This window comes from Microbacterium yannicii PS01, assembly GCF_000304335.1.
GTDB lineage: Bacteria > Actinomycetota > Actinomycetes > Actinomycetales > Microbacteriaceae > Microbacterium > Microbacterium yannicii_A.
Window position 1 is genome coordinate 1 of record NZ_CAJF01000025.1, and the last position, 57,671, is coordinate 57,671.

45 protein-coding genes and 1 pseudogene are annotated in these 57,671 nt (G+C 70.4%); 28 read left to right on the forward strand and 18 right to left on the reverse strand.

All coding sequences use genetic code 11. The annotated features are described in order from the left end of the window. Positions 1-294: 294 nt before the first annotated feature. Positions 295-906 (reverse strand): hypothetical protein, encoded by a 612-nt coding sequence (locus WYM_RS13770; protein WP_026059819.1) that lies wholly within the window; start codon positions 904-906, stop codon positions 295-297. Between the two features lie 227 nt (positions 907-1,133). Between WYM_RS13770 and WYM_RS21985 the strand changes: the two genes are divergently transcribed. Genes WYM_RS21985 through WYM_RS13785 form a run of 3 tightly spaced genes read left to right on the forward strand, consistent with a single transcriptional unit; the run spans position 1,134 to position 3,048 of the window. After that, the gene (locus WYM_RS21985; RefSeq protein ID WP_019181431.1) at positions 1,134-1,970 is read left to right on the forward strand and encodes a hypothetical protein; all 837 of its coding nucleotides are present in this window, start codon (positions 1,134-1,136) and stop codon (positions 1,968-1,970) included. Beyond that, positions 1,967-2,386 carry a phage holin family protein gene (locus WYM_RS13780; RefSeq protein ID WP_019181432.1) on the forward strand — a complete coding sequence of 140 codons (420 nt, stop codon included), beginning with the start codon at positions 1,967-1,969 and terminating at the stop codon, positions 2,384-2,386. Before WYM_RS21985 ends, WYM_RS13780 begins: the two co-directional genes overlap by 4 nt. Continuing rightward, on the forward strand, positions 2,383-3,048 hold the full coding sequence (locus tag WYM_RS13785; RefSeq protein WP_019181433.1) for a DUF3618 domain-containing protein: 666 nt from the start codon (positions 2,383-2,385) through the stop codon (positions 3,046-3,048). Before WYM_RS13780 ends, WYM_RS13785 begins: the two co-directional genes overlap by 4 nt. 61 nt (positions 3,049-3,109) lie before the next feature. On the opposite strand, the gene WYM_RS13790 is transcribed toward WYM_RS13785, so the two are convergent. Further along, positions 3,110-6,982, reverse strand: coding sequence for a DNA-directed RNA polymerase subunit beta' (locus WYM_RS13790; protein WP_019181434.1), 3,873 nt, complete (start codon positions 6,980-6,982; stop codon positions 3,110-3,112). 41 nt (positions 6,983-7,023) lie between these two features. Further along, a complete protein-coding gene (gene rpoB, locus WYM_RS13795; RefSeq protein ID WP_019181435.1) occupies positions 7,024-10,524 on the reverse strand; it encodes a DNA-directed RNA polymerase subunit beta in 3,501 nt (1,166 codons plus the stop codon). Positions 10,525-10,848: 324 nt separating this feature from the next. Between rpoB and WYM_RS21175 the strand changes: the two genes are divergently transcribed. The 4 genes and pseudogenes from WYM_RS21175 (at position 10,849) to WYM_RS21190 (ending at position 18,743) form a co-directional block, all read left to right on the forward strand. After that, on the forward strand, positions 10,849-13,479 hold the full coding sequence (locus tag WYM_RS21175) for an ATP-binding protein (protein ID WP_083866241.1): 2,631 nt from the start codon (positions 10,849-10,851) through the stop codon (positions 13,477-13,479). Then, positions 13,476-13,709: pseudogene (locus WYM_RS22540) on the forward strand (DUF4062 domain-containing protein); the annotation flags it as partial. The gene WYM_RS21175 and the pseudogene WYM_RS22540, both read left to right, overlap by 4 nt. Positions 13,710-14,214: 505 nt before the next feature. Beyond that, the gene (locus tag WYM_RS21185; protein WP_019181438.1) at positions 14,215-16,110 is read left to right on the forward strand and encodes an ATP-binding protein; all 1,896 of its coding nucleotides are present in this window, start codon (positions 14,215-14,217) and stop codon (positions 16,108-16,110) included. Further along, the gene (locus tag WYM_RS21190) at positions 16,104-18,743 is read left to right on the forward strand and encodes a DUF4062 domain-containing protein (RefSeq protein WP_051008135.1); all 2,640 of its coding nucleotides are present in this window, start codon (positions 16,104-16,106) and stop codon (positions 18,741-18,743) included. Before WYM_RS21185 ends, WYM_RS21190 begins: the two co-directional genes overlap by 7 nt. 35 nt (positions 18,744-18,778) lie before the next feature. Here WYM_RS21190 and WYM_RS13820 read toward each other — a convergent pair whose 3' ends face one another. Together WYM_RS13820 and WYM_RS13825 are read right to left on the reverse strand one after the other, a co-directional pair. Continuing rightward, positions 18,779-20,593: an urea amidolyase family protein gene (locus WYM_RS13820; RefSeq protein ID WP_019181439.1), complete on the reverse strand. Its 1,815-nt coding sequence runs from the start codon at positions 20,591-20,593 to the stop codon at positions 18,779-18,781. Next, positions 20,587-21,402 (reverse strand): 5-oxoprolinase subunit PxpA, encoded by an 816-nt coding sequence (locus tag WYM_RS13825; RefSeq protein ID WP_019181440.1) that lies wholly within the window; start codon positions 21,400-21,402, stop codon positions 20,587-20,589. Before WYM_RS13825 ends, WYM_RS13820 begins: the two co-directional genes overlap by 7 nt. A 175-nt stretch (positions 21,403-21,577) precedes the next feature. Between WYM_RS13825 and WYM_RS13830 the strand changes: the two genes are divergently transcribed. Next, positions 21,578-23,377, forward strand: coding sequence for an ABC transporter ATP-binding protein (locus WYM_RS13830; protein ID WP_019181441.1), 1,800 nt, complete (start codon positions 21,578-21,580; stop codon positions 23,375-23,377). Between the two features lie 273 nt (positions 23,378-23,650). Here the strand turns inward: WYM_RS13830 and WYM_RS13835 are convergent, their stop codons facing one another. The 3 genes from WYM_RS13835 to WYM_RS13845 form a co-directional block, all read right to left on the reverse strand. Next, a complete protein-coding gene (locus WYM_RS13835) occupies positions 23,651-24,613 on the reverse strand; it encodes an ABC transporter permease (protein ID WP_019181442.1) in 963 nt (320 codons plus the stop codon). 34 nt (positions 24,614-24,647) lie between these two features. Further along, positions 24,648-25,652: an ABC transporter permease gene (locus WYM_RS13840; protein ID WP_019181443.1), complete on the reverse strand. Its 1,005-nt coding sequence runs from the start codon at positions 25,650-25,652 to the stop codon at positions 24,648-24,650. 97 nt (positions 25,653-25,749) lie between these two features. Then, entirely contained in the window at positions 25,750-27,420 is a 1,671-nt protein-coding gene (locus tag WYM_RS13845) for an ABC transporter substrate-binding protein (RefSeq protein WP_019181444.1), read from the reverse strand. Between the two features lie 256 nt (positions 27,421-27,676). On the opposite strand from WYM_RS13845, the gene WYM_RS13850 reads away from it, so the two are divergent. The 3 genes from WYM_RS13850 (at position 27,677) to WYM_RS13860 (ending at position 29,689) form a co-directional block, all read left to right on the forward strand. Next, positions 27,677-28,540, forward strand: a complete 864-nt coding sequence (locus WYM_RS13850) for a spermidine synthase (protein ID WP_026059820.1) — start codon at positions 27,677-27,679, stop codon at positions 28,538-28,540. 86 nt (positions 28,541-28,626) lie between these two features. After that, positions 28,627-29,154, forward strand: coding sequence for a hypothetical protein (locus WYM_RS13855; RefSeq protein WP_026059821.1), 528 nt, complete (start codon positions 28,627-28,629; stop codon positions 29,152-29,154). 46 nt (positions 29,155-29,200) lie between these two features. Continuing rightward, on the forward strand, positions 29,201-29,689 hold the full coding sequence (locus tag WYM_RS13860; RefSeq protein ID WP_019181447.1) for a SprT-like domain-containing protein: 489 nt from the start codon (positions 29,201-29,203) through the stop codon (positions 29,687-29,689). A gap of 13 nt (positions 29,690-29,702) precedes the next feature. Here the strand turns inward: WYM_RS13860 and WYM_RS13865 are convergent, their stop codons facing one another. After that, positions 29,703-30,401: a 2-phosphosulfolactate phosphatase gene (locus tag WYM_RS13865; protein WP_019181448.1), complete on the reverse strand. Its 699-nt coding sequence runs from the start codon at positions 30,399-30,401 to the stop codon at positions 29,703-29,705. Positions 30,402-30,522: 121 nt separating this feature from the next. Here WYM_RS13865 and WYM_RS13870 point away from each other — a divergent pair, with 121 nt between their 5' ends. After that, a complete protein-coding gene (locus tag WYM_RS13870) occupies positions 30,523-31,113 on the forward strand; it encodes a hypothetical protein (protein WP_019181449.1) in 591 nt (196 codons plus the stop codon). Beyond that, the gene (locus WYM_RS13875) at positions 31,106-31,612 is read left to right on the forward strand and encodes a GNAT family N-acetyltransferase (RefSeq protein ID WP_019181450.1); all 507 of its coding nucleotides are present in this window, start codon (positions 31,106-31,108) and stop codon (positions 31,610-31,612) included. Before WYM_RS13870 ends, WYM_RS13875 begins: the two co-directional genes overlap by 8 nt. A 192-nt stretch (positions 31,613-31,804) precedes the next feature. Here WYM_RS13875 and WYM_RS13880 read toward each other — a convergent pair whose 3' ends face one another. From WYM_RS13880 to WYM_RS13890, 3 genes are all read right to left on the reverse strand, one after another. Continuing rightward, complete coding sequence (locus WYM_RS13880) at positions 31,805-32,398, reverse strand: NADPH-dependent FMN reductase (RefSeq protein WP_019181451.1); 594 nt, start codon at positions 32,396-32,398, stop codon at positions 31,805-31,807. A gap of 207 nt (positions 32,399-32,605) precedes the next feature. Further along, positions 32,606-33,988 (reverse strand): ABC transporter permease, encoded by a 1,383-nt coding sequence (locus tag WYM_RS13885; protein ID WP_019181452.1) that lies wholly within the window; start codon positions 33,986-33,988, stop codon positions 32,606-32,608. A 110-nt stretch (positions 33,989-34,098) separates the two neighbouring features. Next, complete coding sequence (locus tag WYM_RS13890) at positions 34,099-34,956, reverse strand: ABC transporter ATP-binding protein (RefSeq protein ID WP_019181453.1); 858 nt, start codon at positions 34,954-34,956, stop codon at positions 34,099-34,101. Positions 34,957-35,093: 137 nt separating this feature from the next. Here WYM_RS13890 and WYM_RS13895 point away from each other — a divergent pair, with 137 nt between their 5' ends. Beyond that, positions 35,094-35,777, forward strand: coding sequence for a hemerythrin domain-containing protein (locus WYM_RS13895; protein WP_019181454.1), 684 nt, complete (start codon positions 35,094-35,096; stop codon positions 35,775-35,777). 29 nt (positions 35,778-35,806) lie between these two features. Here the strand turns inward: WYM_RS13895 and WYM_RS13900 are convergent, their stop codons facing one another. Both WYM_RS13900 and WYM_RS13905 read right to left on the reverse strand, forming a co-directional pair. Then, the gene (locus WYM_RS13900; protein WP_019181455.1) at positions 35,807-36,466 is read right to left on the reverse strand and encodes a response regulator; all 660 of its coding nucleotides are present in this window, start codon (positions 36,464-36,466) and stop codon (positions 35,807-35,809) included. A 184-nt stretch (positions 36,467-36,650) separates the two neighbouring features. Next, positions 36,651-37,958: a sensor histidine kinase gene (locus tag WYM_RS13905; protein ID WP_019181456.1), complete on the reverse strand. Its 1,308-nt coding sequence runs from the start codon at positions 37,956-37,958 to the stop codon at positions 36,651-36,653. A 271-nt stretch (positions 37,959-38,229) separates the two neighbouring features. Between WYM_RS13905 and WYM_RS13910 the strand changes: the two genes are divergently transcribed. From WYM_RS13910 to WYM_RS20315, 9 genes are all read left to right on the forward strand, one after another. Further along, positions 38,230-39,078, forward strand: coding sequence for a nitrilase-related carbon-nitrogen hydrolase (locus WYM_RS13910; RefSeq protein ID WP_019181457.1), 849 nt, complete (start codon positions 38,230-38,232; stop codon positions 39,076-39,078). Between the two features lie 9 nt (positions 39,079-39,087). Next, positions 39,088-40,521 (forward strand): dihydropyrimidinase, encoded by a 1,434-nt coding sequence (gene hydA / locus WYM_RS13915; protein ID WP_019181458.1) that lies wholly within the window; start codon positions 39,088-39,090, stop codon positions 40,519-40,521. A 64-nt stretch (positions 40,522-40,585) separates the two neighbouring features. Beyond that, positions 40,586-41,620: a TIGR03842 family LLM class F420-dependent oxidoreductase gene (locus WYM_RS13920; protein ID WP_019181459.1), complete on the forward strand. Its 1,035-nt coding sequence runs from the start codon at positions 40,586-40,588 to the stop codon at positions 41,618-41,620. Beyond that, complete coding sequence (locus WYM_RS13925) at positions 41,617-42,597, forward strand: ABC transporter permease (protein WP_083866242.1); 981 nt, start codon at positions 41,617-41,619, stop codon at positions 42,595-42,597. The genes WYM_RS13920 and WYM_RS13925 overlap by 4 nt, the downstream gene beginning before the upstream one ends. After that, complete coding sequence (locus WYM_RS13930; protein ID WP_019181461.1) at positions 42,597-43,445, forward strand: ABC transporter ATP-binding protein; 849 nt, start codon at positions 42,597-42,599, stop codon at positions 43,443-43,445. Before WYM_RS13925 ends, WYM_RS13930 begins: the two co-directional genes overlap by 1 nt. Continuing rightward, entirely contained in the window at positions 43,442-44,323 is an 882-nt protein-coding gene (locus WYM_RS13935) for an ABC transporter permease (protein ID WP_019181462.1), read from the forward strand. The genes WYM_RS13930 and WYM_RS13935 overlap by 4 nt, the downstream gene beginning before the upstream one ends. Before the next feature lie 87 nt (positions 44,324-44,410). Next, a complete protein-coding gene (locus WYM_RS13940; RefSeq protein WP_019181463.1) occupies positions 44,411-45,565 on the forward strand; it encodes an ABC transporter substrate-binding protein in 1,155 nt (384 codons plus the stop codon). 117 nt (positions 45,566-45,682) lie between these two features. Further along, a complete protein-coding gene (locus tag WYM_RS13945) occupies positions 45,683-47,014 on the forward strand; it encodes an aspartate aminotransferase family protein (protein ID WP_019181464.1) in 1,332 nt (443 codons plus the stop codon). A gap of 58 nt (positions 47,015-47,072) precedes the next feature. After that, positions 47,073-48,740, forward strand: coding sequence for a CoA-acylating methylmalonate-semialdehyde dehydrogenase (locus WYM_RS20315; RefSeq protein WP_019181465.1), 1,668 nt, complete (start codon positions 47,073-47,075; stop codon positions 48,738-48,740). Here the strand turns inward: WYM_RS20315 and WYM_RS13955 are convergent. Both WYM_RS13955 and WYM_RS13960 read right to left on the reverse strand, forming a co-directional pair. Then, complete coding sequence (locus WYM_RS13955; RefSeq protein ID WP_051008137.1) at positions 48,709-49,680, reverse strand: diacylglycerol/lipid kinase family protein; 972 nt, start codon at positions 49,678-49,680, stop codon at positions 48,709-48,711. The genes WYM_RS20315 and WYM_RS13955 overlap by 32 nt on opposite strands. 148 nt (positions 49,681-49,828) lie before the next feature. Continuing rightward, positions 49,829-50,275 (reverse strand): Lrp/AsnC family transcriptional regulator, encoded by a 447-nt coding sequence (locus tag WYM_RS13960; protein WP_019181467.1) that lies wholly within the window; start codon positions 50,273-50,275, stop codon positions 49,829-49,831. An 82-nt stretch (positions 50,276-50,357) separates the two neighbouring features. On the opposite strand from WYM_RS13960, the gene WYM_RS13965 reads away from it, so the two are divergent. The 3 genes from WYM_RS13965 to WYM_RS13975 all read left to right on the forward strand — a co-directional run bounded on the left by WYM_RS13965 (position 50,358) and on the right by WYM_RS13975 (position 53,763). Then, complete coding sequence (locus WYM_RS13965; RefSeq protein ID WP_019181468.1) at positions 50,358-51,854, forward strand: DUF6421 family protein; 1,497 nt, start codon at positions 50,358-50,360, stop codon at positions 51,852-51,854. Continuing rightward, positions 51,847-52,533 carry an SDR family NAD(P)-dependent oxidoreductase gene (locus tag WYM_RS13970; protein WP_026059825.1) on the forward strand — a complete coding sequence of 229 codons (687 nt, stop codon included), beginning with the start codon at positions 51,847-51,849 and terminating at the stop codon, positions 52,531-52,533. The genes WYM_RS13965 and WYM_RS13970 overlap by 8 nt, the downstream gene beginning before the upstream one ends. Positions 52,534-52,689: 156 nt before the next feature. Beyond that, a complete protein-coding gene (locus tag WYM_RS13975; RefSeq protein WP_019181470.1) occupies positions 52,690-53,763 on the forward strand; it encodes a threonine aldolase family protein in 1,074 nt (357 codons plus the stop codon). Positions 53,764-53,913: 150 nt separating this feature from the next. On the opposite strand, the gene WYM_RS20320 is transcribed toward WYM_RS13975, so the two are convergent. Both WYM_RS20320 and WYM_RS13985 read right to left on the reverse strand, forming a co-directional pair. Next, entirely contained in the window at positions 53,914-55,530 is a 1,617-nt protein-coding gene (locus tag WYM_RS20320) for a hypothetical protein (protein ID WP_019181471.1), read from the reverse strand. 122 nt (positions 55,531-55,652) lie between these two features. After that, the gene (locus tag WYM_RS13985; RefSeq protein ID WP_019181472.1) at positions 55,653-56,240 is read right to left on the reverse strand and encodes an NUDIX hydrolase family protein; all 588 of its coding nucleotides are present in this window, start codon (positions 56,238-56,240) and stop codon (positions 55,653-55,655) included. 95 nt (positions 56,241-56,335) lie between these two features. Here WYM_RS13985 and WYM_RS13990 point away from each other — a divergent pair, with 95 nt between their 5' ends. Continuing rightward, a complete protein-coding gene (locus WYM_RS13990; RefSeq protein WP_019181473.1) occupies positions 56,336-56,959 on the forward strand; it encodes a hypothetical protein in 624 nt (207 codons plus the stop codon). Between the two features lie 31 nt (positions 56,960-56,990). Then, the gene (locus tag WYM_RS13995) at positions 56,991-57,659 is read left to right on the forward strand and encodes an alpha/beta hydrolase (protein ID WP_019181474.1); all 669 of its coding nucleotides are present in this window, start codon (positions 56,991-56,993) and stop codon (positions 57,657-57,659) included. The last annotated feature ends 12 nt before the right edge of the window (positions 57,660-57,671 follow it).

A 57,671-nucleotide genomic window follows, 5' to 3' on the forward strand; every position in this document is an offset into this window, starting at 1 on the left:
ACGCTCAGCGCGGTCCGCTTCGGCGGAGGAGGCGTCGGCGACGGCATCGCGGCGGGCGGCCTCGGCCTCGGCAAGTCCCTCGTTGGCACGGCCGACCACGTCATCGACGTCGCGGGGCTCGTCGACCGGCTCGCCGTAGGACGACTTGGGGTCACTCATCGCAGGCACTCCTCACGCGGGGGCAGGTTCCCGCAGTGCGAGAGTAGTGCCCGCTCGGGCAGGCGCGACGGAGGCGTGCCGTGACAATGGCGGCTGCGTGTCACGACGGCTCCCGACGCGCACGTGCACGCAGTCTCACCAGACGTTGTCGTCGAGGCGGCTGCCGTAGTCCTCGGGGTGCCAGCTGTTCTCGGCGCTGGCGAGCCACAGGCCGTCGCGGAGCGTGTGCTCCTCGCGCACGCCTCCCTGAGTGCGGGTGCACGCCAGCGCGTCGTCGTCGGTCGCGCACGAGAAGCCCTGGCCTGCGAACGCGGCCTCCGCGATCGCCGCCGCATCCTCGCCCACGCGCGAGAGCGTCGTCGAGATCGAGCCCGATGCGAATCGCCAGTGGCACGAGACCAGCACCTCGGGCGACACGGCGTCGGCGAACGACGCCGCCTGCGTGGCCGGGGGGTCCGCCGCCTGATTCAGCAGCGAGCCGGCGCGCCACGTCAGCTCGTTCCAGAGGTCGTCCGGGTACAGCGTCCGGCAGTCGACCGCATCGCCCTCGATGGCCTGCTGCGCCGGGGTCTGCTGCGGAGCCGCCGACGGCTGCGGCGTCGTGGCCCGGCGCAGGGTGTCACCCATCCACGCGACGGTGACCGGCAGCATCGGGATCGACAGCCACACCAGTCCGCCGACGATCGCGGCGCAGATCAGTCCGACGGGCACGGCGAACCACGAGTTGCGACCCCCCACTCGTGCCATGGCCCCCGACCTCCCCTTCCACGGTACGGCGGGGAGGGCCGGATGCCCCGGCACGGCGCGCAGTCGCGGGCCGGGCGGCCGGGCGCCGCACAGGATACTCCCTCGCATCCGCGGAAATCGACCCCCTCCTTGGTGCGGCCGATCTGACGGACGGTAGACGCCCACGGCGGAACGTCCGAGCGGCCGAGACCCGGTGCCACGTCCGACCGTGAGAGTGGAGGAGCAGCATGTCTACATACGAGGATGCCTCGCGCAGCGGTACCCCCACCGGCAGCGAAGGCGTGAAGGAACGCGCCGTCGAGGGCGTCGCCGAGGCCGAGGCCGGCGCGAAGCATGTCGCCGGCGTCGCCGGGGATGAAGCCGGCCACGTGGCGCAGGAGGCCAAGGACGCCGCACGCGGGTTCTTCGCCGAGACCCGCACCCAGCTCAGCGACCAGGCCTCGTCGCAGCAGCGCCGAGCGGCGGGCGCACTGCGGTCGGCCGGTGACGAGCTGACCGAGATGGCGCAGGGATCGCAGAGCGGCGGCGCCGCGGCTGGACTGGTGCGCGGCCTCGGCCAGCAGACGCAGAACGTGGCGTCCTGGCTCGATCAGCGCGAGCCGGCCGACCTGGTGCAGGAGGTTCGCGGTTTCGCTCGCCGCCACACCGGTGCGTTCGTCGTCGCCGCCATCGGCATCGGGCTCGTCGCCGGACGGCTGACACGAGCACTCATGGCGGACTCCAACGGCGGCGGGTCGGGCGGCACGAGCCGCGGCGCAGGAGGGCGGACTCCGGCATCCCTCTCCAATCCCCGCGGTCAGGGTGCGACGTACCCCACCGACGTGACCGGTGCGACCACGGGCGGCCTCGCCGGAGGAGCGGCCGGTGGGATGGCCGGCGGCGGCGTCGCAGGCGGCGGCGTGGCCGGCGGAGCTGCCGGAGTCGGCACGCCGATCGGGGACTCCCTGGGCGGCACGACCGGCTACGGCACGGGCGCGACGGACGCGGACCTGTCGTCGGCAGGCTCGTCCCTGAGCGACCCGGGAACCGACGAGTGGTCGGCGACCGGTGAGGAGCGACCATGACCGACATGCCCACGCCGTCGCAGGACAAGGCGGCGGCGACGTCGCTCGGCGAACTGGTCGGCGAGGTCTCGCGCGATCTGTCCGTCCTGATGCGGAAGGAGCTGGAGCTGGCCAAGGCCGAGCTCACCGACTCCGCGAAGAAGGCGGGCGTCGGCGCAGGCCTCATGGGCGGCGCTGCCTACGCCGGGATGATGGCGATCCTGTTCCTGTCGATCGCGCTCTGGTGGGCCCTGGGCCTGCTGGTCGGGGGCGGCTGGTCCGGCGTCATCGTGGCCGTCCTCTGGGCGATCATCGCCGGCATCCTGTTCGCCGTCGGCCGCTCGCGGATGCGCGAGGTGCAGGGCGCGCCCAAGACGGTCGAAACCGTGAAAGAGATTCCCGAAGCGCTCAAGAGGAACGAGGAGAACCGATCATGAGCAACCCCGACCAGATTCGTGCCGACATCGAGATGACCCGCGATGAGCTCGGCAGAGACGTCGACGCGCTCGCCGACAAGGTGACGCCCGGCAAGATCGTGGAGCGTCAGAAGACCCGCCTGCGGCAGCGCTTCGACGGCGTCAAGGAGCGCGTCATGGGCAGCGCCGACCACCTCGGGAGCGCAACGTCGAACGCGGGGCACTCGGCCGCGGACGTCATGTCGTCCGCGGGTGACGCGGTGAAGGAGCTGCCGCACCGGGCGAAGGAGACGACGCAGGGTGCGCCCCTCGCCGTCGGGCTCGTCGCGGCTGGGCTCGGCTTCCTCGTCGCCAGCCTCATCCCCCCGACGGATGCCGAGCGGCGACTCGCCTCGTCGGTGCGGGAGCAGGCGCAGCCGATCGTCGACAAGGCCACCGAAGCCGTCAAGGATGTGGCGGGCAACCTCAAGGAGCCCGCGCAGGATGCGGTGAACCAGGTGAAGGATGCCGCCACCGAATCCGCACAGACGGTCAAGGACGAGGCCCGGCACACCGCCGAGCGCGTGAAGGACAACGTCGGCGGCGGCTCGTCGGGCTCGACCGGCGGATCCGGATCGACGGGCACGTCCGGGTCGACGGGCACCTCCGGCTCGTACGGCGGCGGGATCGACGACCGGCCCTGACGATCGACCCCAGGAACGACGAACGGCCCCGGCATGATGCCGGGGCCGTTCGTTCACCGCCTTAGTTGTAGTCGGTGGTGAAGCCGTCCGTGGAGAAGCTGTCGAAGTCGACGTAGCTCAGGTCGGCGTCGCTGTAGGCGCCGTCCGAGGCGAAGATGCGGTTGGGGTACCGCTCGCTCTTGGCCTCTTCCGTCGCCTCGACCGCGACGTTGCGATACTTCGCAAGTCCGGTTCCGGCGGGGATGAGCTTTCCGATGATGACGTTCTCCTTGAGGCCGACGAGCGGATCGCTCTTGCCCTCCATCGCCGCCTGGGTGAGGACGCGCGTCGTCTCCTGGAACGACGCGGCCGACAGCCACGACTCCGTCGCGAGCGACGCCTTAGTGATACCCATCAGCTCCGGACGACCCGACGCAGGGCGCTTGCCCCCGGCGACGGCCTCGCGGTTCATGTTCTGGTAGCGCTTGAAGTCCACCAGCTCACCCGGCAGCAGCGTGGTCTCGCCGTGGTCGACCACGGTGACCTTGCGCAGCATCTGACGGACGATGACCTCGATGTGCTTGTCGTGGATCGGCACACCCTGCGAGCGGTACACGCCCTGGACGCCGTTCACGAGGTACTTCTGCACCTCGCGGGCACCCTGCACGCGCATGACCTCCTTGGGGTCGAGCGTTCCGACCTGCAGCGGCTGGCCGACCGTGACGTGCTGGCCGTCCTCGACCAGCAGCGTCGCGCGCTTGAGCACCGGGTACACGTGGGGCTCGTCGCCGCTGTCGGGCGTGAGGATGACCTTCTTGGCCTTGTCGGTCTCGTCGATCGTGATGCGGCCATCGGCCTCGGCGATCGGCGACGCGCCCTTGGGGGTGCGGGCCTCGAACAGCTCCTGCACGCGGGGCAGACCCTGCGTGATGTCATCCGCCGACGCCGAACCACCGGTGTGGAAGGTGCGCATCGTCAGCTGCGTGCCGGGCTCACCGATCGACTGCGCCGCGATGATGCCGACGGCCTCGCCGATGTCGACGATCTTGCCGGTCGCCAGCGAACGGCCGTAGCACTTCGCGCAGACGCCGACCGCCGAGTCGCACGTGAGCACCGAGCGGACCTTGATCGACTCGACACCCGCCTCGACCAGCTTGTCGATGAGCACGTCGCCCACGTCGTCGCCGGCTGCGGCGAGCACGTCGCCGGCTGCACCGGTGACGTCGGCCGCGAGCGTGCGGGCGAACACGGAGTTCTCGACGTTCGCGTCGCGGACCAGCTCGCCGTCCGAACCCGGAGCGGCGATGGTGAACTCGAGACCCTTGGTCGTCCCGCAGTCCTCCTCGCGGATGATGACATCCTGCGAGACGTCCACGAGTCGACGCGTGAGGTAGCCCGAGTCGGCCGTACGGAGAGCCGTGTCGGCGAGACCCTTACGGGCACCGTGCGTCGCGATGAAGTACTCCGCCACCGACAGACCCTCGCGGTACGAGGAGATGATCGGACGCGGGATGATCTCACCCTTGGGGTTGTTCACCAGGCCGCGCATACCCGCGATGTTGCGGATCTGCAGCCAGTTACCACGAGCACCCGACGACACCATGCGGTTGATGGTGTTGTCCTCGGGGAAGTTGTCGCGCATGGCCTTCTGGACCTCGTCGGTCGCCTCGGTCCAGATCTTGATGAGCTCCTGACGACGCTCCGCGTCGGTGGTGAGGCCCTTCTCGAACTGGTCCTGCGCCTTGGCCGCCCGCTTCTCGTAGCCCGCGACGATCTCGCCCTTGTTGGGGGGCGTGAGGATGTCGCTGAGCGCCACCGTGACACCCGAACGGGTGGCCCAGTAGAAGCCGGCGTCCTTGATGCGGTCGAGGGATGCTGCGACCTCCACCTTCGGGTACTCCTCGGCCAGCTTGTTCACGATCTGCGACAGCTTGCCCTTGTCTGCCTGCTCGCGCACGAACGGGTAGCCCTTGGGGAGCGTGTCGTTGAAGATCGCCTGACCGAGCGACGCGTCCACGAGACCGTGGCGGTCGTAGCCCTCGGGCGCTTCGCCCTCGAGGAACGTCAGGCCGGGGACGCGGATGCGGACCTTGGCCTGCAGGTCGAGGGTGCCCTCGTCCTTCGCGAGGATCGCCTCGCTGACCGAGCCGAACACACGACCCTCACCGGCTGCGCCGTCCTTGACCGTGGTCAGGTGGTGCAGGCCGATGATCATGTCCTGCGAGGGCAGCGTCACCGGGCGGCCGTCCGACGGCTTCAGGATGTTGTTCGAGGCGAGCATCAGGATGCGGGCCTCGGCCTGGGCCTCGACCGACAGCGGCAGGTGCACGGCCATCTGGTCACCGTCGAAGTCCGCGTTGAAGGCGGCGCAGACGAGCGGGTGGAGCTGGATGGCCTTGCCCTCGACGAGCTGCGGCTCGAACGCCTGGATGCCCAGGCGGTGGAGCGTGGGCGCGCGGTTGAGCAGCACGGGGCGCTCGCGGATGATCTCCTCGAGCACGTCCCACACCTCGGGACGCGTGCGCTCGACGGCGCGCTTGGCGGCCTTGATGTTCTGCGAGTGACCGAGGTCGATCAGGCGCTTGATCACGAACGGCTTGAACAGCTCGAGGGCCATCTGCTTGGGCAGACCGCACTGGTGGAGCTTGAGCTGCGGGCCGACGATGATGACCGAACGGCCCGAGTAGTCCACGCGCTTGCCGAGCAGGTTCTGACGGAACCGGCCCTGCTTGCCCTTGAGCATGTCGCTCAGCGACTTCAGCGCGCGGTTGCCGGTGCCCGTGACGGGACGGCCGCGGCGACCGTTGTCGAACAGCGCGTCGACGGCCTCCTGCAGCATCCGCTTCTCGTTGTTCACGATGATCTCGGGAGCGCCGAGGTCGATGAGGCGACGGAGACGGTTGTTGCGGTTGATCACGCGACGGTACAGGTCGTTGAGGTCGGAGGTCGCGAAGCGGCCACCGTCCAGCTGCACCATCGGACGCAGCTCCGGCGGGATCACCGGGACGACGTCGAGGACCATCGAGGCCGGGCTCATGCCGGTCTGCAGGAACGAGTTGACGACCTTCAGGCGCTTGATCGCACGGATCTTGCGCTGACCCTTGCCCTCGGAGATCTGCAGGTGGAGGCTGTCGGCCTCTTCCTGCAGGTCGAAGGCCTCGAGGCGGCGCTTGATCGACTCGGCGCCCATGTGGGCCTCGAAGTACTGACCGAAGCGGTCCTGCAGCTCGTGGAAGATCTCGTCTTCGCCCTTGAGCTGGCCGACCTCGAGGGTGCGGAAGTCCTCCCACACCTTCTCGAGACGGATGATCTGGTCGTCCGCGCTCTTGCGGATCTGGGCCATCTCCTTCTCGGCGGCGTCCCGGACCTTCTTCTTCTGGTCGGCCTTGGCGCCTTCCTCCTCGAGCGCGGCGAGCTCCTCCTCCAGCTTCTGGAGGCGGGTGGCGACGCGCGCGTCGCGACGGTCGGCGAGCGTCTTCAGCTCGAGACGGATGTTGTTCTCCTGCGTCGCGAGGTCGCGGTGGCGCGCGTCCTCATCGACCGAGATCACCATGTAGGCGGCGAAGTAGATGACCTTCTCGAGGTCCTTCGGCGCCATGTCCAGCAGGTACCCGAGGCGCGACGGGACGCCCTTGAAGTACCAGATGTGGGTGACGGGCGCGGCGAGCTCGATGTGGCCCATGCGCTCACGACGGACGGAGGACTTGGTGACCTCCACGCCGCAGCGCTCGCACACGATGCCCTTGAAGCGGACGCGCTTGTACTTGCCGCACGCACACTCCCAGTCACGCGAAGGCCCGAAGATCTGCTCTCCGAAGAGACCGTCCTTCTCGGGCTTGAGCGTGCGGTAGTTGATCGTCTCGGGCTTCTTGACCTCGCCGTAGGACCAACGACGGATGTCGTCGGCGGTGGCCAGACCGATGCGAAGCTGATCGAAAGTGGTTGATTCGAGCACTGGTTCTCCTGTGTCGGAATTCTGAATCGGACCGGCGGCGCTTAGATCTCGTCGATCGACGAGGACTCGAAGCGGCTGGAGATGTTGATGCCGAGCTCTTCGGCGGCACGGAAGGCCTCGTCGTCGGTGTCGCGGAGGTTGACCGTCGAGCCGTCGGCCGAGAGGACCTCGACGTTCAGGCAGAGCGACTGCATCTCCTTCATGAGCACCTTGAACGACTCGGGGATGCCGGGTTCCTGAATGTTCTCGCCCTTGACGATCGCCTCGTACACCTTGACGCGGCCGAGGATGTCGTCGGACTTGATCGTGAGGAGCTCCTGGAGCGCGTATGCGGCGCCGTAGGCCTCGAGGGCCCACACCTCCATCTCACCGAAGCGCTGACCGCCGAACTGCGCCTTACCACCGAGCGGCTGCTGGGTGATCATCGAGTACGGACCCGTCGAGCGCGCGTGGATCTTGTCGTCCACGAGGTGGTGCAGCTTCAGGATGTACATGTAGCCGACCGAGATGGGAGCCGGGAACGGCTCGCCCGAGCGACCGTCGAACAGGAGCGTCTTGCCCGTCGAGTCGATGAGGCGGTCGCCGTCGCGCGTGGGGAGCGTCGAGTCGAGCAGACCCGCGATCTCCTCCTCGAACGCGCCGTCGAACACCGGCGTGGCGACCTTGGTGCCGGGGGCGGCCTCGCGGGCCTCCTCGGGCAGGCGCACGGCCCACTCCGGGGTGCCCTCGACCTGCCAGCCCTGCTTCGCGATCCACCCGAGATGGGTCTCGAGCACCTGGCCGAAGTTCATTCGACCGGGGATGCCGAGCGGGTTGAGGATCACGTCGACCGGAGTGCCGTCGGCGAGGAACGGCATGTCCTCGATCGGAAGGATCTTCGCGATGACGCCCTTGTTTCCATGACGACCGGCGAGCTTGTCGCCCTCGGTGATCTTGCGCTTCTGGGCGATGTAGACCACGACGCGACGGTTGACGCCCGAGCCGAGCTCGTCGTCGCCGTCCTCGGCGTTGAACTCCTTGACCGCGATGATCGTGCCCTGCTCACCGTGGGGCACCTTCAGCGACGTGTCGCGGACCTCGCGGCTCTTCTCGTTGAAGATCGCGCGGAGCAGGCGCTCCTCGGCCGAGAGCTCGGTCTCGCCCTTGGGCGTGACCTTGCCGACGAGGATGTCGCCGGGACGCACCTCGGCGCCGATGCGGATGATGCCGCGCTCGTCGAGGTCCTTCAGCAGGTCGGGGCTCACGTTCGGCAGGTCGCGCGTGATCTCCTCCTTGCCGAGCTTCGTGTCGCGGGCGTCCACCTCGTACTCCTCGATGTGGATCGAGGAGAGGGTGTCGTCCTTCACGAGGTCCTGGCTGAGGATGATCGCGTCCTCGAAGTTGTGGCCCTCCCACGTCATGAACGCGACGAGGAGGTTCTTGCCGAGCGCGAGCTCGCCGTTCTCCGTCGCCGGTCCGTCGGCGATGACCTCGCCCTTCTCGACACGGTCGCCCGCCGAGACGATGACGCGCTGGTTGTAGCTCGTGCCCTGGTTGGAGCGGTCGAACTTGCGCAGGAAGTAGTCCTGCGTGCCGCCCTCGTCCAGCTGCACGGTCACGACGTCGGCCGAGACCTCGACGACGACGCCGGCCTTCTCGGCGGTGACGACGTCACCGGCGTCGATCGCGGCGTAGCCCTCCATGCCGGTGCCGACCACGGGCGACTCCGAGCGGAGCAGCGGCACGGCCTGGCGCTGCATGTTCGCACCCATGAGGGCGCGGTTCGCGTCGTCGTGCTCGAGGAACGGGATCAGCGAGGTCGCGACCGACACCATCTGGCGCGGCGAGACGTCCATGTAGCCGATCTCCTCGGCGTGGAAGAGGTCGACCTCGCCACCCTGGCCGCGGCGGGCCAGGACGCGGTCCTGTGCGAACGCACCGTCGGCCTTCAGCTCGACACCGGCCTGCGCGACGATGTAGTCGCTCTCCTCGGAGGCGGTCAGGTAGTCGATCTGGTCGGTGACCTTGCCCTCGACCACGCGGCGGTACGGCGTCTCGATGAAGCCGAACGCGTTGATGCGCGCGAACGAGGCGAGCGAGCCGATCAGGCCGATGTTCGGGCCTTCCGGGGTCTCGATCGGGCACATGCGGCCGTAGTGCGACGGGTGGACGTCGCGGACCTCGACGCCGGCGCGCTCACGCGACAGACCGCCGGGGCCCAGGGCCGACAGGCGGCGCTTGTGGGTCAGACCCGCGAGCGGGTTGTTCTGGTCCATGAACTGCGACAGCTGCGACGTGCCGAAGAACTCCTTGATCGCGGCCACCACGGGGCGGACGTTGATCAGGGTCTGCGGCGTGATCGCCTCGATGTCCTGCGTGGTCATGCGCTCGCGGACGACGCGCTCCATGCGCGACAGACCGGTGCGGACCTGGTTCTGGATGAGCTCGCCGACGGCGCGGATGCGACGGTTGCCGAAGTTGTCGATGTCGTCGATGTCGAGACGGATCTCGACCGTCTTGCCGCCGCGCACGCCGTCGAAGTTGACGTCGCCGCGGTGCAGGCGCACGAGGTACTTGATCGTCGCGACGATGTCGTCGACGGTGAGCACCGAGTCCGACAGCGGCTTGTCGAGGCCGAGCTTGTGGTTGATCTTGTAACGACCCACCTTCGCCAGGTCGTAGCGCTTCGGGTTGAAGTAGAAGTTGTCCAGCAGCGCGCGGGCGGCCTCGGCGGCGACCTGCTCGCCCGGACGGAGCTTGCGGTAGATGTCGCGGAGGGCGTCCTCCTTGGAGAGGATCGTGTCCTTCGACAGCGTCTCTTCGATCGAGTCGAAGCCGGCGAACTCGGCCAGGATCTCTTCCGAGGTGAGGCCGAGGGCCTTGAGGAAGACGGTCACGGACTGCTTGCGCTTGCGGTCGATGCGCACGCCGACCTGGTCGCGCTTGTCGATCTCGAACTCGAGCCACGCACCGCGGCTGGGGATGACGCGCGCCGACACGATGTCCTTGTCGGAGGTCTTGTCGGGCGTCTTGTCGAAGTACACGCCGGGCGAGCGGACCAGCTGCGAGACGACGACGCGCTCGGTGCCGTTGATGATGAACGTGCCCTTGCCGGTCTGGAGCGGGAAGTCGCCCATGAAGACCGTCTGCGTCTTGATCTCACCGGTCTGGTGGTTCATGAACTCGGCCTCGACGTAGAGCGGGGCGGCGTACGTCTTGCCGCGCTCCTTGCACTCCTCGATGGAGTACTTCTCGGGCTCGAGATAGGGGTTCGTGAACGAGAGCTGCATCGTCTCGCTCAGGTCCTCGATCGGCGAGATCTCCTCGAAGATCTCCTCGAGGCCGCTGACCTCGGGCACGTCGGTGCGTCCGGCGGCCTTCGCCTCCGCGACGCGGGCCTTCCATGCCTCGTTGCCGACGAGCCAGTCGAAGGACTCGGTCTGCAGCGCGAGAAGGTCGGGGACCGTCAGCGTGTCAGAGATCTTGGCGAAGGAAAGACGGGATGCTCCGCGTCCGCTCTTCAGGGTGGTGGTGGGGTTGGATGCGTTGCGCGCAGCAGCCAAGGGGATTACCTCCGTGGGCCCGGTGGGGCTCGTTTCCTTGTCGTCAGGGTGGAGTGCTCATTCGTCCCCGAAGCCCGCGCACCACGCCTTGCATCACGATCGTCCGTGGAGACAAGGGGGCGCAGGCACAGCCGACCACCATATGAGGGCAGGGGGAATCCAAGAGCGCAAGGACCTACTATACGCGCGATGACGCGCCGTGTCTACTTGGATTCTTGAAAAGTTCCGGATGCTGCGGTATAAGCCTGCCCGAAACCCCCGAAAAGCCCGCACAGGGGGCAGAAACCCGTGGCGAGACGGTCTCACAGGGTCCATGATGTGCACATGACTGGGGTAGGGCACCCCGCGATCCGCACGCCTGACCAGCGGATCCGGGTGTTCGTGAGTTCGACGCTGCGCGAGCTCGCGGACGAGCGCGCGGCGGTGAGGAGTGCGATCGAGCGCCTCCGCCTGGCACCGGTGATGTTCGAGCTCGGGGCACGTCCGCACCCGCCGCGGGACCTGTACCGGTCCTACCTCGCTCAGAGCGATGTCTTCATCGGGATATACGGGGCGAGCTACGGCTGGGTCGCGCCCGACGAGGAGATCTCGGGCCTCGAGGATGAGTACCTGCTGGCGCACCGCGAGATGCCGCGCCTGCTCTACCTGAAGGCGGGAGTCCAGCGCGAGCCGCGACTGGAGGCGCTCATCGCACGCATCCAGGAGGACGACACCGCGTCCTACAAGCCCTACGAGACCGCGGACGAGCTTCAGGAGCTGGTGCTGGCCGATCTGGCGACACTGCTGGCAGAGCGATTCGACGCCGCGCGGAGTCCGGCGACGACGGCGGACGAGCGCTCCGCGCCGTCCGCGCCGGCTCCCGGGATTCCGGTGCCGTTCACTCCCCTCGTAGGCCGCGACGAGGCGATCGCCGTCGTACGGAGGATGCTCTCCGATCCGGAGACGCGACTGGTGACGCTGCTCGGACCCGGCGGGATCGGCAAAAGTCGCCTCGCGATCGCCGTCGCTCAGCATGTCGGCGATCTGTTCCCCGACGGCACGGTCTTCGTGCCGCTCGAGAACGTTCTCGAACCCGAGCTGCTGCTCCCCACCGTCGGTTACGCCCTGGGGGTGCGGGATGCCGGCGACATGCCGCTCGAGGAGCGCTTGCGCATCGCGCTCGCCGGGCGGCGGATGCTCATCGTCCTTGACAACTTCGAGCAGCTGGTCGGAGCCGCGGCGCTCGTGGTGCAGCTCTACGGGATCGCACCGGACGCGTCCTTCCTCGTCACAAGCAGAGCCCTGCTGCGCGTGCGCGGCGAGCGGGTGTACGAGGTGCCCCCGCTCGCGACCCACGATCCGGACTCACCCGATTCGGTCCGCCGCGCACGCTCGTCGGCGGCCGTGGAGCTGTTCGTCGCACGTGGGCAGTCCGTGCGACCCGACTTCGACGTCACCGACGACAACGCCCCCGAAGTCGTCGGAATCGTCCGGGCGCTGGAAGGGCTTCCGCTGTCGATCGAGCTGGCCGCCGCCCGCCTGCGCGTGCTGAGCCCGGCGGACATGCTGCGCCGGCTCGACCGGCAGCTGCCCCTGCTGGTCGATGCGGCACGCGATCTTCCGCAGCGCCAGCGCACGCTGCGCTCCACCATCGAGTGGTCCACCGGTCTGCTCGACGACGCCGAGCGCGTCATGCTGCGCGATCTCGCGGTGTTCAGCGCCGGATTCACCATTTCGTCCGTCGAGGCCTTCGGCGACCGCCGCGGATGGCCCCTGGACACCCTCCTCGGCCTCGAGAAGCTCGTCGACTCCTCGCTGCTCATGCAGGAGGACGCCGACGGCGACACCGTCTTCTCGATGCTCGTGACCGTGCGTGAGCACGGTCTGACGCAGCTGCAGGATGCCGGCGAGGAGCGCGCCGCGCGTGACGCGCACGCCGCCGTCTACGCCGAGCTCGCCCGCACCGAGGGACCCGCTCTGGGCTTCAGCCCGCGCCCCGGAGCCGTCGCCCGGCTGAACCGGGAGCGCGGCAACCTCCGCGCCGCGGTGCGGCACCTGGCCGCCGTCGGCGAGGTGGAGACCGCCGCGGACGTCGCGTGGCGGTTGTTCCTGTACTGGTGGGTCGGCGGCTATCTCGCCGAGGTGGCGCTGTGGATGGAGAGGCTCCTGTCGCAGGAGGAGGCGACGATCTCGGGCCGCACCCACGCGGTCGCGACGTTCTACATCGCCTGGCGCGACATGTGGATAGCCCCCTCCCCGGCGGTGGTGCGGTCACTGCTCGGCGCCGCCGAGCGATTCGCCGCCGCGGGCGACGAGCTCGGAGTCGCGATGGCGACGGCGACGGCGGGACTCGCCGAGATCAGCGGCCCCGATCCGGATGTTCCCGCCGCCGCCCACCGGCTCGAGGACGGAGCCGCGCGTTTCCGCGCGCTCCGCGCCGGGTGGGGCGAATCTCTGGCCCTCGTCGCGCTCGGCCGCATCTCACTGCTCACGGGTGGGCCCGCTGATGCCGCGACGCGGTTCGCCCAGGCCGTCGATGCCGCGGAGGCCTGCGGCGACGCGTTCACCGAGACGGTCGCGTTGCACCATCTGGCACGGACATCCCTGTTCGCCGGCGACCTCGACGAATCTGAGCGGCTGTTCGCCCGTTCCATCCGGGGATCGGTCGGTCTCCGGCACGAGGAGGGCATCGCCTACGGCCTGGAGGGCATCAGCGCCATCGCCGCCACGCGCGGCGACCTGGATATCGCCGGGACACTGGCGGGCGCGGCCGAGTCGATCCGGCGACGCACGGCGGTGTTCGACGCCCCGCCGTTCGTCTTCCACACCGGCTACCTCCAACACGCGGCCGTCGATGACCGCCGCGCGGCGGTCATCGAGGCCGCACTCCAGCGCGGCCGCGAGCTGGGTGCCTACGAGGCGGCGGCGATCGCCACCGAGCCGGCGGAGCGTGCAGCCCTGGCGAGGTCGGCATGACCGAACCGCTCCCGACTGTCATCAGGACGCCCGATCAGCGACTGCGGATCTTCGTCAGCTCGACGCTGCGCGAGCTCGCGGACGAGCGCGTCGCGGTGAGGTCCGCGATCGAGGGTCTGCATCTGGCGCCGGTGATGTTCGAACTGGGTGCGCGACCGCATCCCCCACGCGCGCTGTACCGCTCCTATCTCGCCCAGAGCGACGTCTTCGTCGGGATCTACGGCGCGAGCTATGGCTGGGTCGCGCCCGACGAAGCGGTCTCGGGCCTCGAGGACGAGTACAACCTCGCGCCGGGGTCGATGCCGAAGCTCATCTACATCAAGGCGTCCGTCCAGCGCGACGAACGCCTGAGCGAGCTCATCGCGCGGATCCGGGCCGACGACACCGCCGCGTATGTCTCCTTCACCACTGCGGACGAGCTCGCCGACCAGGTCGCCGGCGACCTGGCGACGATGCTCGCCGAACGGTTCGATCAGTCCCGCGGCACCCTCGGCTCCGAACAGGCGGCGCAGTCGACGACGCCGCTCGCAGCGCGCGTACCGGAGCCGTACACCACGACCATCGGGCGCGACGGGGAGCTGGCCGAGATCCGGGCACTGCTCGCCGGAGGGCTCCACCGGGTCGTCAGCCTCATCGGCCCGGGCGGGATCGGCAAGAGCCGGCTCGCGATCGAGGCCGCCCACGCCGACGCCGACCTCTTCCCCGACGGCGTCTACTTCGTGCCGTTGGACGGGGGTGCTCGAAGCGGGGCTGCTGCTGCCGACCGTGGCCTATGTGCTCGGCATCCGCGATACCGGCGCCGGCGTGCTGGAAGAGCGCATCGGCCAGGCCATCGGCGACCGGCGCGTGCTGATCGTGCTCGACAACTTCGAGCAGATCGTCGAGGAGGCGCCGGTGCTGGTGCGTCTGTACTCGCTCGCCCCGAACGCCTGCTTCCTCGTCACCAGCCGCGTCGTGCTGCGCATCCGCGGCGAGCGCGTGTTCGAAGTCGAGCCGCTGCAGACGCCGGATGCCGATACCCGCCCTTCCCTGGCACAGGCACGCGCCTCGTCGGCGTGCGTGCTCTTCGCCGAGCGTGCCGCAGCCTCGCAGCCGAGTTTCGTGCTCGACGCCGACAACGCCGCCGATGTCATCGCCATCTGCCGCCGCGTGGACGGGCTGCCGCTCGCGATCGAGCTCGCGGCTGCCCGCATCCGGCTCCTGTCACCCCGCGACGTCCTCGAACGGCTCGAGAAGAGCCTGCCGCTGCTGTCGACCGCGGCGCGAGACCTGCCCGACCGGCACCGGACTCTCCGCGCGACGATCGACTGGAGCGTGGGGCTCCTGCAGCCGACGGAGCGGGGCATGCTCGAGGACCTGGGCGTCTTCGGCGCGCGCTTCACGCTCGAGGCAGTGGAGGCGGTCGGTGCCGCGCGGTCGTGGCACGACGGCGCCATCGAGACGCTCGCGACGCTCATCGACGCATCCCTCGTGCAGCGGACGGACACGGCCGGCCGGTCGGTGTTCTCGCTGCTGGCCACCGTGCGGGAGTATGCGGTGGACGAGCTCGAGTCTCACGGAGAGGCGGACGCCCTGCGCATCGCCCACGCGGACTACTACCTCGCTCTCGTGCACCGCGTCGCGCCGCGGCTGCGCGGGTCCGGGCAGGTGGAGGCCGTGACCGAGCTGGGGCTCGAGGTCGCCAACCTGCGTGCGGCCGCCCGCCACCTCGTGCGCAACGGCCGCCTGGACGATGCCGGCGCGTTCGCATGGACGATGCTGCCCTACTGGTGGATCTCGGGCTACTTCGCCGATGTGAGCCTCTGGATGGAAGAGCTGCTCAGCGCGGGAATCCCGATCACCGACCACACCAGAGCGGTGGCGACGTTCTTTCCGCTGTGGGCCGACGTGTGGCGACGGCCCGCCGATCAGGTGGTCGCGGCCCTCGGCGAGTGCGTCGACCTCTTCGTCGCCAGCGGGGACATGGATGCGGCGGCCATGGCGCTCGCGGCCAAGGCGTCGACGCGCATGCAGTTCCCGGACCTCGAAGTACAGACGGCGCGGAGCGAACTCGAGGATGCCGTCGCCCGGCTGGGCGCGCTCGGCAACCGGTGGGCGCAGGCGCTCGCCGAGGTCGCACTCGGTCAGCTCGGCGTGCTCTGCCGCGACATCCCCAGCGCGCTCGTGCATTTCGACCGCGCCGTCGAGATCTCCGACGCCGCCGACGACGCCTTCACCCGGGTGGTGTCGGGAAACAACCGCGCGCGGCTGCGGTTCATGCTCGGCGAGCACGAGGCCGCGGAGGCGGAGTTCCTCTTCACGCTGACACTCTCGATCCGGCTGCATTTCGTGGATGGTGCGACGTACGGCATCGAGGGCGCGTGCGCGATCGCCGCGATCCGCGGCGAGTCGTGGCGCGCCGGGGCGCTGGCGGCCGTGGCCGCCAGCGTCCGTGAGAGCACCGGCGTATACGACATCGCGGGCTTCGCCGTGCATCTCGAGCCGCTCGAAGCGCTCCGCGCGAAGGATCCCGAGAGCGTCGCGGCCGGCGAGCGCGCCGGCGCCGACATGGGTCTCGCCGAAGGCATCCGGCTCGCGCTGCCGGCGGCGGGAGCCGACGCCGCCGTGCGAGAGGCGGTGCCCGCATGGTGATGCACGGCGCGACGCACCCCGTCATCCGCACGCCCGACCAGCGGATCCGGGTGTTCGTGAGCTCGACGCTGCGCGAGCTGGCCGACGAGCGCGCCGCCGTGAAGAGCGCCATCGAGCGCCTTCGGCTGGCGCCGGTGATGTTCGAGCTCGGCGCCCGCCCGCACCCGCCGCGCGAGCTGTACCGCAGCTACCTGTCGCAGAGCGATGTGTTCATCGGGATCTACGGCTCGAGCTACGGCTGGGTCGCGCCCGACGAGGAGGTCTCGGGGCTGGAGGACGAGTACAACCTCGCGCCGCGGGCGATGCCGAAGCTCATCTACGTGAAGGCATCCGATCAGCGCGACGAGCGCCTCGCCGGGCTCATCGCGCGCATCCAAGCCGACGACACCGCCGCCTACCTGCACTTTGTCACCGCGAGCGACCTCGAGGACCAGGTGGCGGGAGATCTCGCGATGCTGCTGGCCGAGCGCTTCGACGAGTCGCGGCGAGCCGACGATTCCGAGCCGACGGATGCCGGCGCCTCCCTCGTCGGAAAGGTGCCGGTCCCCTACACCACCACGATCGGGCGCGACGCGGACGTCGAGGCGGTGCGCACCCTGCTCTCGCGGGGCACCGACCGCGTGGTGAGCCTGATCGGCCCCGGCGGGATCGGCAAGAGCCGCCTGGCCATCGAGACGGCGCTGGCGTGCGAGGACCTCTTCCCCGACGGAGTTTTCTTCGTGCTGCTCGAGGGCGTGCTCGAACCCGGACTGCTGCTTCCGACGATCGCCTATTATCTCGGCATCCGCGACAACGGCGAAGCCGCGCTCGACGAGCGCATCTCGCACGCGCTGGAGGGGCGACGGACCCTCGTCGTGCTCGACAACTTCGAGCAGATCGTCGACGCCGCGCCCGCCCTCGTGCGTCTGTACTCCGTCGCGCCGACCACCACCTTTCTCGTGACGAGCCGCATCGTGCTGCGCATCCGCGGCGAGCGCGTGTACGAGGTCCCGGCGCTCACGACGCCCGTCGGTCATGCGCCCGCGAGTCTCGATCCGACCACGCGCACGGCCGCCGTCGCGCTGTTCGTCGATCGCGCGCAGGCCATCGACCCCGCGTTCGAGGTCACCGCCGACAACGCCCGGGATCTCGCGGACATCTGCCGGGCCCTCGAGGGCTTGCCGCTGGCGATCGAGCTCGCCGCCGCGAAGGTGCGCATCCTCGACGCCGCCGGGATCGCACAGCGCCTGGAGCAGAGCCTGCCGCTGCTGACGGCCGCCGTGCGCGACCTGCCGGAGCGGCATCGCACGATGCGGGCGACGATCGACTGGAGCGTGAGCCTGCTGCCCGAGCATGAGCGCGACCTGCTCGAGGACCTCGGCGTCTTCGCGACGCGCTTCACCCTCGACGCGGTCGAGGCGCTCGGCGCCGGGCGGTCATGGGACGGCCAGGCGCTCGACGCGCTGGCGGGGCTCGTGGACGGCTCGCTGGTGAAGCAGCACGAGATGGGCGGCCGTCGCGTCTTCTCGCTGCTGGCCATCGTGCGAGAGTACGCCCTGGGGCGCCTGAAGGCCCGCGGCGATGCCGACCGGGTGCGCCTCGCCCACGCCGACTACTACCGCGCCCTCGTGCAGCGGGTCGCCCCCGATCTGGGCGGCCCCGGGCAGGCCGAGGCGGTCGTGCGGCTCGGTCTCGAGCTGCCGAACCTGCGCGCCGCCGTGCGGCACCTGGTCTACACCGACCGGCTCGACGAAGCCGGAGACTTCGCATGGTGCCTGCTCATCTACTGGTGGATTTCGGGCTTCTTCGCCGAGGTGCGGCTGTGGATGCTCGAGCTGCTCGAGAAGCAGCACGAACAGCCGATCACCCCGCACACGCGTGCGGTGGCGTGGTTCTTCGCGCTGTGGGGCGAGATGTGGCAGCGCCCCAGCGAACAGGTCGTGGCCGGGCTCGGGGAGTGCGTGCGGCTGTTCACCGAGAGCGGGGATCAGGATGCCGCCGCCATGGCCCTGGCCGCGCGTGCGACGGCACGCGTCCAGCTGTCGGACCCGGACGCCGACAAGGCGGAGGGCGAGCTGCGTGACGCCGTGGTGCGTCTGCGGGAACTCGGCAACGGGTGGGCCGAGGCCATCACCGAGGTCTCGCTCGGGAGACTCGCATGGGTGCGCGGCGCGACGGGGGACGCGCTCGCGCACTTCGACCGCGCGTCGGCCGTCGCCGAAGCGGGCGGCGACCTCCACACGACGTCGGTCGCCGGAAACCTCCGGTCCCGGCTGAACTTCCAGCTCGGGCACATCGAGCTCGCGGAAGAGGAGTTCCTGCAGACGCTCCTGGTCTCGGTCCGGCTGCACTACGACGAAGGCGTCGCCTACGGGCTCGAGGGGGTGTGCGCGGTGGCCGCCGCGCACGGTGAGGCCTGGCGGGCCGCCGCGCTGGCCGTCGCCGCCGGCGAGATCCGCCGGCGCATCGGCATCTTCGACGTCGAGGCGTTCACGGTGCACACGCCGTACCTCGAGATCCTGCGCGGCCGCGACCCGCAGAGCGTGGCCGCGGGCGAGGCGGCGGGGGCCGAGCTCACTCTGGTCGAGGCCGTGCAGCTCGCTCTTCCCGAGTCGGACTTCGCGAGCGTCGCCGACGCGTTGCACGGCTGGTAGCGCCTGCTCCTCAGCCGGGCGGGCGGCTCACCGGCTCAGCCGGCGATGCGGGCGTGGCGGAAGCGGATGCGGGTGCCGGGCCGGGCCTGCGCGACCAGGTCGAGCGCGGCATCCGCCACCGCCGCGATGACCGGATAGCCGCCCGTGACGGGGCCGTCGGCGAGGAGGATCGTGGGACGGCCGCTCGGCGGCACCTGCAGGGCTCCCGGCACCATGCCCTCGCTCGGAAGCTCGCCCGCTCTCGCGCGCGGCAGCTCGGGTCCGTCCAGGCGGGCACCGACGCGGTCGGCGTCGTTCGACACCGTCCACGCCGCGTCGAAGAGGGTCTGCAGCGCGTCGGGGGCGAACCAGTCGGCACGGGGCCCGGGCGCCAGCTCGAGTTCCAGTTCGTCGTCGTGCGGCGCGCCCCAGGGGGCCAGATCGGCGACCGGGATGGCATCCTCGGCATCGTCGCGGACCGCGAGCACGTCGCCGCCGCGCAGCGCCGCCGGGCCGAGGCCGGCGAGCAGGTCGGTGGCGCGTGAGCCGAGGGAGAGGCGGCCCTCCAGCCCGCCGCGCACCGCGAGGTAGGCCCGCGCGCCGCGCGCGAACCAATCGACGTGCAGCTCCGCGCCGGCCCGCCAGCGGTGCGCGGTATACGGGTCGATCTCGTGGCCGTCGAGACGCAGCGGACCCCATGCGCCGGACACGGCGACCCAGAGGTCGCGTTGAGCCACCGCGCGCAGCCCGCCCATCGTCACCTCGATCCCCGCCGCGCCCTCGGGGTTGCCGAGCAGCCGGTTCGCGGTGCGCAGCGCCGAGCGGTCGAGCGCTCCCGAGACGGCCACCCCGACCGATGCCGCGCCCGGGCGTCCAAGGTCCTGCAGGGTGGAGAGCAGGCCGGGCTCGACGATCCGGATGCCGCCGCCCTCGAGCCCGTCGGCTTCGGCTGCCGGCGTCGGAATCGTGCCCGGCGGCAGGTCGGGGCGGGCGGAAGGAGGCCCCTCGATGCCTGATCCGCGACCCTGATCGTTCCCATCCTGCTGCCGGGCACGATTCGCCGCCGGTTGAGACGAGGCGCCCTCGACCTCATCGACTTCGGCTGCCGGCGTCGGAATCGTGCCCGGCAGCAGGTCGGGGCGGGCGGAAGAGGGCCCGTCGATGCCTGATCCGCGACCCTGATCGTTCCCATCCTGCTGCCGGGCACGATTCGCCGCCGGTTGCGGCGAGACGCCCTCGAGCGCGCCGGTCGCGGGGCGGAAGCGGACGCGGGTGCCCGGGGCGAGAAGGGCGGGCGAAGCGGCGTCCGCATCGAACAGCCGGGCTCCGGTCGTGCCGATGAGGCGCCAGCCGCCGGGAGTCTCCCGCGGGTAGGCGCCCGTGAAGGCGCCGGCCAGCCCGACCGCTCCGGCCGGGACCCGCGTGCGCGGCGACGACAGCCGGGGCGTGTCGAACGGCCAGTCGGCGCTCACGAGGTAGCCGAACCCGGGCGCGAAGCCGGTGAACGCGACCGTCCACTCCGCGGTCGAATGGCGGCGCGAGAGTTCGTCGGAGGTGACGCCGAGCAGGTCCGCGGTCTCGGCGAGGTCGGCGCCGTCGTAGACGATGTCGAGCACGACGAGCGGCTGGTCGGCGGCGTGAACGGGCCCGGCGCCGGCTGCGGCCGCAGTCGCCCATGTCCGTGCCGCCGGCAGCGCGAGCACCCGCGGGTCGACGCGCACGAGCACGGTGCGGGCGGCCGGCACGATGTCGACGACACCCTCGGGTCGGGTGGCGGCGAGCGCCGCATGCACCGCCAGCACCTCGTCGATCCCGGCGGCCTCGAGCAGAAACGCCCGCTCCCCCATGGGCAGCACCCGCACGCTCACCACGGCGCCCGCACCTCGACGCCGGCGCCGTCCAGCGCCGCCCGCACCGCGCGGGCCATCGCGACGGCGGCGGGCGAGTCCCCGTGCAGACACAGGGATGCGGCTGGGTCCACGCGGCCGGAGGCTCCGCTCCACGCGCCAGCGGCGCGTGGAGGGGCGGTGAGAAGCGCCCGGATCACCGATCCGTCGACCGCCTCGACCTCGCCGTCGAGAGCGAGCCGCACGGCGCGCGCCGCAACCAGGTCGGGGTCGTCGAGCAGCGCGCCCGGCTCCGACCGCGGGACGAGTCCGCCGTCGGGCCGGTATCCGCGATCCAGGAACGCCTCGCGCACGAAAGGAAGACCCGCGGATGCCGCGGCGCGCGCGATCTCGCCGCCCAGACCCAGGATCGGCAGAGGGCGGCCGATCCCGCTCGAGATCCCGGCGACGGCGCGGGCGACGGCATCCGCCTGCGCCGGATCGTGGGTGACCGCGTGGTAGAGCGCGCCGTGGGGCTTGACGTAGCGGAGGTCGGCGCCGGCCAGCCGCAGCGCCTCGAGCTGCCCGGCCACGCTGGCGGCGAGCTCCGCGGAGTCCATCGCGACCGGCAGGCGCCCGAAGTTCGCGGGATCGGGGTACGACGGGTGGGCGCCGACCGCGACACCGAACCGCGAAGCCCGGGTCACAGCCGCGGCCATCGACGCGGCATCCCCCGCGTGTCCGCCGCAGGCGACGCTGGCGCTCGAGATCACCGCGAACATCGCCTCGTCGTCGGCCGTCGGCACGCCGTCCACGGTCTCGCCGAGGTCCGCGTTGAGGTCGATCACCGCCATGGCTTACACGGTATCCCCGTGCTCGCGGCCATTCCCGTCCGCTCTGGGAAAGAAATGCGCCCGGAACCGTCATCGCAGGTCACTTCGCTCAACGAATGCGGCCACGCGTTACGGATGCGTAAAGGCTGGCGCCGAAGCGGTGCGCAAAGCGCGCGCGCCAGGCAGGATGGAGCGCATGGCCCGAACAACTGAACGTCTCGCGGCCGGAGCGCCGCTGCTCCAGGTGCGCGACGTCGCCGTCGAGTTCCAGACGATCGACGGCCCCGTGCACGCGGTCGAGGGCGTCGACCTCGACATCGCCGCCGGCGAGACCCTGGCGATCGTCGGCGAGTCCGGATCGGGCAAGTCGACCACCGCGATGGCGGTGATCGGGCTGCTTCCCGGCAACGGCCGCGTCACACGGGGCAGCATCATGCTCGAGGGCGAGGACCTTGTGGGGGCTTCGGAGAGCGTGATGCGCAGCATCCGCGGGCGCTCGATCGGACTCGTGCCGCAGGACCCGATGTCGAACCTCAACCCCGTCGCGAAGATCGGCACGCAGATCGCCGAGACCCTTCTCGCCCACGGGCTCGCGACCCGCAAGGACGTCGACCGCAAGGTCGTCGAGACCCTCGCCGCCGCCGGTCTTCCGAACGCCGAGGACCGCGCCAAGCAGTACCCGCACGAGTTCTCGGGCGGTATGCGCCAGCGCGCCCTCATCGCCATCGGGCTCGCGTGCGACCCGAAGCTGCTCATCGCCGACGAGCCCACCAGCGCGCTGGACGTCACGGTGCAGAAGACGATCCTCGACCAGCTCGGACGGATGACCCAGGAGCGCGGCACGTCGGTCATGCTCATCACGCACGACCTCGGGCTCGCCGCCGAACGCGCCTCGCGCGTCGTCGTGATGAACCGCGGACGCATCGTCGAGCAGGGCCCGGCCCGGCAGATCCTGGAAGACCCGCAGCACGCGTACACGCAGGCCCTGGTCAGGGCGGCGCCGTCGGTGGCGGCGGTGCGCCTGCGACCCGAGGTGTTCCGCACAGCGGCTCCCGGCATCCCGGTGCCCGACATCAGCCCGGCTCCCGAGCGGACGGATTCTGCGACGGACGTCGCGGCGACGGATGCCGCGCCCGCCGCGACAACCGAGCCCCGTGCCGCGAAGCACGAGGGCGGCACGCCAGCCGAAGCCGAGGCGACCGGTGAGGCCGACTACATCGTGGAGGTCGAGGGGCTCACCAAGATCTACCCGATCCGCGGGCAGAAGGAGGACTTCACCGCGGTCAAGGACGTCTCATTCGCGATCCCGCGGGGCGAGACGGTCGCCATTGTGGGCGAGTCGGGTTCGGGCAAGACCACGACCGCCCGCATGCTGCTGAAGGTCATCGAGCCGACCGCGGGGGCCATCCGCTTCGACGGGCAGGATGTCGCGACCTTGAAGGGGCGGCAGCTGCGGGAGTTCCGGCAGCGGGTGCAGCCGATCTTCCAGGACCCGTACTCGTCGCTGAACCCGATGTTCTCGATCGAGCGGATCATCTCGGAGCCCCTGGAGTTCTACAAGCGCGGGTCGGCCAAGGAGCGCGCGGCACGCGTGCGCCAGCTGCTGGACGACGTGGCGCTGCCCGAGGCCATGCTGCGCCGCTACCCGTCCGAGCTGTCGGGTGGCCAGCGCCAGCGTGTCGCGATCGCCCGCGCCCTGGCGCTCTCGCCCGACCTCATCGTGTGCGACGAGCCGGTGTCGGCCCTCGACGTGCTCGTGCAGGACCAGGTGCTGACGCTGCTGCGCGACCTGCAGCGCGAATACGGCCTGAGCTACCTCTTCATCTCGCACGACCTCGCGGTGGTGCGCCTGATCAGCGACTACGTCTGCGTCATGAAGGACGGGCAGCTGGCGGAGGCGGCATCCTCCGAAGAGATCTTCACCAACGCGCGCGACCCGTACACGCGGCGGCTGCTCTCGTCGATCCCCGGCAACGAGCTCGACATCGCGGTCTGACCCCCGCCGGTAACCCCGGCGGCCACCGTGCTCCGCAGTCAGGATCTGCGGGCGACGGCACACTGGGTGCGCAAAAAGTGACTGCGGACCACGAGGTCATCGTGCTCTGCAGTCAGGATCTGCGGGCGACGGCACACTGGGTGCGCGAAAGGTGACTGCGGAGCGCAGACTGCGGAGCGCAGCCGGAGGAGCGCGCAGACGGAGGAGCGCGCGAGACGGAGGGGCGCGCGAGACGGAGGAGCGCGCGAAACGGATGCCGCGACCCCGCGCCGCTCAGCGGGCTCGGGTGCGGGGGTCCATCGCCTCGCGCAGGGCCTCGCCGAACAGGGTGAAGCCGAGCGCGGTCACCGTGATGCAGATGCCGGGGAGGAACGCCAGCCACGGGGCGATCGCGAGCTCGAGCTGCGCGTACGTGAGCATGCGGCCCCACTCCGCCGTCTGCGGCACGTCGCCGCCGAGTCCGAGGTACGACAGCGCCGCCGCCTCGATCACAGCGGTCGCAAGCGACAGCGTGCCCTGCACGATGACCGGTCCGACCGAGTTCGGGAGCACGTGGCTCATGGTGATCGTGCCGCGCCCGAGGCCCAGCGTCTGAGCCGAGAGCACGTAGTCGGCGTTGCGCTGCTGGAGCATCGAGGCGCGCAGCAGGCGCGCGAACACCGGCACCTGCACCACGCCGATCGCGATCATGAGCGACGCCTGGTTCTGCCCGATGATCGCGGCGATCGACACCGCGAGCAGGAGCGAGGGGACCGACAGCATGATGTCGACGATGCGCATGATCAGCGTGTCGACCCAGCCGCCGAACATGCCGCACAGGAATCCGAGGATCATGCCGCCGACGAGGCCGATCGCCGTCGAGATGACGCCGATGAGAAGCGTGGCGCGGGCGCCCCAGATGAGCTTCGACAGCACGTCGCCGCCGAAGCGGTCGAGCCCGAGCGGGAACTCCGGGATCTCGCCCGGACCCGGGATGTACGTGGGAGTGATGTAGCGCTGACCGGGCAGCTCGGTCGCCCCGTACGGGGCCAGCCACGGCGCCAGGAGTGCGACGAGCAGGAACACCGCGATGATCCCGGCACCCACCCATGCGCTGGGGTTGCGGCGCAGCCGTCGGAAGACCGCGCGCCAGAACCCGCCGCCGCCGGTGCGGGCGGCCATCAGCTCCTTGTCGTCGACGGAGGTGTCGTCGACGGGTCCGCCGCTGGGCGCGGGCGGAAGCATCGCAGAGGTCATGCCGGACCTCCCGTCGCCGGAAGAGGAACGAGTGTCATGAGACCCTCACTCTCGGGTCGATGAAGCTGTACGAGACGTCGACCGCCAGGTTGATCAGGGCGTAGCCGACGGCGATGAAGATGATGAAGCCCTGCAGGACCGGGTAGTCCCGCGTGAAGATCGCCCGGGCGAGGAAGGAGCCGATCCCCGGGTAGGCGAACACCGTCTCGGTGAGCACCGCCCCCGAGATCAGCAGTCCGACCTGCAGACCGATCGTCGTGATGACGGGGAGCATTGCGTTGCGCAGGATGAAGCGGCTGCGGATGGTGGAGCGCGAGATGCCCTTGGCCATGCCGGTGCGGACGTAGTCCGAGTTCTGCACCTCGAGCACCGAGGCCCGCGTGATGCGGACGATGATCGCCAGCGGGATCGATGCCAGCGCGATCGCGGGCAGGATCAGGTGCAGGAACGCATCCCACGCGGCATCCCACTCCCCTGTGATGATGCCGTCGAGCACGTAGAAGCCGGTGTAGTGGGTCGCGTCGAGGCGAGGGTCCTGGCGACCCTCGGACGGCAGCCACCCCAGCTGCACCGCGAACACCCACTTGAGGATGAAGGCCAGGAAGAAGACGGGGATGGTGATGCCGAGCAGACTCGCGCCGACGAGGATGTGGTCGGATGCGCGCCCGTGACGCCGCGCGGCGAGGTACCCCAGCGGGATGCCGATGCCCACCGCGAGGATGATCGCGAGGAAGCTGAGCTCGAGCGTCGCCGGGAGGCGCCGCAGGAACTCCTCCAGGACGGGCTGGCGCGTCTGCAGCGACGTGCCGAAGTCGCCCGAGAGCAGCTGGCCGAGCCAGGTGAAGTACTGGACGATCAGCGGCTCGTTGAAGCCGTACTGCTCGTTGATCAACTCGACCGCCTCGGGCGTCGCACGCTCGCCGAGCAGCGCGACGGCGGGGCCGCCGGGAAGGGCGCGCACCCACAGGAACAGCAGGACGGACAGGCCGAGCAGGGTCGGGATCAGCAGAAGCAGCCGGTGGCCGATGGTGCGTAGCACGAGATGGTTCTCCGAGGACGCGGGCGAGATCTGGCGGTATCACGGATGCCGCGACCCGGCGGCGAGACCGGGTCGCGGCGTCCGCGTTCTCAGCGCGTCACTCGCTGAGCTCGACCATGTTGTAGACCTCGTCCTGCACGGGGCTGGCCGGGTACGAGGTGACCCGCTCGGCGAAGGCGAGCGTCGGCACCGGGTGGGCCAGCGGGATTCCGGGGAGGTACTCCATGATCTGCTCGTTGACGTCGAGGTAGGCGGCTTCCTGATCCTCGGCGGTCGCGAGACCGCGGGCATCGGTCAGCGCCTGCGTGAGCTCGGCGTTCTCGAAGCCCCACTCATTGCCGGGCGAGGCGAAGAACGTCCCGACGAAGTTGTCGGGGTCGTTGTAGTCGCCGGTCCAGCCGAGCAGGTGGATGCCGTGGTCCGCGCCGCCCTGGATGCGGTCCAGGTACGTCGGGTTCCAGTCCTCGCCGACCGGCGTGAGCACGATGCCGACGGCCTCGAGCTGCGAAGCCAGGTTGGTGTAGATCTGCTCCGGGTTGGGCATGTACGGACGCGACACGTTCACGGGGTAGTTGAACTGCAGCGTCAGCGGGTTCGCCTCGTTGTAGCCGGCCTCGGCGAGCAGCGCCTGGGCGGCCTCGGGGTCGTACTCGTAGGTCGTGACATCCTCGTTCCAGCCGATGACCGCGGGCGGCATGAACTCGCGCGCCACCTCGGTGCCCTCGGGCAGCACCTGCGTGACCAGCTGCTCCTTGTCGACCGCGTGCGCGATCGCCTGGCGCACGCGGATGTCGGCCAGCGCCGGCACCGCCTGGTTCATGGCGAGGTAGAGGATGTTGAACGGGTCACGGTTGACGAGGTTGAACCCGGCCTCCTCGAGAGAGGCGAGATCAGCGGGGGCGACGAGGTCGTATCCGTCGATCGAGCCCGACTCGAGGGCCTGACGGCGGGCAGTGGTTTCGCCGATCACCTGGAAGATGACCTCCTGCACCGCTCCCTGCTCGCCCCAGTAGTCCTCGTAGGCGCTGAGGGTCACCGTCTCGCCGGGCGCCCAGTCGTCGAACTTGAACGGTCCGGTGCCGACCGGGTGGGCCTGCGCGTACTCGCTGAGCACGGGTGCCTCGGCGGTGCCGCCCACTTCGTCGGCGTTGTACTCCTCCAGCGCCGTGGGGCTCTGGATCGCGAACGACGGCAGCGACAGCGCCGGGATGAAGCCGGCGAAGGGCTGCGTCAGCGTGATCGTCGCCTCGGTGTCGCTCGTCGCCTCGCAGCCGCCGTAGATCGAGGTGCCGGTCTCGGCGTAGCCGCGCATGAGCTTGCCCCAGTAGTACGACAGGCTCTCGGTCGCCGCGAGACCGGTGAAGTTGTTGATGCGGTCGAAGTTGAAGCAGACCGCTTCGGCGTTGAAGTCGGTGCCGTCGTGGAACGTCACGCCCTCTTTGAGCTGGAAGGTGTACGACAGTCCGTCCTCGGACTGCTCCCAGCTCTCGGCGAGGCCCGGAGCGGGGTCGGCCGTGCCCGGCTCGACGCCGACCAGACCCTCGAAGATCTGTCGCGAGACGCGGAAGGTCTCGCCGTCGTTGGCCATCGCCGGGTCGAGGCCGGCGATATCGCCCGATGAGGCGAAGATGAACGTCGAGTCGACGTCACTCGCCTCTTCCGTGCCGCCGCCTTCTTCGCGCTGACTGGCGCAGGCGGTCAGGACGACCGCCCCGATGGCGACCGCCGCGGCGCCGGTGAGCCAGCGCCTCTTGGCTGTGTGGAGCATGTGCTGTGCACCTTCCGTGTCGTGGGGGCCGAGCTGCACGTCGTCGTGGAGCGGAGGTGCGCGCAGCCCTCAGCGGGGTTCGATGCCTCGACGCTACCCGGGTCGGGCGGTACCGAGGATTACACCTGTGTCTCGATTGTGTTTCGACATGTCCGGATGCCTCGATCTGGGCGATCTGCGAAGGGCACTCGGCCCGGCCGGAGCAGAAGTGCCAATCGAGGTCGTGAGCGCGGCGCAGACGGCTAGCGTGGGAGCCATGGCGCGGGCGAGGAACGAAGCGGCGGTCCCCTCCGCGCGGCTCGCGGACGGCACGCTGGCCAGGATCATCCCTTCGACCTTCGGCGGCGGCTTCGAACTCGATGTCGACGGCACCCCGCAGTCGCACGTCGACCTCGACGACCCGACGCACCTGCACTTCGAGTACGTCGCCCGGATGGCCGCGGTCATCGACCGGCTCCGGATGCCGGGGCAGCCGCTCACCGCCATCCACCTCGGCGCGGGAGCCCTCACCATCCCCCGCTACGTCGAGGCCACCCGTCCCGGCTCACGGCAGCAGGTCGCCGAGCTGGAGCCGGCCCTGTGGGACCTCGTCCGCGAGAACCTGCCGCTGCCCCGCGGGGCGGCGATCCGGGTGCGGATCGGGGACGCCCGCGAGGTGCTCGGACGACTTCCCGCGGGACTCGTCGGAGCGGCCGACCTCGTGGTCTCGGACGTGTACTCGGGCGCGCAGACGCCCGCGCACCTGACGACGGTCGAGTTCTTCACCGAATCGGCCCGCTTCCTCGCACCCGACGGCGTGCTCCTGGTGAACGTCTCCGATGGGGCCGGGCTCGCCTTCGCCCGCCGCGAGGTGGCGACGGTGCAGGCGGTCCTCGAGCACGTCATCGTCCTGGCCGAGGTGCAGACGCTGAAGGGCCGGCGGTTCGGCAACCTCGTGATCGCAGCATCCCGCGCGCCGCTGCCGACCGAATGGCTGCCGCGGCTCATGGCGGCCGGGCCGCACCCGGCGAAGGTCGCCGAAGGACGTGAGGTGGTGGAGTTCGCGCGGGGCGCCCGGGTCGCCACGGACGGCGATGCCACACCGTCGCCCCGGCCCGCGGCATCCGTCTTCGATCGTTGACCCGACTCGGCGTGGCACGACCCGACCCGCGCGACCGAGAAGGCACACTGGAGGGGCGACCGGCGGCGCGGGTGAAGGGAGTCTTCGTGAGCTACATCAAGGGATACGACCCCGACACACTTCGCGAGAAGGTGGACGCGCGCGCGTGCCAGGAACGCCTCGATGAGATCGGCGAGCAGCGCAGCCTTCCAGCCCTTCTCGAGCGGGTGTGGCTGCTGAAGGTTCTCGACCGCGTCGAGGACGCCCTCGTGATCTCGGAGCAGTCGGTGCGCGTCGCGCGCATGGCCGGCACCCGCAAGGATCTGCTGCGTGCGCGCATCCTGCACGCGACGGTGCTGCAGGCCCGCGCTGCCTACGCCGCCGCCGACCAGGAGCTGACGACCTGCGCCGAAGAGGCCGAGGGTCAGGGCTGGGCGAGCATCGCGGCCTTCGCCTACCAGCACCGCGGCAAGGTCAACTACGACGCCGGCGACTTCGAATCCGCTCGCAAGGACTTCAAGCGCGCCCTGTTCCTCCGCCAGGAGTCCGGCGCCACGCAGGAGCAGCTCGAGTCGACCCTGCTCGCCGTCGATGCCGCGGACCGCCGACGGTCCGCGACCTCCGTCGCCAGCTGACACCGGCCCGCGGAGCCGTGTCGTAGATACGTTCTACTCTCAGCACATGTCGGAACTGCATCGCGTGCGCCATTGGGCCGACGCCCTCATCGCGGCCCACCTCGACTCGTCGTGGACCTTCGGGTTCGACAACGCGAAGCGGCGCGCCGGTCTCTGCGACTACACGCACAAGCGGATCAGCCTGTCGCGCTACCTCGCGGCGAGGTACGACGACGACACGAACCATCAGACCCTGCTGCACGAGGTCGCGCACGCGCTGGCCGGGGCCGGAGCCGGTCACGGCCCGAAGTGGAAGGCGGTCGCCCGCGAGCTCGGCTACGTGGGCGGCACGACCCACGCCGGCGAGACCGCCACCGAGCTCGCACCGTGGATCGGCGTATGCCCCGCCGGTCATGTCGCCTACCGGCACCGCAGGGCGACGAGGCCCACCTCGTGCGCGAAGTGCGCGCCCCGCTTCGACGAGCGGTACACCTTCGCCTGGACCCGGCGCGAGATCACTCCCGCCGCGCGGCTCGCGGCGCTCACGCCGCGGTAGGAGGGTCGGCCGTTCAGTCCGCGGCGAAGGTCCCGTCGCGCAGGACCGGGGCGACGGATGCCGCATCCAGTGCCGCCGCTGCGAGCACCTCGTCGCGGCGCCCGAGGTCCAGCAGCTCCTGGCCGGACCCGCAGGCAGTGAGCAGATGCCGGAGCGCACCGCGGAGGCCGCGGAAGGCCTCGCAGGCCGCTGCCGCCTCCGGCGACGTGTGGTCGATGCCGAGGTCGCCGAGCGCGGCGACGACGGCCCCCGCGCCGAGCTGATCCTCGACCGCGAACCGCAGGGGCGCGCCTGCTTCCCGGCCGGTCAGCTCACCGGCGGCGATGACCGCGATACTCGTCCGGTCCCCGCGCCGCTGCTGCTCGGCGAGCGCCGCCTCCGCGACGGCACCGGCGTTCCGCAGGCACCCGAGCATGACGACGGCACCGGATGCCGCAGCCGCCGCGGCGACCGCCGCACCGTTGAGGGAAACGCGGTGCGCGGCATTCAGCGGCACGGTCTCGCCTCGGGCGACAGCATCCGTCACCGTCGTGGAGAACCGCAGGACGTCGACCACCACGACGACATCGGCCAGTGCGAGACGGGCCAGCCCGGCCGCGCCCCACTCGAACCGGACCTGATACCGCCGCTGATCGAACGGCGTCTCCGGGGCCACGCGCCCGCTCGGCTCCGCGGAGCCCGCGGCGGCGCGTGAAGGGGGCGTGGGAAGCATCCCTCCAGCGTAGGACGGCCGCCGGCCGGGGCGGGTCCGGTGACGTCCGTCAGCTCGTACTCGCGGATCGGCAGCCGGGCAAGGGCGCAGTGCCCGCGCAGCTGCGGTGCGACACTGAAGCATGCAGATCCTGCTGAAGTTCGTGATCGACTGCGACCCCGACGCCGCGTGGCGGGCGGTGCACTCTCCGCGGGCAGTGGCGGAGCTCTACGGTCCCATGCTCGATCTCGAGCCCCTCGTGCCGAGCGGACTGCCGACGGCGTGGAGTCCGGGCGACGACGTGCCGGTGCAGCTGTCGGCACTCGGGGTGGTGCCGATGGGCCGTCAGCTGATCCATGCGAGCGAGCGCATCGTGGATGAGCCCGGTGGGCGTGTGCGGATCTTCCGCGACAGCGGCATCCCGCTGACCGGCCCTCTCGCGAGCCTCGACGTGTGGGACCACCAGATGGCGATCTCGCCCGCTCCCGGCGAGCCCGGCAAGACGCTGTGGCGCGACCGGCTCGTCATCGGCGGCCCGACCGCGCCCGCCCTGTGGCCGGTGCTGTGGGGCATGTGGCAGTGGCGCGCCGCGCGCATCCGCTCGCTCGCACCGACCTGGGCGCACGACCCCGAGACCCCGGAGGGGAAGCCGGGCCACGAGCCCGTCGCCGACCACGGCGCCACCCAGAGTCGGCCCGGCGCCGCGCCTGCCACCGACGAGCGGAATGAGTGACGTCACCGTCCGGATCGCGACCACCGACGATGCGCTCGCGATCGCGCGCGTGCATCTGCAGACCTGGCGCGAGACCTATACCGGCAAGCTCGCCGATGATGTGATCGAGGGGCGACCGATCCCAGAGCGTGCGGCCGCCCTGGTGCGCCTGCTCTCCGGCGAGTCCCCGTTCGGCCCGCAGACGCTGTGGGTCGCCGAGCGGGAAGGCACGATCGTCGGATTCGCGTGGGCGGGCGACTGCCGCGACGAGGACCGCACAGGGCAGGCCGAGCTCTACGCGATCAACGTGCTGCGCGCTCACCACGGCAGCGGCGCGGGTCAGCGGCTTCTCGACGCCTCGGTCGGCGACGATGCCGCCTCGCTCTGGGTGCTGGAGGACAACCCGCGCGCCCGCGCCTTCTACGAGCGCAACCGCTTCGTCGCCGACGGTGCGACGAAGGACGACGAGCGGCTGGGCGGTGCGCACGAGATCCGCATGGTGCGCGGCCGGCTGCGCTGAGCCGAGTCACCCGGAACAGGCGCTCCGGCGCATTCCGGACGCACGATCGAACGACCCGACTCCCCCGGAACAGGTGTTCCGGCGTACGCAGGACTGTTCACGATCGAACGACCTGTCCTCGCCGGAACACCTGTTTCGAGCACAAGGCTCGAGCGTGACGCAAGCGGATGCCGCGGCACGAAGCTCGCGCGCTCAGTCGCCCGGGATGACGGTGAGCACGCGCGCGGTGTACTGCAGGAACTTCGCCATGAAGGTGCGCAGGAACTTCTCGACCTCGGGCTCGGTCACCGTGCCGTCGTCCTCGATCAGACCGGGCGTGACCTGGATGTACGCCTCGGGCGAGGTCATCTGGCGTGCGTTGAGATAGCTGAGCGTGCTGCGCAGAGTCTGCTGGGCGACCGCGGTGCCGATCTTGCCGGGTGAGGCGCCGATGACGGCGGTGGGCTTGTCGTCCCAGGCGTTGTCGCCGTACGGACGACTCCCCCAGTCGATCGCGTTCTTCAGCGGACCGGGAATGGACCGGTTGTACTCCGGCGTCACGAACATCACGGCGTCCGCGGACTGGATCGCCGCCTTGAGATCGCGCGCCGCCTGCGGGTAGTCCCCGTCGAGGTCGCGGTTGTACAGCGGCAGCTCGTCGTACGAGATCTCGAAGAACTCGAACTCGGGCGGTGCGACGCGCTGCAGGGCCGAGGCCAGGAGCCTGTTGATGGACTCGCGCGACAGGCTCCCGATGATGATGCCGACCCGGTACGGCGGCTCGTGCTCGATGATGTCGATCTCCATGCTTCGAGCGTGCCTCCGTGGCCGAGGCCAGGGCACCCCCTTGACGGGAGCCGTTCGCGCCGAACCCGGGCCGGCAGGCGAGCGGATGCCTCGGCGCGAAGCCGCGCCGAGAGACACGCTCCCCGCAGCTTCACGCCACGCCCGGTCATGCGCGAAGTGGGCGTGGGGAGTGTCGGTCTCCCCACGCCCACGGCGGGGCCGTCGCGCTCAGTCGGCCAGTGCCTCGACCGGCGCGACGCGCGTCGCCAGGCGGGTGGGCACCACCGCCGCGACGAGTGTCAGGACGGCCGTCGCCCCCACGAGGACGGCGACGAGGAGCCACGGCACGGCCGGGGCCACGAGGGTCGGGGCGGAGAACGACGGCGGCATCGGCACGGCGCCGAGCAGCGACTGCGCCGCCGCCCAGCCGTAGGCAATGCCGAGCACGAGGCCCGTGAACGTCGCGGCGATCGTAATGTGCGCCGCCTCGAGCAGCACCATGCGGCGGACCTGTCCGGTCGAGACGCCCAGTGCGCGCAGCAGCCCGAGCTCGCGTCGCCGCTGTACCACCCCGATGGTCAGCAGGTTCACGAGGCCGACCGCGGCGATCATCGCCGACACCGCCACGAGGCCCATCATGATGCCCGCGAAGGTGTCCATGAGCGTCGTCATGTCGGACGGGAGCGGGCCGTCGGCCGACGCCGCGAACACGGCCTTCTGCGTCTCGAGGGCGACGGCGAACATCGTCACGAGCGTGACGCCCATCACGACGCCGATCGCCATGCGGCTCGAGCGCTCGGGGTACCGCAGAGCGTTCTCGGCCGCGAGGCGCGCCGGCGCCGATCGCCCGAAGGCACGCCCCACGAGGCGCAGCACCGGAGGCATCACCAGCGTCGCGCCGATCGCGAGCCCGGTGAACGAGAAGATGCCGCCGAAGAACGCCACCACCACGCCGAGCGGTGTGATCAGTCCGAGCAGGATGCCGCCCGCCAGCAGCGCCCCGCCGATCGCGAACAGCGCGATCGCGGCACCGTTGCGGCCGCCCTTGCGCACCTGCGCGACGTGCGACACCTCGACCGCGCCGCCGAGCGCCTGCAGCGGCGTCACCGTGAGCACCCGGCGCGATCCGGCCCACGCCGCCGCCCACGTCGTCAGCGCCACCACGGCGGCAGGGATGACGAGGACCGCCTGCACCACCGAGTACTCGACGCCGGCGATGCCGAGCACGGCCTCGGCGATCAGGATTCCCGCCCACGACAGCAGCGTTCCGCCGATGAGCCCGAGCGCCGCGCCGATCACTCCGACGATGAGGCCCTGCCGGGCGATCTCGCCGCGCTGGGAGCGGGCTGAGGCGCCGATGAGGCGCATCAGCGCGATGCGGCGGGTGCGGCCAGCGACCACGGTCGCGAAGGTGTTGGCGGTGACGATCGACGCCACGTACACAGCCACCCCGACGAGCAGCACCGACAGGATCCCGAGCACCAGCGCGAGCGTGCCGCTGTCGCCGATGTACGGATCCGCGCTCAGGAGCGCCGCGATGTACCCGGTCGCGCTGAGCAGCACCGCACCGAACGCGCTCGAGATGGCCGCGACGAGGATGCTCGCTCCCATGCCGCGCTCACGCAGCCATCCGGGCGACCCGCCACGAGCAGCGGATCGAGGGACGGATCCGGATGCCGCGGCCTGCGGCATCCGCTTGTCCGGGGCCTGCGCAACCGTACTCACGATGCCACCCCCGCTGCGGAAGCCGCAGGTACCGTGCCCAGCTCGGAGGCGAGCATGTACGCCGAGATCTCCTCCGGGCTCTGCCGCGGCTTGTCGGCGACGAGGCGGCCGTCGCCGAGGAAGAGCACGCGGTCGGCGTGCGACGCGGCGACAGGGTCGTGAGTGACCATCGCGATGGACTGGCCGTGATCGCGGCTCGCGGCGGCCAGCAGTCCGAGCACTTCGCGGCCGCTGCGCGAGTCGAGGTTTCCGGTGGGCTCGTCGGCGAAGACGAGGTCGGGTGAGGTGGCCAGGGCGCGGGCGATCGCGACGCGCTGCTGCTGCCCGCCCGAGAGCTGGTGGGGCCGGTGCCCGAGGCGCGCGGTCAGCCCGAGCGTCTCGACGAGCCCGTCGATGCGCGAGCGCTCGAGCGCGGTCGGCCGGCGCCCGTCGAGGTCGAACGGCAGCAGGATGTTGCCGAGCGCATCAAGGGTGGGCACCAGGTTGAACGCCTGGAAGACGAAGCCGACGCGGCGACGTCGCAGGATGGTGAGCTCGAGGTCGGACAGCCCGGTGATGTCGGTGTCGCCGATCCACGCGCGCCCGGCGGTCGGTGCGTCCAGGCCCGCCATGATGTGCATCAGGGTCGACTTGCCCGAGCCGGAGGGCCCCATGATCGCGGTGAACTCGCCGCGGCGGATCCCCACGCTCACGCCGTCGAGGGCCCGCACCGTGCTCTCGCCGGCTCCGTAGGTCTTGGTGAGCTGCTGGACCCGGGCAGCGAGCCCTCCCTGCGCGTCTCTCCACGCACCGACTTCGTCGTTGCGCGGAGCCTCGGACGGGCTGGGGCCCAGGTCGGTCGATGAAATCTCCATGCCTACGACGTTAGGAATCCGCCTGCCCTCCGGCGTCGGCCGGTGGAGGCATCCGCCGTACATCGCGAGGATGATCTTCCGGTGCAGCGCCGGCGGGGATATCGTCGCGACAGGCCCACGACGATGAGGGAGACCCGATGCCCGCCACGCCTCTGCCGCCGAGCGGCGACCTGCCTGCAGGCCCCAAGACCTGCGACGCGAGCGGGATGGCGATGATCCATCGCGTGTTCCGCCATCACTTCGGCGATGCGCCCCGGCTCGTGCGCGGGGTTCGAACCGGCGACACCGCGCACGGGGAGGTCGTCGCGACGCACCTCGACCTCATCTCGAGCGCCCTCCACGCGCATCATGAGGGCGAGGACGAGCGCCTTTGGAGCGTCCTCGAGGAGCGCGCTCCGGCGTGCGCATCGCACGTGTCGCGCATGCAGGAGCAGCACGCGGCGATCCTGGCGCCGCTGGCCGACCTCGACGCCTCCCTTCCCGCCTGGCGCGCGTCGGCCGCCGATCCGGATGCCGTCCTCCAGGCGCTCGACGGGATCAACGCCGCGCTGGCCGTGCACCTCCCGGACGAAGAGGCGAACATCGTGCCGGTGATGGAGGTCACCCTGACCGAACGCGAAGCGGAGTGGTTCGGCGAGCACGGCCGCAAGGCCACTCCGAAGGGCCAGATGTGGAACGCCCTGGGCGGCATCATGGCCGCCCAGCCCGACGGCGGCGAGTGGTTCTTCCGCACCGAGCTCCCCGCTCCCGCCCGCCTCCTGTGGAAGCTCGTGGGCAAGCGGCAGTACGAGCGCAACCTCGTCGCGCTCGAGGGCCCTTAGCTCAGCATCCCCTCCCCCTCGGGGGAAGCTCAGGCCAGGCCGTGCTCGAAGGCGAAGACGACCAGCTGCACGCGGTCGCGCAGGGCCAGCTTGGTGAGGATCCGGCTGATGTGGGTCTTCACGGTGGCCTCCGAGAGGAACTCCCGCGCGGCGATCTCGGCGTTGGAGAGCCCGCGGGCCGCGAGCGCGAAGATCTCGCGCTCGCGCTCGGTCAGCTCGGCATAGGCCGGCGGGACGGGGCGGGCCGCGGCATCCGTGAATCTCTCGAACAGCTCGCGGGTCGCCGACGCGGCGATGACGGCCGAGCCGGCGTGCACGGTGCGGATCGCGGCGAGGAGGAACTCGGGGTCGGCGTCCTTCAGCAGGAACCCGCTCGCCCCCTGCCGGATGGCGCGCGCCGCGGCCTCATCGAGATCGAACGTCGTGAGCATCACGATGCGGGGCGGCTCCCGGCCCGGCTCCGGCGGATCGGCCAGCAGCTCGGTCGTCGCCGCGAGCCCGTCCATGACGGGCATCCGGATGTCCATCAGCACGACGTCGGGGCGGCTCGCGCGCACGACGTCGAGCGCTTCGCGACCATCGGATGCCTCGGCGACGACTTCGAGGTCGGGCTGCGAGTCGACGAGCATGCGGATGCCCGCGCGGAACAGCGCCTGATCGTCGACCAGCGCGACACGTATGCGGGTCATGCTCTTCCTTCGGTCGTGCGCGGCCCGCAGGTGCGGTTTCGATTCCGCGTCCGCCGGGGCGCCGTCCGCAGGTGCGGAGATCCGGGCCGACACGCCGTGCGGCGGCATCCGCTCCCGGCGAACCGGGCGCCGCGTCCGCACGAGCGGATCCGATTCGGCGCACGGACACCGCCGTAGCCGCGCATCACGGCGCCTCTCCCACCGGGAGGACGGCCGACACGAGGAAGGAGCCGGCGGGGTCGGCGCCTGCATCGAGCCGCCCGCCGACCAGCTGGGCGCGCTCGCGCATGCCGATGAGTCCGTGCCCGCGGTGCGCCTCGACAGAAGGCGGTGTGCCGGCGAGCGGGTTGCGCACCTCGACCTCGACCCGGTCGGGCAGCCACGCCAGCCGCACATCGACCGGTCCGCCCGGCGCGCCATGCCGCAGCGCGTTCGTCAGGGCCTCCTGCAGGATGCGGTACACCGCGAGCTGCGCCGAGGCCGGCGGCGTGCCGGGTGGCGCCGGATCGACGTCCACGCGCAGCTGGACGCCGGCCGCGCGCACGTGCGCGTACAGGGTCTCGAGGTCGGCGAGCGTGGGCTGCGGACCGTCGCCCTGCCGGTGCCGCAGCTGCGTCAGCAGCAGGCGGACGTCGGCGAGCGCCGCGCGCGCCGTCGCCGAGATCGTGCCGAGCGCTTCGCTCGCGAGGGCGGACTCGGGCGTGACCGAAGGCGGACCGGGTGCCGCAGCCCCCGCGCCCGATGACGTCGGCGAGTTCGCACCGTGAGGCTGGTCGGCGACCGCATCGGGGGATCCCGCCGGCCGTGCGGCCGCGAGTGCGTACCGGGCGCCGTCCGCCTGGGCGATCACGACCGCCAGCGAGTGGGCGACGATGTCGTGCATATCGCGGGCGATGCGCACGCGCTCCTGCTCGGCCGCCGCTTCGCCTTCCGCCCGCTCCTGGGCTTCGCGGTTAGCTCGCGCACGCACCGACGAGCGCAGGAGCGCGCCCACCGTCCACGACAGGCCGAGCGCGAACGCCGCCGCGACCAGCAGCAGCAGCGCGGACGGCAGCGTCTCCCACGACAACCCGCCGCCGCTGAACATGAGCGGACCGGTGGTCAGATACACCGTGATGACCAGCGCACCGAGGATGGCAGAGGCGAAGCCCGCCCAGTACAAGCGCGTCGAACCGTAGGCGGCCGTCGCATACAGCACGGCGAAGACCGCGAGGTCGGCGAAGCTCGGCGACCGGCCGAGGCCCACCTGCAGCAGGGCTCCGGCCCAGGCGAGCCCGAGCGCCAGCGCCGGAGAGACACGACGGACCGCGAGCGCCCCGCTGAACAGCGCGGCGATGAGCACGGCCGCGAACAGCGTTGCGGGCCGGCCGATGAACGCCTCCACGGTCGCCTGCCCGGTGATCACGAGCTCGATCGGCGTCGCGATGAGGAAGAAGACCACCGCGATCGATACGTCGACGACGAGCTGGAAGGGCTTCAGTCGGCGGAACACGAATTCACGCTACGGGAGAACGGATGCCGCGGCATCCGTCCCGCGCTGTACGGCGGGTGCGACGGCATCCGCCTCGCGATGTACACGGCTCGCGGCGTTAAGGTCGGCCGGCCCAACCATTGCCAGGCGGAGCGCAAGGCTTTACTGTCGCGTCACAGGGCGAAACCGACGGGAAACGTCGGGTCGACAGGATCAGGGAACGGGGCTGCTCCATCGATCCGACCCCGTCGGTCCCTGCCCGAGGGACCCAGCCAAGGACGGACGGAGAACCATGACCACGGTACGCGCGGCCATTTCACAGACCACCTGGACCGGCGACAAGGAGTCGATGCTCGACAAGCACGAGGGGTTCGCGCGGGATGCCGCCGCCCAGGGTGCGCAGGTCGTGTGCTTCCAGGAGCTGTTCTACGGCCCGTACTTCGGGATCACGCAGGACAAGAAGTACTACCGGTACGCCGAGGCCGCCGACGGCCCCATCGTTCAGCGTTTCGCCGCGCTCGCGAAGGAGCTCGGGATCGTGACGGTGCTGCCGATCTACGAAGAGGCGGAGACCGGGGTGTACTACAACACCTCGGTGCTCGTCGATGCCGACGGCGCCGTGCTCGGCAAGTACCGCAAGCATCACCTGCCCCACCTCGACCGGTTCTGGGAGAAGTTCTACTTCCGCCCGGGCAACCTGGGCTACCCGGTCTTCGAGACGGCCGTCGGGCGGGTCGGCATGTACATCTGCTACGACCGCCACTTCCCCGAAGGGTGGCGCGAGCTGGGACTGGCGAACGCCCACATCGTGTTCAATCCCAACGCCACCAAGCCGGGGCTGTCGAACCGGCTGTGGGAGGTCGAGGGGCCGGCGGCGGCCGTGGCCAACGGCTACTTCGTGCTGCAGCCCAACCGCGTCGGACGCGAGGACAACGAGTACGGCGACCTGGCCGTCGACTTCTACGGCACGAGCCAGGTGATCGATCCGCGAGGGAACTTCGTGGGCGAGCGGGGCTCGAGCGAACACGAGGAGCTGCTCGTGCGCGACCTCGATCTCGGAATGGTGCTGGAGATGCGCGATGACTGGCAGTTCTATCGCGACCGCCGGCCGGACTCGTACACCCGGATCGCGAAGCCCTAGGAGACCGACATGACCACCACACTGATCACCGGCGGGACCGTCGTCTCGGCGACCGGGCGGGGCGAGGCGGACGTGCTGATCGACGGCGAGACCATCGTCGCGGTGCTCGCCCCCGGCTCGCAGCTTCTGGGAACGGATGTCGCGGCCTCCGTCGACACGGTCATCGACGCCACCGGCAAGTACGTCATCCCCGGCGGCATCGACGCCCACACGCACATGGAGCTGCCCTTCGGCGGCACCGCGGCTTCCGACACGTTCGAGACCGGCACCCGCGCGGCGGCGTGGGGCGGCACGACGTCGATCATCGACTTCGCCGTGCAGCGCTACGGCGAGCGCGTGCAGGACGGCCTCGCGGCCTGGCACGAGAAGGCGCGCGGCAACTGCGCCATCGACTACGGCTTCCACCAGATCGTCGGCGGCGTCGACGACGATTCGCTCGCCGCGATGCGGGGGCTCCTGGACGAGGGCGTCTCGAGCTTCAAGCTGTTCATGGCCTACCCGGGGGTTTTCTACTCCGACGACGCGCAGGTGCTGAAGGCCATGCAGGTGTCGGCCGACACCGGGCTGCTCACGATGATGCATGCCGAGAACGGCCCGGCGATCGATGTGCTCGCGGCCCAGCTGGCCGAGGCGGGCAAGAAGGCGCCGTACTACCACGGCATCGCCCGGGCCTGGCAGATGGAGGAGGAGGCCACGCACCGCGCGATCATGCTCGCCAACCTCACCGGGGCGCCCCTGTACACGGTGCATGTGAGCTCGAAGCAGGCGGTGGATCAGATCGCCTGGGCGCGCGACCAGGGCTGGAACGTCTTCGGAGAGACCTGCCCGCAGTACCTGTACCTCTCGCTCGAAGAGCAGCTCGGCGGGTTCAGCGAGGAGTGGGGGCAGTTCGAGGGCGCCAAGTGGGTGTGCTCGACGCCGCTGCGCAGCCGCAAGGAGGGCCATCAGCACCACATGTGGCAGGCGCTGCGCACCAACGACATCCAGATGGTCTCGACCGACCACTGCCCCTTCTGCATGAAGGGCCAGAAGGATCTGGGCCTCGATGACTTCCGCGCCATCCCGAACGGGATCGGCTCGGTCGAGCACCGCATGGACCTCATGTACCAGGGCGTCGTGACAGGCAAGATCACGCTCGAGCGATGGGTCGAGCTGACGAGCACGACTCCCGCGCGCATGTTCGGCCTCTACGGCAGAAAAGGCGTCATCCAGCCCGGCGCGGACGGCGATGTCGTGGTCTACGACCCGAACGGCCACACCGCGATCTCGGCAGCGACGCACCACATGAACATGGACCACTCGGCGTGGGAAGGGTTCGAGATCGACGGGCACGTCGACACGGTGCTCTCGCGCGGCAAGGTGATCGTCGACAACGGCGAGTACCTCGGCGCCAAGGGCGACGGGCGCTTCCTCAAGCGCGGCCTGAGCCAGTACCTGATCTGAGACAACCGGTCGCTGGGCCTGTCGGAGCGCACTTCGACAGGCTCAGGGACCGCAAAGGAGAGACATGGACTTCGGCGTCGTACTGCAGACCAACCCGCCCGCCGCGCGCACCGTCCAGCTGGCGAAGCTCGCCGAGGCCCACGGCTTCAGCCACGTGTGGACCTTCGACTCGCACCTGCTGTGGCAGGAGCCCTACGTGATCCACTCGGCGATCCTCGCCGAGACCAAGCGGGTGACCGTCGGCCCGTTCGTCACGAACCCCGCGACGCGGGACTGGACGGTCACGGCATCCGTCTTCGCCACGCTCAACGAGATGTACGGCAACCGCACCGTCTGCGGCATCGGTCGCGGCGACTCCGCCGTGCGGGTGACCAACGGCAAACCCACCACGATGGCCGAGCTGCGCGAGTCCATCCACGTGATCCGCGAGCTGGCCAACTCGCGGCCGGTCGACTACAGGGGCGCGACGCTGCAGTTCCCGTGGAGCCGCGGATCGGAGCTGGAGGTGTGGGTTGCGGCCTACGGGCCCATGGCGCTGAAGCTCACCGGCGAGGTGGGCGACGGCTTCATCCTGCAGCTCGCAGACGTCGACATCGCCGCGTGGATGATCAAGACGGTGAAGGATGCCGCGGCGGCCGCCGGACGCGATCCGGAGTCGCTGTCGTTCTGCGTCGCCGCGCCGATGTACATCGGCGAGGACTGGGAGCACATGCGCGAGCAGTGCCGCTGGTTCGGGGGGATGGTCGGCAACCACGTGGCCGACATCGTCGCCAAGTACGGGCATCACAGTGCCGGAACAGAGGCGGGAGCGATCCCCGACGCGCTGGCCGACTACATCCGGGGTCGCCAGGGCTACGACTACAACACCCACGGCAAGGCCGACAACGACCATGTCGACTTCGTGCCCGACGACATCGTCGAGCGGTTCTGCATCCTGGGCACAGCCGACGAGCACATCGCGAAGCTCGAGCAGCTGCGCGCGCTGGGTGTCACGCAGTTCGCCGGCTATCTGCAGCACGACAACAAGGAAGAGACGATGCGGGTGTACGGCGAGACCGTCATTCCCGCGCTTCAGACTCACGTGGACGCCAAGAGATGACCGACCTTCGACAGGCGCCGGCACCGGGGAGCGGCCAGGAGCCTGCTCTTTCGCGGCCCCCCGCGCCGGGCGATCCCTCCCGGCCGGCCCGGGCGCCCCGCCCACGGTCGCGTCGCTCGGCGGCGCCGTGGCTGTGGGGCGTCGTCGGCGTCGCCGCGGTCGTGATCGCGTGGGAGCTGTACAAGCTCCTCGCGCCGGAGGACGGCGTGCTGGTGGCGGGCCTGCGAATCCTTCCCCGCACCACCGACCTCGCGATGCCCCACGTCTGGGACATGGCCGGACGCCTCCTCGCGCCCGTCACACGGCAGGAAGGATCGCCTCCGCTCTGGGGGGTCATCGCCGTCGGCGCCCTCACCACGCTCGGGATCGCAGCGGTGGGGTGGCTCGTCGGGATGATCGTGGGCTTCGCCTTCGCCCTGATCATGCAGCGCTGGCGTCTCGCCGAATGGGGGCTCCTGCCCTGGATCATCCTCAGCCAGACCGTGCCGCTCATCGCGTTCGCGCCGATCGTCAAGAGCTGGGGCTCGCGCATCGAGATCGGCGGATTCGAATGGCAGGACTGGATGTCGGTGGCACTCATCGCGTCGTATCTCGCCTTCTTCCCGATCGCCGTCGGAGCGCTGCGTGGGCTGCAATCGCCCGACCGCATCCATACCGAGCTCATGCACACGTACGCCGCCGGGTACTGGGCCACCCTGATGAAGCTGCGGCTGCCGGCATCCGTGCCCTATCTGCTTCCGGCGCTGCGGCTCGGCGCTGCGAACGCGGTCATCGGAGCGGTGGTGGCCGAGGTCTCGACGGGCCTGCAGGGCGGAATCGGGCGGCTGCTGATCCAGTTCGCCGGGCAGGCATCCGGCGATCCCGCCAAGGCATGGGGACCGATCTTCGGAGCCATCGCTCTCGGGCTGGTCGCCGCCGGCTCGGTGGCGCTGCTCGGACTGCTCCTGAAGGACTACCGCCGAGGAGAGGCAGCCTGATGACCCTTCGACACACCCCCGCAGCGCAGTCCGCCGGCTCAGAGGCGGGCGCCGCTGCGGTGAGCGTCCGCGCGACTTCGAAGGTCTTCCCTTCCAAGGCCGGCGACGTGACCGCGCTCGACGGCATCGAGCTCACGGTCCGCGAGGGCGAGTTCGTCTCGCTCATCGGTCCCTCCGGCTGCGGCAAGTCGACCCTGCTGCGGCTGATCGCCGACCTCGACACCGCGACCTCGGGCACGATCGAGGTGTTCGGCAAGCCTGCCGCGCGCGCGCGGCGCGATCAGGACTACGGCATCGCCTTCCAGCAGGCGGGGCTGCTCCCGTGGCGCACGGTGGCGGCCAACATCGCACTGCCGCTGGAGGTGCACGGCGTCGGCTCGGCACAGCGCAAGGCCCGCGTGGCCCCTCTCGCCGACCTCGTCGGCCTGTCGGACTTCGCGGACCGGTACCCGGATCAGCTCTCCGGCGGTATGCAGCAGCGCGTCGCGATCGCCCGTGCGCTGGCCGAGCAGCCGCGACTGCTGCTAATGGACGAGCCGTTCGGCGCGCTCGACGAGATGACCCGGGAGCGCATGCAGGCCGAGCTGTCGCGCATCGCCGCCGAGACCGGCGCCGCGGTCGTCTTCGTCACCCACTCGATCCCCGAGGCGGTGTTCCTGTCGGACCGCGTCGTCGTGATGTCGCCGCGGCCCGGCCGCATCACCACCGTCATCTCGACCGGGTTCGGCGGAGATCTGCCGCGCGCGGACTCGCTCCGCGAGACCCCCGAGTTCTTCGCCCGCGTCACCGCGGTGCGCGAGGCGCTACACGGCGCGCCGGTCCCCGGCGCGGGCAGGGAGCAGCGATGACCCTTCGACAGGCTCAGGGACCGGAGCGGGCTCACGGACCGGAGCGGGCTCAGGGATCGGAGCGGGCTCAGCGACCGGCGTCTGTCACGCCGCAGGGCTGGAGCCCGGCGACCGAGCGCCGCCTGCGCGTCATCGCCCCGATCGTCGTCGGGCTCCTCGGTCTCGCGCTGTGGCAGTTCCTGGTGAGCGTGGTCGGGGTCTCGGACTACCTGCTGCCGAGTCCCGCCGCCATCCTCCAGCAGCTGATCGAGTTCTCCTCCGCCATCCTGCAGGCGACCCTCGTCACCGGCACGAACGCACTCGTGGGGCTCGTCGTCGGGACGCTCGTGGCGATCCTCCTCGCGGCGCTCGCCGCCCGCTGGCGCGCGATCGACGGCATGTCGGCGCCGATCGTCGCATCGCTCGCCGTGGTTCCGATCGTCGCCCTGGCTCCGGTCCTGAACTCGATGTTCGGCGCCGACAGCCAGTTCGGCCGGCAGGCGATCGCCGCGCTCGCCGCCTTCGTCCCGGTGTTCCTCAACACCCTGCGCGGGCTTCGCCAGACGCGGCCGGTGCATCGTGACCTGATGCGGGTCTACGCCGCTTCGAGTGCCCAGGCCTTTCGCATGGTGACGCTGCCGACCGCGGTGCCCTACCTCATGACCGGCATCCGCATCGCGAGCTCGCTCGCCGTGATCTCGGCCCTCGTCGCCGAGTACTTCGGCGGGCCGCGCGGGGGGCTCGGCACGTTCATCGCCACCTCCGCCGCGACCAGCGCGTACGCCCGGGCGTGGGCGTACGTCGCCGCGGCCATCGCCCTCGGACTCGTCTTCTACCTCGCCACCGCGCTGCTCGAGTGGCTCGTGCTGCGCCGCATCCCCGCCGGAGGCGCACGATGACGCGCGCCGCCTCCCCCTCGTCCTCGTCCCGCGAGGCCGGCTCTGCACCACCACAGCAAATCCCGTAAGGGGACAGAAAGGATCGACATGAGACACAGCACACGTCGCTCGCTCGCGACAGGCGCGTTCGCGCTGTCGGCCGCACTCCTGCTGGCCGGATGCTCCGGCGGTGGCGGCGCCCCCGCGGAGAGCGAGGATGCCGAGGCGGGCGGGCTCACCCCGGTCAAGCTCCAGCTCCAGTGGCTGCCGCAGGCCCAGTTCGCCGGCTACTTCGCCGCCATCGATCAAGGCTATTTCGAGGAGGAGGGACTGGACGTCGAGATCATCCCGTCCGGCGGCGACATCGTGCCGCAGGACGCCCTCGCCAACGGCGACGTCGACTTCGCGATCGCCTGGGTCCCGAAGGTGCTCGGCTCGATCGAGGCCGGCGCGAACCTCACCGATATCGCGCAGATCTTCCAGCGCTCCGGCACGCTCCAGGTGTCGTGGGCGGACTCCGGCATCGAGTCCGTCGCCGACTTCGAGGGCAAGACCATCGGTTCGTGGGGGTTCGGCAACGAGTGGGAGATCTTCGCGGCCATGGCTGCGGAGGGCCTGGATTCCACGACCGTCCAGATCATCACGCAGGACTTCAACATGAACGCGTTCCTGCAGGGCGACATCGACGCGGCACAGGCCATGACGTACAACGAGTACGCGCAGCTGCTCGAGACGACGAACCCCGACACCGGCGAGCTTTACCAGCCGGAGGACTTCAACGTCATCAGCTATCAGGACACCGTCGGCGCCATGCTGCAGGACGCGATCTGGGCCGACACGGAACGGCTCGAGAGCGACGCGGAGTACGCCGACACCGCGGTCGCCTTCCTCAAGGCCGTGGTCAAGGGCTGGATGTTCGCGCGTGACAACCCGGAGGACGCCGCCGAGATCACCCTCGCGAACGGATCCGCATGGGGTCCGAGCCACGAGCTGTGGATGATGAACGAGATCAACAGGCTCATCTGGCCCTCGCCGGACGGCATCGGCATCATCGACGAGGCCGCCTGGCAGCAGACCGTCGACGGTGCTCTGGCGGCCGTCAACGAGACGGGCGCCCACCTGATCACCGAGGAGCCGCCTGCCAGCGCCTGGTCGAACGAGTACATCCAGCAGGCGCTGGACGAGCTCGAAGCCGACGGCGTCGATCTCACCGGCGACGACTTCGCGCCGATCGAGGTCGAGCTGCAGGAAGGCGGCAACTGACACCGCCCGGACGTTCCGTCCTGCTTCGTCCGCTCGGCGGCCGGGTTGTCTCTTGACCCTCGGTCGCCGAGCGACGAACGTTGCCTCACACGAGCCGTTCCATCATCGGGAGCCGATATGACCGACGACCTCGACACGCGCGCGAAGCAGCTGGACCGCGACCACGTGTTCCACTCGTGGTCGGCGCAGGCGGGTCTGGACCTGCCCGTCATCGCCGGCGGCGAGGGAACCGTCGTCTGGGACCACGCCGGCAATCGCATGCTCGACTTCGCGAGCCAACTGGTCAACGTGAACATCGGTCACCAGCATCCGGCCGTCGTCGAGGCGATTCGCGCGCAGGCCGCCGAGCTCGCCACGATCGGCCCGGCGACGGCGAACCTGACGCGCGGCGAAGCGGCGGCGCGCATCCTCGACAAGGCACCGGCCGGCTTCGCCAAGGTGTTCTTCACCAACGGCGGGGCCGACGCCATCGAGAACGCCATCCGCATGGCGCGTCTTCACGCTGCTCGTCAGAACCCCGGCCGCGACACCGTGCTGTCGACGTACCGCTCCTACCACGGCAACACCGGGGCGGCGATCGTCGCGACGGGCGATTGGCGACGGATGCCGAACCAGTACGCCCGCGGACACGTGCACTTCTTCGGGCCCTATCTGTATCGCAGCGAGTTCTGGGCGACGACACCGGAGGAGGAATGCGAGCGCGCCCTCCACCACCTGGAGCGCGTGATCCAGTCCGAAGGGCCGTCGACCATCGCGGCGATCCTGCTCGAGTCCGTTCCAGGGACCGCGGGCATCCTCGTGCCGCCGCCGGGGTACCTGGCCGGCGTGCGTGAGCTCTGCGACCGGTACGGCATCGTGCTGATCCTGGACGAGGTGATGTGCGGCTTCGGCAGGACCGGTCGCTGGTTCGCGTTCGAGGGATCCGACGTCGTCCCCGACCTCATCACCTTCGCGAAGGGCGTCAACTCCGGCTACGTGCCGGTGGGCGGCGTCATCATCTCGCAGGACATCTCGAGCACCTTCGACGACCGGATCTTCCCCGGGGGACTCACGTATTCCGGGCACCCGCTGGCCGCGGCATCCATCGTCGCCTCGATCGACGCCATGCAGAACGAGGGCATCGTCGACAACGCGCGCCAGGTGGGTCTGGAGGCGATCGGGCCCGGCCTGCAGAACCTTGCCGAGCGACACCGGCTCATCGGAGAGGTCCGCGGCGAAGGCGTCTTCTGGGCGATCGAGCTGGTCGCCGACGCCGACACGCGCGAACCGGTCGGACCGGACGTGATCGGCCGGCTGAAGAAGGAGCTGATGACGCGGGGGCTGCTGCCGTTCACGGCGGAGAATCGCATCCACGTCGTCCCGCCCTGCGTGGTCACCACCGGGGAGGTGGCTCAGGCGATGTCGATCTACGATGAAGCTCTGACGAGCGTCGAAGACGACCTCTTCTGACGCGCGCACGTCCCGAGTCGCCACGAAGGGCTCGAGGGACTTCCAAAGGAGGAACACGATGACAGACATGATGGAGCGCACCGACGAGGAGCGCACCGAGACCACGGTCCTCGATCACTGGGTGAACGGTGCGCCGTGGGCGGGGGCGTCCGAGCGCAGCGGCGACGTGTTCAACCCGGCGCTCGGCACCGTGCAGAAGCACGTGCGCTTCGCATCGACGGAGGATGTCGGGCACGCGGTCGACGTCGCCTCGGCGGCGTGGGTGCAGTGGCGCGACACGTCGATCGCGAAGCGCCAGGCGGTGATGTTCAGCTTCCGCGAGCTGCTGAACCAGCGCAAGGACGAGCTCGGCGAGATCCTCACCGCCGAGCACGGCAAGGTGCTCTCCGACGCGCTGGGCGAGATCGCCCGCGGCATGGAGGTCGTCGAGTTCGCGTGCGGCGTCGGCCACCTGACCAAGGGCGCCTACACCGAGAACGCCTCGAGCGGCATCGACGTCTACACGCTGCGTCAGCCGCTCGGCGTCGTCGGCATCATCAGTCCCTTCAACTTCCCCGCGATGGTCCCGCTGTGGTTCTTCTCCGTGGCGCTCGCGGCCGGAAACGCGGTGGTGCTCAAGCCCAGCGAGAAGGACCCGACCGCGGCCAACTGGATGGCCGCGCTCCTCACCGAGGCCGGCCTCCCCGACGGCGTCTTCAACGTCGTTCACGGAGACAAAGAGGCCGTCGACGCGCTCCTCGAGCACCCCGACGTGCGCGGCATCTCGTTCGTCGGCTCGACGCCGATCGCGAAGTACGTCTACGAGACGGCCACCTCGCACGGCAAGCGGGTGCAGGCCTTCGGCGGCGCGAAGAACCACATGCTCGTGCTGCCGGACGCTGACCTCGACCTCGCCGCCGATGCCGCCGTCAACGCGGGCTTCGGCTCAGCCGGCGAGCGCTGCATGGCGATCTCGGTCGTGCTCGCCGTCGACACGGTCGCCGACGAGTTCGTGCGCAAGGTGTCCGAGCGCATGGCGACGCTGCGCACCGGCGACGGAATGCGCGGCTGCGACATGGGCCCGCTCATCACCGGCCAGCACCGCGACAAGGTCACCTCGTACATCGACGTGGCCGCGTCGGACGGCGCAGCGGTCGTGGTCGACGGGCGCGACGTCGAGATCGACGGCGACCCGAACGGCTTCTGGCTCGGCCCGACCCTCATCGACAAGGTGCCGACCAGCTCTTCGGTGTACGCCGACGAGGTGTTCGGGCCGGTGCTGTCGGTCGTGCGGGTCGAGGGCTACGAAGACGGCCTCGAGATCATCAACTCGAGCCCCTACGGCAACGGCACCGCCATCTTCACGAACGACGGGGGCGCTGCCCGGCGCTTCCAGCACGAGGCCACGGTGGGGATGATCGGCATCAACGTGCCGATCCCGGTGCCGGTGGCGTACCACTCGTTCGGCGGCTGGAAGGCCTCGCACTTCGGCGACACCAAGGCATACGGCCCGCACGCCTTCGAGTTCTTCACGGCCGAGAAGGCGGTCACCTCGCGCTGGCTCGATCCGTCGCACGGCGGCCTGAACCTGGGATTCCCCCCAGCACTCCTGAGTGCACGTGAGGCCGGTGTCCCGGTTCCTCCGTCTCATGTCCCGAACTCGCCCACGTCGGGTGTGCTGAGGGAGCGAAACCGGGGCACGGCCCTGAAGGAGGTCACACCTCGCGCGGTGGGACGAAGACGGTGATCGCTCGAGGGACGGCGACGCAGCGCAGCGTGAACTCGTCGCCGGGCTCCTCTTCGAGCTCGCCGTCGTGCACGAAGACCGACGGATGCCCCGGCCCCGGCCGGACCGTCACCTCGAACTCCGAGACGACCAGGCGCTCGACGTCCGATCGCGGCGGCATGAGGCGCAGTGCGCGGAGCACGGCGGCGGTGCGCCGGCCGAAGGCGAGCGACGCGATCGCCCGGGCGCGCGTGCCGCGCGCGTGGTGGATGCGCACGTCGAGCACCGGCTCTTCGAGGTGCTCGCGCTGCATCGTCGCGACGCGTCGCGGATCGTTCCGTCCGACGCCGACGAACACCGACCACACGCGCGCCCGGCGCCCGTCCCGGGCCACGGTGATCGCCTCGGCGCCGCGCATGGTCCGCCAGGCCGCGACGACCCCGCCGAGCCACTTGCCCAGCCGGGCACGGTGCCGCTCGCGCTCGTCGATGAGCTCGGGGTAGGTGCCGACCGAGACGGCGTTGAGCGCCAGGATCGGGGCGGCGTCACCCGCCGTCACCTCTACCGCGCTGACCTCGATCGTGGTGCCGGCCTCGAACGCGTCGAGGGCGGTGGCGACGTCAGTCAGGCCCGCCGACCGGGCGAAGTGATTGAACGTGCCGCCCGGCAGCACCAGCAGCGGCCGTCCGTGCTCACGTGCCAGCTGCGCCATGCGCGACACGGAGCCGTCACCGCCATAGACGCCCAGCACCGAGGGCGCGGCATCCGATGCCATCGCGGCCGCGACGATCTCGCCCAGGTCGTCGCCTTCGCCGAGCTCGCGGACGACGGCCTCGGGCAGCCGCTCGGCCAGAAGCCCCGCGGGGTCGAGACGGAGCACCGCGGTGCCCGACTGCGCGTTGCGCACGATGAACACTCCACGTCCGGTGGCGGCGGAGGGCGAGGGCGGCGCAGACGGCATGGCCCGAGGCTACCCCGCCCACAACCGCGGCCCGTCCCTGGTCATCGCTCACAGGCTTCGCAGAATCGCGCGCACCTCGCAGCGAATCACCGGAAATCTGCGAGCTTCGCGGCGATCTGCGAAGTCTGTAAGCCAGAGCCCGGTCCCGTCACGCCGGAAGGATGGGGCGGTTCTCGTAGAACGTCTGCAGCACGACGGTGGTGCGCGTGTTGACCGAGGCGGCGAGACGGATGTCGCGGATCAGCGATTCGAGATGCCGCGGCGACGCCACCCGCGCGAACAGCATGTAGCTCGCGTCGCCGGCGATCGAGTGGCACGCCTCGATTTCGGCGAGGTGCTCGAGCAGCTCGGGCGCATCGTCGGGCTGCGCAGGATCCAGCGGCGTGATTTCGATGAACGCCGACAGCGGCTTGCCCACCGCCTCGGGATCGACCGCCGCGCGATAGCCGGTGATCACGCCGCGGGTCTCGAGCCGCCGCAGTCGCGATTGCACCGCTGACACCGACAGCCCGACGGCGACCGAGAGCTCCGCGAGGGTCGCGCGGGCGTTGAGCGAAACCTCGTGCACGATCCGCTGATCGACAGGATCCTCCATACATGGAAGAATACCTGTCAGATCCGGCTTCAGCCGGAAATATTCCTGTCTACGCCCTCTTCCTCGAAGATCGGAGGTTCCCATGCCCATGACCGCGCACACCGCGAAGTCCATCGTCGGAGAGCCCGAGGTTCTCGAGGACGCCCTTCGACAGTCTCAGGGACCGCTCGCCGAGGCCGTCGAGACGTCTCCCGCGTGGCTGTCGCTGAAGGCGGCCGCGATCGCGCTGCAGACGATTCAGGCGCAGGACGGTTCGATCCCCGATGCCGAAAGTCTCTCCGAGGCACGCGAGCATGTCGCCGCGATCACCGCCGCGATCGAGAAGCTGCGGCCGCTCTTCCCCCACGACGACGACTACCTCGCGGCATCCGTTCGCGACTTCGAGCGGTGGGCCGACGAGGGTTTCGGGATTCCCGACTTCCTCGAGTCGCTCGTGGCGTTCCAGCCGCAGCAGCACCGGATCGACGGCATCCGTCATCTCGTCGTCTTCCCGATGTACACCCAGAACGGCTCGTCCAACCGGTTCGTCGAGGCGGTGCTGGTCGAGGTGATCTGGCCCGAGTTCATCGGCCAGCTCGAGAGCGAGTACACGAACCGGCTGTTCGTCTCGCTGCGGTTCCTCGACTTCACCCCGGGCTACGACACGAACAGCGCGGTGCTCTTCCCCGAGACGGTCGCGATGCGCGAGACGCCGCCGTTCACGTGGGGCGCGATCTTCCAGGATCGCGAGGCCGCGCGCTACCGCCGGGTGGTCCGGGCGGCCGCCGAGATCACGAAGCTCGAGCTTCCGGCCGACGCGGCGCGCATGCTCGACGACCAGGCGCTCACCGAGAAGACCTTCGTGATGTGGGACATCATCCACGACCGCACGCACATGCGTGGCGACCTGCCGTTCGACCCGTTCATGATCAAGCAGCGGATGCCGTACTTCCTGTACTCGCTGGAGGAGCTGCGCTGCGACCTCACGGCCTTCCGAGAGTGCGTGGCGATCCAGAAGCGGCTGGCCCTTCGACAGGCTCAGGGACCGGCGACGGTTGCTGAGCCCGCTGCGGCTGCTGGGCCCGCCGACGCACTGACAGCGGCGGAGGTCGAGATGCTCGACCACGCGAGACTCGTTCAGTACGCGGTGATCTTCGACCGGATCTTCCGGTTCGCGATCACCGGCTCGCGGGTCCGCAACTACGACGGTCTGGGCGGCCAGCTGCTGTTCGCCTGGCTGCACCAGCGCGGCGTTCTGCACTGGACCGACACGTCGCTCGCGTTCGACTGGGACGACGTGCCCGACGCCGTCGTCGCCCTCGCCGACGCGATCGACGAGCTGTACTGGCGTTCGATCGACCGGCCGAAGACGGCGCACTGGCTCGCCGCGTACGAGCTGGTCCGCTCGACCCTCACGCCCCATCCCGCGTCGGCCTGGGCCCGCGGCCTGCCGGACGAGATCCTGACGGGCGCGCCGAAGGGCTTCACCGACGCCGTGATGGACGACGAGTTCCCACTGTCGATGTTCTACGAGGCGCTCGCGAAGAAGATGAAGCCCGTGATCGAGTCGACCGCCGGCATCACGGGCGGCCATGACTGATACGAGCGCCTCGGGAAAACTCGTGCTGCTGGCGGGGGCGACGAGTGCCTCCGGCCTCGCGGCGGCGCGCATCCTCGCGGGCCAGGGCGCGCGTGTGATCGGCGTCGGGCGGGACGAGGCGAAGCTCGAGGCGCTGGCGACCGAGGCTCCGGGCACCCGCATCGAGGTGTGCGATCTGACCGACGAGGCTCAGGTCGCCGATCTCGCCGCCCGGGTCCACGCCGACGAGGGACCCGTCGACGGCGTGCTCCACCTGGTCGGCGGCTGGCGCGGGGGCGGCGGGCTCGCCGGGCAGACCGACGCCGACTACCGGTTCCTCGAGCGGTCGTTCACGGCGCTCCGCCACGTCAGCCGAGCGTTCGACGCGGACCTTCTCGCGTCCGGCGCCGGGCGCCTCGCCGTCGTCTCGTCGACGGCGGTCGCGCGGCCCCTCGCGGGCGGCGCGAACTACGCCGCCGTCAAGGCCGCGACCGAGGCCTGGGCGCGCGCTGTCGCGCAGGGCTGGGCGAAGGCGGCCCGGGACTCCGGCGAGCCGCTGCGCGCGGCATCCGTCATCTTCCGCGTGAAGGCGCTCGAGGGCCTCGAGGAGCGCCTCGCGCGCAGTTACGCCGACCTGTTCGTCGCTGGTGCCGACGGGATCAACGACACGATCGTCGAACTCACTCCCCCGTCGTCCTGATGCGGCCCCGATCGGCGGCTGATGCGTGCCCGCCAGCAGGCTGAGCCTGCCCTCTTCGCGGAACTCGTTGCGTTATTGCGAGGGCGGCGGCCGGCGAACGCCACCCCCAGCCTGCGCTCGGGCACGCTTCCGCACCGCCGACTAGATTGGACCCCCGTGACCACGATCCACGACCCGAACCTGCGCGGCTTCGCATCCGACAACTACTCCGGCATCCATCCCGAGGTGCTCGCGGCCATCACCGCCGCCAACGAAGGACACCAGGTGTCTTACGGCGAGGACGCCTACACCGCACGGCTGCAGGAGGTGTTCGCGCACCACTTCGGCGAGGGCGTCGAGGCGTTCCCGGTCTTCAACGGCACCGGGGCGAACGTCGTGGGCATGCAGTCGATGCTCCCTCGCTGGGGCGCGGTGGTCGCCGCTGCGACGGCTCACATCAACGTCGACGAGGGCGGAGCGCCCGAGCGCGTCGCGGGCATCAAGCTCCTCACCGTGCCCACCGACGACGGCAAGCTCACCCCCGAGCTCATCGACCGCGAGGCGTGGGGGTGGGGCGATGAGCACCGGGCGCAGCCACTCGCCGTCTCGATCACGCAGTCGACCGAGCTCGGCACGCTCTACACCGTCGACGAGATCCGGGCCATCGCCGACCACGCGCACGGCCTCGGCATGAACGTGCACATGGACGGCTCCCGGATCTCCAACGCCGCGGCATCCCTCGGCGTGCCCTTCCGCTCGTTCACCCGTGACGCCGGCGTCGACGTGCTCAGCTTCGGCGGCACCAAGAACGGCGCGATGCTCGGCGAGGCGATCGTCGTGCTCAATCCCGACGCTTCCCGCGGACTCACCTACCTGCGCAAGCTCGACATGCAGCTCTCGTCGAAGATGCGGTTCGTGTCAGCCCAGCTGGTCGCGCTGCTCGAGGGCGACCTGTGGCTGCGCAACGCGTCGCACTCGAATGCGATGGCGCAGCGCCTGCGTGCCGGCGTCGAGGCGGGCCTCGCTGACGGCTCGATCCGCGGCGTGGCCTTCACGCAGCCGACGCAGGCGAACGGCGTGTTCGCGACCCTGCCGGCGGGCGTCGCCGACCGTCTGCGCGAGTCGTTCCGCTTCTACGACTGGGATGCCGCCAAGAACGAGGTTCGCTGGATGTGCAGCTTCGACACGTCCGAGAACGACATCGACGCCTTCATCGCCGCGATCGCCCGCGAGACCACCGCAGCCGCGTAGTCCACGACCGCGGGACCTCTCTCCCGCGGTCGGGAGACCCGGGAGGGCCGGTCCTCGAGCGGGCTTGCACAGGAGTTTCGGCCTTCCACAGGACGATCGGCTTGGGAAGCCTCCTGTAGAGCCCGAGTTCTCCGCCGGTCGGCCCGCGGCTCAGGACTCCGAGGCCTCGGCGCCTTCGATCTCCGCGCCCTGGGCTTTCGCTCCCTCGGCCGCGGATCCTCCGGCGTGGTCGCCGTCGACGGCCTCGACGAGCTCGGCCAGCTCCGCGTCGATGTCTTCGACCGACACCTCGCGCTCGTCCTCGGCACGAGCGTCGACCGGAGCATCCTTCGCTGCGGCGTCGGTCGCCGCGGGCGCAGCGCCATCGGCGACCGTTCCGACGGCGGCGTCGGGCCGGATGAGCTCCTTGACCTCGGCCATGAAGCTCGTGAGCTGGTGCTGCTGCCACCTCAGCTGGCGGGTGCGGTCCTCGGCATCGCGCAGCACGGACTCCGAGTGGGTGGTGACGAGCTCCATGATGCGCTGCGCCTTGGACCGCGCCTGGTCGAGGTGCTCGCGGGCCCGGATGTGCGCGTCCGCCTCGATCTGCTGCGACTGGGCGCGCATCAGACGCTCGAAGTCCTCGGCCTTGCCGGCCACGCGCTGAGCGTGCTCCAGCGACGCGGTGACCTGCTCGTTGGCGTCCTGCGTGATGCGCTCCGCATGAGCGACAGCCTGGTTGTGCAGCACCAGGAACTCCTGATGCGCGTCATCCTGCCGGCGGGTGAGGGATGCCTCGAACTCGAGTGCGCGCACGCGCAGCTCCCGCACCGCCTCCTCGGCCTCGGAGCGGTCGCGCGCCGTCTCACGAGCGACCATGGAACGCAGCGCCGCGGCGCCCTTCTCGGCCTCGGAGCGGATTGCCGCCGCCTCGCGCTCGGCCTGCGAGATCTTCTCGGCCGCGTGCGCGCCCTCACGTTCGAGGCGGGCATCGTGCGCGGTCAGCTCGGTGTCGATCTTGAGCCGCGCCTGCTGGGCCTCGTGCTGCGCCTGCGAGATGATCGCCTCCGCCTCGGCGCGCGCCGAACTCCGGCGGTTCTCGATCTCTTCGCGCGCAGCCTCGAGCAGCCGGTCGCCCTGCACCGTGGCGTTGCGGAGCAGCACGCCGGCCTGCTCCTCGGCGACGCGCAGCACCTCGTCGAACTGGCGACGGCTCGGAGTCTCGGCGGGAGTCCCGGCCAGCTCTTCGGCGAGCGCCTGCACCTGATGCTCGGCGTCGGCGGCGCGCGCGGTCGCCGCGGCGAGCTCGGCCTGCAGCTGCCCGATGCGGTCACCGCTCTCGGCCCGCGCGGTCGACGCTTCCGCCTGGGCCGCCTCGACCTCGGCGGTGAGGCGTTCGAGCTCGGCGCCGCGCCTGGCCTCCGCCGCATCGACCTCGTCCTGCAGCTCGCCCTTGAGCTGGGCTCGCAGGCGCTCGAGCTCGCCGCTGAGCTGTGCCCGGGTCGCCTCGAGCTCGGTCTCGAGCCGCTCGGACTTCGCCCGGCTCTGCGCGACGGCAGCGCCCGCACGGCGCTGGTGCTGCTTCAGCTGCGCGATCTCGTCGGTCGCAGCCTGCACGCGGCCTTGCAGGCCCGCGATCGTCGCGTCGACCTCGTCCTTGTCGTAGCCGCGGAAGGTGGTGGCGAAGTCCGGGCGGTCATCGGCGACAGCCGCTGAGCCGATCAGGCTGTCGAAGGGGCTGGCGGCTTCCGACGCGGCGTGCTCGTGGGGCTCGGAGGATTCCGACATGACGTCTCCAGATCTCAGGCGGTCCCCCGACCACGGGGAAGACTACCGTTCCCACCTCGCCGGCGGGAACCGCATGTGGAAAGCGAGATCGGCCGACCCGCTCCGGCGGGCGGCGACGCCGGTCAGCGCAGCGCGCCGACGCTCGCGAGAGCGAGCCGGATGAGGGTGCCGCGGCCGCCCTCCATCTCGGCCGCCAGCGCATCGGACGCGGCCTCGGCGGGCGCCATCCAGGTCACCTCGAGCGCGTCCTGGCGGGGTTCGCACGTGCCCGTCACAGGCACCACGAACGCGAGCGAGACGGCGTGCTGCCGGTCGTCGTGGAACGCGCTGACGCCCGGGATCGGGAAGTACTCCGCCACGGTGAAGGGCGTCGGCTGGGTGGGCAGCAGGGGGAAGGCCATCGGACCGAGGTCGTTCTCGAGGTGCCGGAAGAGGGCATCGCGCACGGTCTCGCCGTACCGCACGCGGCCCGAGACGATGGTCCGCGTGATCTCGCCGACGGGCGTGGCCCGCAGCAGGATGCCGACCTCGATCACCTGCCCCATGCCGTCGGTGCGCACCGGCACGGCTTCGACGTAGAGCATCGGGATGCGCCGGCGGGCCTCTTCGAGCTCGATGTCGCTCAGCCAGGCCGGGTTCGAGACGTTGCCGCTCGGCGGGCCGAACGGCTCGTCGCCCGACGGCTCGGGGTCGGGGGTGCGCACGGACATGACTCCTGTATACCGCTTCGCGGCCGAACGTCACCGATATCGGTGCGTGAGGCATGTGGATCGGTACGCTGACGGCAGACCCGTGGAGGAGCGCTATGTCGAACGATGCACCCCAGACCACGTTCAGCCGCATCCAGGACATCGTCGGCGTCTTCCTCCTCTCGGTCATGGCGGTGATGACCGCGTGGTGCGGCTTCGAGTCATCGAAGTGGGGCGGCGAGATGTCGATCGCCTTCAGTGAGGCGTCGGGCGCGCGCATCCAGGCGACGAGCGCCGAGGGCGAGGCGCGGGCGGCGCAGCAGTTCGATCTCACCATCTATGCGCAGTGGGTGCTCGCGAACGCCGACGGCGAAACCGAGCTGGTGCAGTACATCGAGGACCGCTTCACCCCGCACTTCGCGGTCGCCTTCGACGCGTGGCAGGCCGACGGCATGCAGGAGAACGGCCCCTTCGCGGTCGACGAGTACGTCCCGCCGGGCGAAGTCGAGGCCGCCGAGCTCTCGGCGAGGGCCGACGCCAAGTTCGCCAAGGCGCTCGGCGACAACCAGCGCGGCGACAACTACTCGCTGCTCACGGTGCTCTTCGCCCTCGTCCTCTTCCTGACCGCGATGTCGCAGCGCGACGTGCGCACCTGGATCGGCCGCGTGCTGCTGGGGCTGGCGGTCGTGGTCGCGATCGTCGGCGTCGGCATCCTGACCACCTTCCCGATCAAGATCTGACGCGCGCTCGCCGAGACGGCAGGATGGATCCGTGAGTTCGCACGCGCCTCTCGACCTGGCGGCCGTCCTGTGGTCTGTCGAGCCCGCCGAACGAGCGGGCCGGCCCCTTCTCGTGCTGCTGCACGGGTACGGAGCCGACGAGCGGGACCTCTTCGCGCTGGTCCCCCACCTCCCCGCGCAGTTCGTCGTGGCGGCCGTCCGCGCGCCGCTGGCCCCGCCGTTCCCGACTCCGGGGTACTCCTGGTACGCGATCGACGGTCTCGACGGTCGTGACGTTTCGCACGTCACCGCCGCAGCGCACGGACTGATCGAGTGGGCGGATGCCGCGGCCGGCGCCTTCGACTCGATCGGCCTTCTCGGCTTCTCCCAGGGCGGCGCCGTGTCGCTCCAGGCGATGCGGCTCGATCCGGAGCGGTTCGCTTTCGCCGTGAACCTGTCGGGGTACGCGACTCCCGGCGATCTGCCGGGCGACGCAGAACTGGCCGAGCGACGCCCGCCGGTGTTCTGGGGACGCGGCACCCACGACGACGTCATCCCGCCGTTCCTCGTGGACCACACGACGCAGTGGCTGCCAGCGCACGCCGACCTGAGCGGCCGCGTCTACCCGGGCCTGACGCACAGCGTGTCGGAGCAGGAGCTGGACGACGTGCGGGTGTTCCTCGACAAGCGCCTGGCCGACCTCGCGTCCGCGGCGGATTGAGCCGACCGGCAG

Excerpts from the sequence above, each read along its gene's own strand:
- WYM_RS13990 (WP_019181473.1), top strand. The coding sequence starts at position 56,336 with ATGTCGAACGATGCACCCCAGACCACGTTCAGCCGCATCCAGGACATC.
- WYM_RS13965 (WP_019181468.1), top strand. The coding sequence starts at position 50,358 with ATGCCCATGACCGCGCACACCGCGAAGTCCATCGTCGGAGAGCCCGAG.
- WYM_RS13865 (WP_019181448.1), bottom strand. The coding sequence starts at position 30,401 with ATGCTTCCCACGCCCCCTTCACGCGCCGCCGCGGGCTCCGCGGAGCCG.
- WYM_RS13780 (WP_019181432.1), top strand. The coding sequence starts at position 1,967 with ATGACCGACATGCCCACGCCGTCGCAGGACAAGGCGGCGGCGACGTCG.
- WYM_RS13885 (WP_019181452.1), bottom strand. The coding sequence starts at position 33,988 with ATGGGAGCGAGCATCCTCGTCGCGGCCATCTCGAGCGCGTTCGGTGCG.
- WYM_RS13770 (WP_026059819.1), bottom strand. The coding sequence starts at position 906 with ATGGCACGAGTGGGGGGTCGCAACTCGTGGTTCGCCGTGCCCGTCGGA.
- WYM_RS13830 (WP_019181441.1), top strand. The coding sequence starts at position 21,578 with ATGGCCCGAACAACTGAACGTCTCGCGGCCGGAGCGCCGCTGCTCCAG.
- WYM_RS13985 (WP_019181472.1), bottom strand. The coding sequence starts at position 56,240 with ATGTCCGTGCGCACCCCCGACCCCGAGCCGTCGGGCGACGAGCCGTTC.
- WYM_RS13850 (WP_026059820.1), top strand. The coding sequence starts at position 27,677 with ATGGCGCGGGCGAGGAACGAAGCGGCGGTCCCCTCCGCGCGGCTCGCG.
- WYM_RS13890 (WP_019181453.1), bottom strand. The coding sequence starts at position 34,956 with ATGGAGATTTCATCGACCGACCTGGGCCCCAGCCCGTCCGAGGCTCCG.
- WYM_RS13870 (WP_019181449.1), top strand. The coding sequence starts at position 30,523 with ATGCAGATCCTGCTGAAGTTCGTGATCGACTGCGACCCCGACGCCGCG.
- WYM_RS21190 (WP_051008135.1), top strand. The coding sequence starts at position 16,104 with ATGGTGATGCACGGCGCGACGCACCCCGTCATCCGCACGCCCGACCAG.
- WYM_RS21985 (WP_019181431.1), top strand. The coding sequence starts at position 1,134 with ATGTCTACATACGAGGATGCCTCGCGCAGCGGTACCCCCACCGGCAGC.
- WYM_RS13910 (WP_019181457.1), top strand. The coding sequence starts at position 38,230 with ATGACCACGGTACGCGCGGCCATTTCACAGACCACCTGGACCGGCGAC.
- WYM_RS13935 (WP_019181462.1), top strand. The coding sequence starts at position 43,442 with ATGACCCTTCGACAGGCTCAGGGACCGGAGCGGGCTCACGGACCGGAG.
- WYM_RS13945 (WP_019181464.1), top strand. The coding sequence starts at position 45,683 with ATGACCGACGACCTCGACACGCGCGCGAAGCAGCTGGACCGCGACCAC.
- WYM_RS13825 (WP_019181440.1), bottom strand. The coding sequence starts at position 21,402 with ATGGCGGTGATCGACCTCAACGCGGACCTCGGCGAGACCGTGGACGGC.
- WYM_RS13940 (WP_019181463.1), top strand. The coding sequence starts at position 44,411 with ATGAGACACAGCACACGTCGCTCGCTCGCGACAGGCGCGTTCGCGCTG.
- WYM_RS13785 (WP_019181433.1), top strand. The coding sequence starts at position 2,383 with ATGAGCAACCCCGACCAGATTCGTGCCGACATCGAGATGACCCGCGAT.
- WYM_RS13845 (WP_019181444.1), bottom strand. The coding sequence starts at position 27,420 with ATGCTCCACACAGCCAAGAGGCGCTGGCTCACCGGCGCCGCGGCGGTC.
- WYM_RS13900 (WP_019181455.1), bottom strand. The coding sequence starts at position 36,466 with ATGACCCGCATACGTGTCGCGCTGGTCGACGATCAGGCGCTGTTCCGC.
- WYM_RS13860 (WP_019181447.1), top strand. The coding sequence starts at position 29,201 with ATGTCGGAACTGCATCGCGTGCGCCATTGGGCCGACGCCCTCATCGCG.
- WYM_RS20315 (WP_019181465.1), top strand. The coding sequence starts at position 47,073 with ATGACAGACATGATGGAGCGCACCGACGAGGAGCGCACCGAGACCACG.
- WYM_RS13835 (WP_019181442.1), bottom strand. The coding sequence starts at position 24,613 with ATGACCTCTGCGATGCTTCCGCCCGCGCCCAGCGGCGGACCCGTCGAC.
- WYM_RS13875 (WP_019181450.1), top strand. The coding sequence starts at position 31,106 with ATGAGTGACGTCACCGTCCGGATCGCGACCACCGACGATGCGCTCGCG.
- WYM_RS13920 (WP_019181459.1), top strand. The coding sequence starts at position 40,586 with ATGGACTTCGGCGTCGTACTGCAGACCAACCCGCCCGCCGCGCGCACC.
- WYM_RS13925 (WP_083866242.1), top strand. The coding sequence starts at position 41,617 with ATGACCGACCTTCGACAGGCGCCGGCACCGGGGAGCGGCCAGGAGCCT.
- WYM_RS21175 (WP_083866241.1), top strand. The coding sequence starts at position 10,849 with ATGACTGGGGTAGGGCACCCCGCGATCCGCACGCCTGACCAGCGGATC.
- WYM_RS13895 (WP_019181454.1), top strand. The coding sequence starts at position 35,094 with ATGCCCGCCACGCCTCTGCCGCCGAGCGGCGACCTGCCTGCAGGCCCC.
- WYM_RS13960 (WP_019181467.1), bottom strand. The coding sequence starts at position 50,275 with ATGGAGGATCCTGTCGATCAGCGGATCGTGCACGAGGTTTCGCTCAAC.
- WYM_RS20320 (WP_019181471.1), bottom strand. The coding sequence starts at position 55,530 with ATGTCGGAATCCTCCGAGCCCCACGAGCACGCCGCGTCGGAAGCCGCC.
- WYM_RS13955 (WP_051008137.1), bottom strand. The coding sequence starts at position 49,680 with ATGCCGTCTGCGCCGCCCTCGCCCTCCGCCGCCACCGGACGTGGAGTG.
- WYM_RS13880 (WP_019181451.1), bottom strand. The coding sequence starts at position 32,398 with ATGGAGATCGACATCATCGAGCACGAGCCGCCGTACCGGGTCGGCATC.
- hydA (WP_019181458.1), top strand. The coding sequence starts at position 39,088 with ATGACCACCACACTGATCACCGGCGGGACCGTCGTCTCGGCGACCGGG.
- WYM_RS13930 (WP_019181461.1), top strand. The coding sequence starts at position 42,597 with ATGACCCTTCGACACACCCCCGCAGCGCAGTCCGCCGGCTCAGAGGCG.
- WYM_RS13970 (WP_026059825.1), top strand. The coding sequence starts at position 51,847 with ATGACTGATACGAGCGCCTCGGGAAAACTCGTGCTGCTGGCGGGGGCG.